Raw genomic sequence first — 51,470 nt, 5'->3', positions numbered from 1 at the left:
CGCTGGCGCCCGCACAAGATCGACGGCGAAGTCGACGGCGAGGTGCGCGCGATCCTGTTCCAGTTGCTGCTGGACAGGGACCGGGGTGCGCATCGCTGATCGCGAAGTATCCTAGCGCGCGCAGTATTCGTGACGGCCTTCCCGGCACAGGCGGACGGCGCGTCGCCACTCTGCCATCGCCCGCTCGTAATCCTGCCGGGCAGCCGATGACGCGCGGGTCGCTGCCCAACCCTTTGCATATTGAGCATCGCGGGCGCGGACATGCCGCAACTGCTCGCGGTTGAGGCGACGGATTTCAGCCGCGTCACGTTCCCGCGCCGCTTTCGTTCTCATTGCAGGGTCGTTGGGATCGTCGGCAGAAGCAGCCACAGGCAGAACGATTATCGTGCCGAGCGCCAGCGCGCCGACGAGGCGGATGATTTTCACAGATGCGAACCCTTCCCTTGAACGCCCCGATCCTTGGCGAGGCGGCGATTACATTAGCGTCGCCACCCTTTGCGACAATGTGCCGAGCGACAGACTGACCGCATATGACGCACAGCTTATCCTTGGCGAAACCGCTCCATGCGCCTATCTGCACCCCGGCCAGGGGGCCGGGCAGCCGCGGATGTTCGCATCCGAGGAAAGTCCGGGCTCCACGATACGAGGGTGGCGGGTAACGCCCGCCCGGCGCAAGCCGAGGGAAAGTGCCACAGAGAGCATACCGCCGATGGCTCCTCCGGGAGATCAGGCAAGGGTGAAAGGGTGCGGTAAGAGCGCACCGGGGCTTCGGTAACGCGGTCCGCATGGCAAACCCCACCCGGAGCAAGGCCGAATAGGGGCGGCGCGCCAGAGTCCTTCGGGGCAACGGCAGGTGTGTTTCGCATCGACCGCCCGGGTTGGCTGCTTGAGCCATGGAGCGATCCATGGCCCAGACGAATGGCTGCCGCCGCGGATACGGTCCGAATTTCGGATACCGTCTGCGGAGACAGAACCCGGCTTACAGGCCCCCTGGCACTCCTCGACCCGCATCGCCGGTTCGTCCGCAAGCTCTGGACATGATGGGCGAATCCGCCGATTGCGCGGCATCGCATTCGTGCATCGAGAGGACTGCCATCATGACCATCCGTCGCCGCCCGCTGGGCGCATCCCTGCTTGCCCTCGCGCTCGCGCTTCCCGCCACCGCAGCCCGTGCCGACGAGGGCATGTGGACGTTCGACAATTTCCCGGCCGAACGCATGGAACAGGCCTATGGCTGGGCGCCCGACCAGGCGTGGCTCGACAAGGTGCAGGCCGCCGCGGTGCGCCTGACCGGTGGCTGTTCGGCCAGCTTCGTCTCCCCCGACGGTCTGATTCTCACCAATCACCACTGCGTCGCCAGCTGTCTCTACGACAATTCGACTGCCGAGATGGACTATCTCGACAAGGGCTATGTCGCCGACCGCCGCGATCTCGAACTGAAATGTCCGGGGCAACAGGCGGAGGTGGTCACCGCGATAACCGACGTGACCGATGACGTTAAGAGCGCCTTCGCAGGGCTTGCGGGTGAAGCGCTGACCAAGGCACGCGACGCCAGGATCGCTGAAATCGAATCTGCCAATTGCACCGATACAGCTACCACCCGCTGTCAGGTGGTCACCCTGTTCGGCGGTGGCCAGTACAAGCTCTACACCTACCGCAAATATTCGGACGTGCGCCTTGCCTGGTCGCCCGAGGACCGCGCCTCGACCTTCGGCGGCGATCCCGACAACTTCAACTTCCCGCGTTACTCGCTCGATGCCAGTTTCCTGCGCGCGTACGAGGACGGCAAGCCGGTATCCACTCCGGGCCACCTGAAATGGAATCCCCGCGCCCCGAAGGAAGGCGAAGTCACCTTCGTGGTCGGAAATCCCGGTTCGACCAGCCGCCTCTATACGCAAAGCCAACTCGACTTCGAACGCGAGGTTCGCCTGCCGGTCACGCTGACGACGCTGTCCGAGCTGCGCGGACGCCTGATCACCGCGATGGAGGAGAGCCCGGAGAAGGAGCGCGAAGGCCTCGATACGCTTAACGGGATCGAGAACGGCCTCAAGGTCTACATCGGCCGGACAAAGGCGCTGAACGATCCCGCCTTTACTGCCAAGCTCGCTGCAGCCGAAACGGATCTGCGTGCGAAGAGCGCAGGCAGAGCCGAAACCGGCGATCCTTGGAGCGCGGTGGATGAAGCGGTCGATGCCTATCGCGCGCTCTACTTGCCGTCTCGCTTCCTCACCCCGTCCGGCGACCTGTTCGGTTATGCCTCGACGCTGGTATTTGCGGCGCAGGAACGCGCGAAGCCCAATGGCGAGCGCCTGCCCGGCTTTACCGACAGCGCGCTCCCGCTGACCGAGAAGCGCCTGCTCGACGAACGCCCGGTCTATCCCTGGCTTGACGAACTGATGATGGGCTGGAGCCTGTCGAAGGCGCGCGAGTATCTGGGTGTCGACGATCCGGACAGCCGCCTGCTGCTGGGCAAGGAGAGCCCCGAGGGGCTGGCCGAACGACTGGTCACCGGCACCAAGCTGGCCGATCCGGCTGTGCGCAAGGCGCTGTGGGACGGGGGGCAAGCCGCGGTCGAGGCCTCCGACGATCCGATGATCCGGTACGCCCTGCAACTAGCCGACCGGCAGCGCGCCCTGCGCGATGCGGTGAACGAAAGCTATTCGGGTCCGCTCGCGATCGCCGGTGGCCAGCTCGCCGATGCGCGTTTCGCAGCGTATGGCGAAAGCCTCTATCCCGACGCGACCTTCACGCTGCGCATCAGTTACGGGCAAGTGAAGGGCTGGGAAGAGCGCGGCCAGCAGGTGCCGATCATGACCACCATGGGCGGCACGTTCGAGCGCGCGACAGGCGCGCCGCCGTTCGACGTGGCCAAGGGGTTCGCAGCAAACGAAGCGAAGATCGACAAGGCTGCAGCGTTCGACTTCGTCACCACCAACGACATAATCGGCGGCAACTCGGGCTCGCCCGTAATCGATCGCTCAGGCACGGTCATCGGCGCGGCCTTCGACGGCAACATCCACTCGCTGGGCGGTAACTACGGCTACGACGGCACGCTCAACCGCACGGTTGTGGTATCGACCGATGCGGTGCAGGAAGCGCTGGAGAAGATTTATCCGGCGCCCGCGCTGGTGAAGGAACTGCGCGCGAAATGAGGACGGGCAGGCGCCGGGATCGGCCCGGCGCCTGAAGCCCGTCAGTCGAGCGTCGCCGTTTCGACGCGGACGCTGCCGTCGGTTTCGACGGCCTGGATCGTGCGCCTGGTGTCGCCTTCGAGCACGAGAGCACTGAGGCGCCCGGTGCGGAACGCACCGGTATCGATGCCGATGCGGTGATCGGTCCGCTCGATCCCTTCGAAAATGGTGTGGCCGTGAACGACCACATGGCTAAACGGCTCGGTGTGCTTGAGGAAGCGTTCGCGAATCCACAGCAGGTCGCCGCGCTTCTGGTCTTCCAGTGACCGCTTCGGGTTGAGGCCGGCATGCACGAAGACGTAATCGCCGGCGACGATCATGTCCTCGAAGCTTTCGAGAAACCGGCGGTGAGCGGCAGGCACGATGTTGACGAGCTCGGCCTGCAATTCCTTGATCGTCAGCTCGTTATACTGCTTGCGCTTGATACCGTAGCTGAGGATCGTCTCGCGCCCGCCGTGCTTGACGAAGTGGCGGAGCATTTCCTTGTCGTTGAAGCTTTCGAGGAACATTTCCTCGTGATTGCCGGCGAGATAGCGGACCTTGCGGGTCTCGCCCCAGTCCCGGGCCCGCTCGATCACGCCCGCACTCGCGGGGCCGCGATCGATCAGGTCGCCGAGGAGGACCACTGTGGTGGACGCTGCACCAAGCGCCGCATCGTCCGCCTCGATCGCCTCGATCAGCGCCTCGAACAGGTCGAGCCGCCCGTGGATGTCGCCGATGACATAATAGCGCTCGCCCTCGGGCACGCTTGCGACGCGCCGATCGGCAGGGCGTTCCTTGAACAGTTGGCGAAGCGAACGAAGCATCGTGGCTCTGGTGACTCGATATGTGCGGCCAGGGCGGCGCGGGTGCGGCGTCAGATAGGGCCTAGCGCCTCCGGCGACAACCTTCGCTGAAAACGCCATTGTGCAGTTGCGAAAAGGCCACAGCTTTTGACGCATCTGCAAAAACTTTGCTGTGCCAATCTTGCGTCGACCCGCCGATCAAGGCACTAATGTTGCCGTATCCGGACGAGGAGCCGTCACAAGAGGCCCCGACGGATTCGCAGGTGGGACGAAGCGACACTCGCACAGGAGTTTGTAATGCTGACGTCCTTTCGCGGCCTCATGGCCGTTTCGCTCGCGACCGCGGGCCTGATTTCCGCCACGCCCGTCCTCGCGCAGGACGAAGCGCCCGAAGAGGGCATCGAAGGCGTTTCCGTCTCGGCCAATGTGGCCCTGACCACCGACTATCGCTTCCGCGGCGTATCGCTGTCGGGCGGCGATCCCGCGCTGCAAGGCGGCTTCGACGTGTCGCATGACAGCGGCTTCTACGTCGGGACGTGGGCCTCTTCGATCAAGGGCGGCCCGGCCTATGGTGACCTCGAAGTCGACCTCTACGGCGGCTGGGGTGGCCAGCTGACCGATGCCGTCAGCGTCGACGTCGGTATTCTCTACTATCTCTATCCGACCGAGGACCTCGGCCTCGATACGGACTATTGGGAGCCCTACGCGTCCGTCGGCTTCAACCTCGGTCCGGCAGAAGCCACGGTCGGCGCAGCCTATGCCTGGAAGCAGGATTCGCTCGGCGGCGAGGACAACCTCTATCTCTACACCGATCTTGGCTTCAGCCTGCCGAGCACGCCGGTCACGCTGACCGGCCACCTCGGTTACACCGACGGCGTTCTGGCGCCGCCGCTGCTCGCCGGAACCGCCGACGACACCGGTCTCGACTGGTCGATCGGCGCCAGCGTGTCGCATGGCAATTTCGAAGCCGGCGTGGCCTACGTCGGCGTCGAAGGTCCCTCGATCGATGGCTTCACCGACGATGCGATCGTGGCGACGCTTTCCGCCAGCTTCTGATTGACCAGCCGGGCTGGGGGCGGGTGATGGCCCGTCCCCAACTCCGCATGTTGGAGGCGTCTGGCAGATCCGGGCGACGCCGGGGCGAACGACCTGCTATAGCGCGGTCTACGGCCCACACTTTCCTCGCCGACCTCTCCCTCACCCGACCGTGGCCGATCTGGAACATCCGACAAGATAGCGCGGCCACGCCGCGTTTCGCGCGTTTGCGCAGCGCGCGGGCCTTCGTTTATCATGCTAGAGCCCAGTGCTCATTCAGTCGAACGGAGTTCCAGTGCCGAAATATCTTCACACCATGATCCGCGTCAGCGACATCGATGCCACGGTCGCCTTCTTCGAGCTGATCGGTTTAAAGGAAGTCCGCCGCTTCGATAACGAGAAAGGGCGTTTCACGCTCGTGTTCCTCGCGGCGCCCGGGCAGGAAGGCGCTGCGGAGATTGAGCTGACCTACAACTGGCCACCTGAGGACGGGAGCGCGCCGGAAGCCTACGGCGGCGGCCGCAATTTCGGGCATCTCGCCTATCGGGTGGAGAATATCTACGACACCTGCCAGCGGATCGCCGACGCCGGCCACGTCATCAATCGTCCACCGCGCGACGGGCACATGGCCTTCGTCCGCACGCCCGACGGCATCTCGATCGAGCTGTTGCAGGACGGCTATCTCGAGCCGCAGGAACCCTGGGCCACCATGGAGAATACCGGCAGCTGGTAGGTCAGCCCTGCTTGTCCACATAGGGCGAGCACGGATCGTCCGGGTGCGTCGTCGTCATACGCAGGATCGTGAAGCCAACTATCGCCGAAATGAGCGAGCCGAGCAGAGTTCCGATCTTCGCTTCGTCGATCAGCTCGCGCGAGCCGGGGAAAGCCAGTTCGCCGATGAACAGCGACATGGTGAAGCCGATCCCGCACAGGATCGACACGCCCCATACCTCTGGCCAAGTGGCCTGGTCCGGACGCAGCGCGAAACCGCTCTTTTCCGCGCCCCAGATGGCGGCGAAAATCCCGATCTGCTTGCCGAGGAACAGGCCTGCAGCGATTGCCAGGGGGAGCGGCGCCAGGACGCCGTCGAGGCCCATGGTCGAGAAATCGACCCCCGCATTCGCGAAACCGAAGACCGGTACGATGAGATAGGCACTCCACGGGGCGAGTGCATGTTCCATCCGTTCCACCATGGTTTCGTCGTCCGGACCCACCATCGGGATCGTCAGCGCCGCAACCACCCCGGCGATCGTGGCATGCACGCCGGAATTGAGCACGAAATACCACAGGACGACGGCAAGCAGGATGTACGGCCAGTATTGGGCAACCTTTAACCGGTTCATTGCATACATGATTCCGGTCACCACCGCGGCAGCCGCCAGATAGCCGAGCTTCAGGTTCGCCGTGTAGAACACCGCGATCACCAGCACCGCGCCGATGTCGTCGACGATGGCCACAGTCAGGAGGAAAAGCCGCAACGAAGCGGGAACGCGATTGCCCAGCAGCCCAAGCACGCCCATCGCGAAGGCGATGTCGGTGGCCGCCGGGATGGCCCAGCCCCGCAGTAGTTCCGGGGACGCTTCGGCCTTGACGAAGAACACGTAGATCAGCGCCGGGAAGGCCATGCCAGCAATCGCTGCCAGCACGGGCAGGCGGCGCTGGGCCGGCGAGGACAGCTGCCCTTCGATCCACTCGCGCTTAACCTCCAGTCCGACGACGAAGAAGAACACCGCCATCAGGGCATCGTTGATCCACAAATGCAGCGTGTTGAGCTTGAAGGTCTCTGCGGAGAACAGCGCGCCATGAAAGAGCGAGTCATATTCCTCGTGGAACGGCGAATTTGCCGCCAGCATCGCCGCTGCCGCTACCAGGATGAGGAGGACGCCGGCCGATGCGTCGCTGACGAAGAGCGCGCGAACGGGGGCGAAAACGAGGCGAAAGGCTGAGGGGCGTTCGGTCATCTTGCGAGCGCTCTTTGAGCAATCCGCGACACGTTGCAAGGGGCCTGTCGTTTCGTTACAAGTCCGGCAAGGGGATAACGGGGTTGCACACAGTCGCATTCACTGCCGGCGAGTGGTTTCTGCTCGTGCATCGCGAGCTTTTGCTGTTCACGGCAGCCTTTTTCGCGATCGGCGTGCTCGACGAGTTCGCCATCGATCTTGTTTACATCTGGCAGAGACTGGGGCGACGCATCCGGACACCCGAGGCTCGAGACGACGATCTTGCCGCCCGCGAGCTCGCCGGTCCTGCGGCAGTCTTCATCCCGGCGTGGCAGGAATCGGCAGTCATCGGGCCGACGATCCACCACATGCTGTCGGTGTGGCGGTTTTCGAAGCTGCGGGTCTACGTCGGTTGCTATCGCAACGACCCGCAGACGCTGGCCTCGGCCATGGCCGCAGCGCGCGGGGATGCACGGGTGCGTCTCGTGATCCACGGCGTCGATGGGCCGACCAGCAAGGCCGATTGCCTGAACCGGCTCTATGCGGCGCTTCGCGAGGACGAGCGGCGCTCGGGCAGGGAGGCGCGCATGGTCCTGCTCCACGATGCGGAGGATATGGTCGATCCCGCCGCGCTGCCGCTGCTGGACCATGCGCTCGACACGGCGGATTTCGTACAGCTCCCCGTGCTAGCCCTCCCGCAATCCGATTCGCGGCTGGTCGGCAGTCACTATTCGGACGAATTTGCCGAAATGCATTGTGCGTTACCAGAGTTTAGGCCTGGCGCTGGAGGGCGGTCAGGGTTTCTTCGATGTGGCGGATCACTTCCAGGACGACGCCGCGCTTGGCCGGGGGTGGCTTGGGCGAGAGGACGATCTTCGCGATTAGGGCGCGCAGTTTGGGGGCCGCTTGCGCCTTTGTCGTCTCGTCGGCCAGTTCGCGTTCGAGGTTTTCGACTGCTGCGCGGTACTGGCGGGAGAGGCCGGGATGCAGTGCGATCGTGGGGATGGCGTCGAGCGCGCGGCGTTCCCTTGCGATGGTCTCGGCCTCGGCCTTTGCTGCTGCGAGCGCTTCCCTGATTTCGGCGAATTCGCCGCCGCCGTCGGCGATGGCGGCGACGAGGCGGGCGACCTTTGCCTCGGCCTTGGCGGCGCGGCGATCGAGCAGGGCGTGGTTCTGGGCTGCCTCGCGGCGCACCCGCGCGTGCTCCTTGCCATATTCGTCGAGGTAGGCGGCAACGACATCGGGGTCGAGCAGCTCGGCCTTCAGTTCGGCCAGCACGCGGCGCTCGTAATCCTCGGCCTTGATCATCCGGTTGTTGGTGCAGGCGCCTTTGCCGCCGCCGGCGAAGGTGCTGCAGCCGAAATATCCGGTCGCCACCACGATCCAGTTGCCGCCGCAGGTGCCGCATTCGCCCAAGCCCGACAGCAGGTGTTTCGGCCGGCGCTGGCGCTGGGCGGGGCCGGTCGCGCGCTCCTCGATCTGCGCCTGCACGCGGTCCCACAAGTCCTGTTCGATGATGCGCAGGTGCGGGGCCTCGCCCTCCACCACCGGCCCATCCCCCGGCGCGGTGCTGCGCGCGCGGGTGCGCGGGTCGCGGACGCTTTTCGAGCGGCCATATTGCAGGCGGCCGATGTAGATCGGGTTGGCGAGTACGCCGAAGGCGCATTTGCGGTGGCCGATGATCGTGCTGGGCCGCCAGATCGCACCGCGCGGGGCGGGGATGCCATCGGCATTCAAGCCGTTCGCGATGGCGCGCGGGCTGCTGCCGGCATCGTATTCGGTGAAGATCCGGCGCACGATCGCGGCGGTCTCCTCGTCCACTTCGCGCAGGCCGCGGACGAGCTCGCCCTTCTCGTCGAGCCTGGCAACCTTGCGATAGCCGTAAGCCACCCCCGAGGCTGCGCGGCCTTCGGCGATGTTGCCCTTGTGGCCGCGGCGCACGCGGGCGGCGAGATCCTTGCGCATGCGCGCGTCGAGCAGGCCCTTGATGGTGCCGGTGATCTCGTCGACCTCGCCGTCCATCAGGGTGAAGAGGCGGGCGCCGGCATGCTCGAGCAGCTCGCGCACGGCGAAGGCGTCGCCCTGGTGGCGGGCGATGCGGTCGGTGCTTTCGGTCAGGACCTGCTGGACGGCGGCGGGGGTGCCGCGCAGCGCCTCGATCCGCGCGAGCATGGCGGCGAGGCCGGGGCGCTGGGCATCGTCTATCCCGGCGGCGCCGCTGATCGCGGCATCGGAATATTCGCCGACGATTTCCCAGCCTTCCTGCTCGGCCCGCGCGCGGCAGGCGGCGGCCTGCGCGGCGATCGAGCGCGGGTTCTGCAGCTGGCTAGAGTAGCGGGCGTAGATCAGCGTGCGCATGGGCGGCTTTCGTGGCGGCACCGGCGGCCGAATCGGCGCCGGTGGCGGCAATGTCCCGCGCAACGTGGGCGCGCGCAAGGGCACGCGCGAAGTCGATGGCCGCGCCGGGTGCGGGAGGACGCACGGAAGGGGCGGCGCGGGTGGCCATCAGGCTGCGAAGCCTTCGCGGCGCAGCGCGTCGAGCAGGCAGCGCGAACCGTTCCTGATCGAATTGTTGGCTTCGCCGCCGTCGCCACCCGCGTGGTACATCATGACCAGTTTCGAGACTTCCTTGAGCTTTCGCCCGGTACGCTCGGCGATCTGCCGTGTGCTGAAGCCGTTGTCCCAGAGGTCGAGCACCTCCGCTTCCTTCGGAGTCAGGCCGCACGTGCGCGTGTGTCGTTTGCCGGCGCGGCTCATCAGATGCTGTTCGCGACGACCAGCGCGCCGGTGAGGGCGAGGGCGATCAGGGCGGCGCTGGTGGCGGCGAGAAGGCGGGTCTTGCGGCGGTCGGCTGCGATCGCCTCGTCCGCCATCGGGACGAGCGGGCCGTGCTTCAGCAGGCGCAGGCTCGGGTCGGGGCGGTAGTGGTCGTAGCTCATGCTTGGCAGTCCTTTGAAAGCCGACCACCAGCGGCAGGCGCTGTCGGCGAGGGTGAGGGTGGCTGCGGCGGCGATGGCCAGCAGGACGAGGGTGGGGAGGATGGTCACGCGGCCAGCCTTTGTGCGATGCTCTCGGGTTCGCTGGGGGCGCCGAGGAGGATGGCGAGGCATTCGAGGTCGGCGTGGCGGGTTTGCAGCGCGCGGTTGGTCGGGTTGGCTCTCGCTTTCCCTGCCGCGAGGTTGCGGGCGCGGGCGAGTTCGGCGAGGTATTCGTGGCGGCGCGGGCCGTCCGACAACAGCACGGCGCGGGCGGCGCTGTCGGAATACTCGTTGTCCTCCTGCCAGTGCTCGACCAGGGCGAAGCATTCGCGCGGCGCGGCACCGGCGGCGAGCGCGATCGAGAGCCAGCAGGCGAGCAGGCGCTCGCCCGCCTCGCGATCGAAGCGGCGCATGCGGACGGCTTCGTCGACCGAGGCCTTGCGCTGGTGCAGCTCGGCAAGGGCGATGCGGGTGAGGTAGCTCATTCGCTGACCGCCGAGAAATCGAGCTTGACGCCCAAAGTGCGGAGCTCGTCGAACAAGCAAGTGATGAAAGCTTCGCCAGTAGTCGTCTGGAAGGTCGGGCCGAAATCGAAGGAGCCAATGCTCAGCATGTCGTCCGAGTTGATATCGACCTCGGTTTGCTGCTCGGCTTCGGCGAGCGCTCGCATGAATGCGCGGCTGATGATGCCAGCCTTGCTGTGGTGAAGCTCTGCATTGCCAGCGTTCACGGCGCGCGGCCCGCTGTTGTCGTGCTTCTCCATCACTTCGCTCCCTTCTTCCGGCGGCGCTTGGTCGCGGGGGCCATGGCCGCAGCCTCGGTCTCGTGAAGGTCGGCGAAGGGGACGGTGGTGTTGCCGCTGGCGTCGCGGTTGCGGCGCTGGTGGGGTTTGGGGTCGCGGCGGACGAGCGCGCTGCCATCGGCATTGCGGCGGATGATCGTCACCGGATCGGCCGTCCCGGCAAGGAAGGCCTGCGATCCGTTGTGCGGGAAGTCTGCGGGTTGCTGAAGCATGGGTATCTCCGTTGCGATGGCATCGGGAAATAAGGGGGAAATATCCCCTTAGTCAAGGGGGAAATATCGCAGCTTGTGGTGGGCGGCGCTGAACGGCACTGTCGATCAGGTCATTTTGGGAGAGAATTCATGCGCTTCTTCGTTGTCTTGCCGGCACTGGCCCTCGCATCCTGCGGCGCCCCGGATGGTGCGGGTTCGAGCGCCGACGCCGGCGCAGGCGGCAACGATCCTGGTATCAGCAAGGCTGAATTCGATGCGATCCAGGCGGGCATGTCGCAGGAAGAGGTGACTGGAATCGTCGGGTCGGCAGGCGAGGTGATTTCCGAAAACGAGATGGCCGGCACGCGGACAGTGATGGTGCAGTGGGAAGGCGAGAGCGGCCCGATGGGCAATGCCAATGCCATGTTCCAGAACGGCAAGCTGATCCAGAAGTCGCAGTTCGGGCTCGAATAGGCGATGGAGCTGCTGCTCGTTCTCGCTGTTGGCGGTCTTGCGTGGTGGTGGCTGCGGAAAGGCAAGGGGCCAGCGCCGAAGGGCGCAGATATCTCCATGCTCCCCGATCGCTTCGTGGTATTCGATCTCGAGACGACGGGGCTTGATCCAGAAAAGCACGAAATCATCGAGATCGGGGCGATCAAGGTCGAGCGTGACGCAAGCGAGCACCTGACCTTCGCGACCTTGGTCGTGCCGCAAGGCCGCATATCGTCGCGGATAACCGAGCTGACCGGGATCAATCGGGCGATGGTGAATGCAGATGGACTGCCGCTGGGTGAGGCCCTCTCAGCTTTCCGGGAGTTCGTCGAAGACCTGCCGCTCGTCGCTTACAATGCAGATTTCGACGTCGCATTCCTCAAATCGGCCTGTGCCAGATGTGAGCAGGAGACGTTCCGGAACCGTGTGACTTGCGCTCTCAAGCTGGCACGCAGAGCATGGCCGGGGCGGGACAGCTATCGACTGAGCGCGCTTTGCGAACAGGCCGGTGTGCAGGTTCGGAGCGAACATCGCGCATTGCCGGATTGCGAGAGGGCGATGCTTGTCTATTCTGCAGCGAGCAGCACGCTGGCGAAGCAGGTCTAACCGAAGAGCAGGTCGGTCTGCTGGAGGATCCGGTGGACGCGTGACACGCGGCTTTTCGGCACGGCGAAGGTCACCGGCGGGTTGAACTGTTCGAGCAGGATCTCCTGCGCGTTCTGGCGAACCAGGCGCTTGACCAGCACGCTGACCACCTCGTCGCTGTCGCCGCCATTGAGCTGGACCAGCACGTAATCGCCGGCGCGCACGGGGCGCTGGGGATCGACGATGCCGATCTCCCCCGCTTCGAAGCGCGGCTCCATGCTCTCGCCGTGGAAATAGATCGCGTAGAGGTCGCGCGCGCCGCGCAGGGCGGGTGGGCGCGCGAGCATGCGCTGGTGATAGTCGGGGTCGAAGCTCGATCGCTCGATCTCGACCATGCGGCCGGTCGCATCCTCGAGCGCGATCGTGGCGCAATCGCCGGTGCCGACGAGCGGGATGCCGGGTTCGGCCATCGGCGGGCCGCGCCAGTCGATGCGCTTGTCGGAGACAGTGACTTCGCTGCGGACGGGTGCAGGGTTGGTGCTGCTGCCGAGCAACCAGTCGGTCGTCGTGTCGAGTGCCTCGGCGATACGTTCGAGCCTGTCTGCGGCCGGCATCGACTTCCTGCGATCGATGTCGCGAATGACCGTCGTGCCGCTGCCGTCGGTGACTTCCTTCGAAAGCCAGTATCGGGTCTTCCCCAAATCGGACAGGCGCTCATCGATCCTTTCGATGAGGATTTCTGCGGGTTTCGGCATGGGGGAATTATCCCCTGCGGAGAAAAATCCACCAGCGGGAATATTTCCCCTTGACGATAGGGGGCTATTTCCCCCTATATCGGCGCCGAGCAACATCGGAGCCTCCAGTGATCGATCTCAAGACCAGACTGGCTGAAGCCGCCCAAATCTGGTGCACCGCGCACGCGGCCGCAGAGGGCAAGGAGGTGCCGCTTTCGCGCCTGTCGAAAGCCATCGGCTACGACGGCAAGTTCTTTGACACCCTGCCTACGATGCGCCGCGGGCCGAGTACTGACACGCTCGAGAAGTTCGCGCGCTTCCTCGCCGATCCGGCGAACTGGCCGGACGGGACGGTGGCGGAAGAGGCGAAGGCGCTGGCCCATGTGTGTGGTGTTAGCGCCGCCGATGTGCTGCCGCCCACTGTCGATGGCGGGCAAAAGGACACCCAGATCAGCAGCGAGGCAGCGTGATGGGCTGGTTCTCGCGCATGAAGCTGGCGTGCATCGACGCGGTCGAGCAGGCGGGCGGCAAGGAAGGGGCGGGGGCCACGGCCGAGCGCAGCGCCTCCACCGCCGCGAACTGGCGCAACCGATCCGTCCCCGACATGCCGCCGCTGGACTGTGCCTTCCGGCTCGACCAGGCGGCGATCATCGAGGGCAAGCGCCCGGCGCTGCTGCACCGCTATGCCGCCGAGCTGGGCTTCGTCACCATCCGCCTGCCCGAGGGCGTCGAGAGCGAGGACGCACGCAGCGGCGCGCTGATCGACGCGATGGCCGAGGTGGGCGACATCCCCACCACCTATCGCGACCGCGCCGCCGACGGGAAGTTCGACCACGCCGATGCGCAGGCGCTCGACATAGAGATCGAGCAGGCGATCGAGAAGCTGGTCAATTTGCGGACGATCAACCGGATGAGCTTCGAGGACGCGCCGAACGTGCGGGCGGTGAACTGATGGGAGTCCTCGTTGACGCCCTCAAACGCCGGGCGCGGGGCATCCGCCCCGCTTGGCTTCCTCGCAAAGGCTCGGGCGCGCGGTCGCGCTTGCGGCGAACTGGTCGTTCGCCGGGGGTTGGCGATTATTGCTGGTGGCGCGCATGAATGCCGCTGCGCTCACGACCGACGCCGCGCCCGGCTTCAGCATCGGGCCGCTGACGACCTATGCCGAACCGGCGCAGATGCGCGCCTGGCTGGCGGGGGCCGAGGCGGGGCATGCGATCGTTTATGCTACCGGGCCAGCGCTGGCCGAGCATCCGGCCAAGGCGCTGGCGCTAAAGTGGCAGGGCGAGGGGAAGGTGGAGCTGAGCCAGCGGCGCAGCGCGCGGGCGCATTGTTTCGATTACCTGGCGCGGAAGGTCGGGGATGCAGTGTGCACGATGGCGGAGCGGAATGCCTCGCTGACCGAAACGCGCACCCAGATGCGGGCCCTGCTCAAGATCCTGCGGCGCTGCGCGGTGCGGGGTGCTGTGTGCCCGAGCCTGACCAAAGCCGCGCGCGAGCTGGGCCTGCCCGGCGGCGGGCGCGGGCGGCGGCGGGCGCAGTATTTGTTCGACCGGCTGAAGGCCGAGAAGAAGATCGCGGTGTCGGGCAACGGGCGCAACGCCCCGCGCGTGGTCACCATCCTCGCCCCCGGACAGGGGCAGGGGAAGAGCACCAAAGGGGCATCCGAATGAACCGCTCAGCCGAAGAGGAGCGGGCCGACCTGCTCGCCTACATGAAGCGGCGACGGGCGAATTGCGTGCTGGTGGCCGCGAAGTCGCCCGAGTTCGCGGACGATGCGAAGGTGCTGACGCGGCAGCTCGACATCCTGATCGACGAGGTCGGCGGCGGGCTGCACGAGGGCGAGGCCGAAGTGGCCGCCACGCGGGCGGTCGCGTGCAGCGAGGATTATCCCTTCACCGGCCACCGCACGATGGCGGAGGAGAACCCCTGATGGCGCGGGCGGCAACCTCTCGCCTGAAGTGCAATCCGCCGCTGGGGCGGATGCCGGTGCTGCAGTTCATGGCCCCGGCCGAGCTCGCGATCGATGCCAGTTACCAGCGCGATATCGCGGGCGAGGCCAGCCAGGCGTTGATCCGCAAGATCGCCCAGCATTGGAACTGGGACCTGTGCCTCCCGCTGGTGGTTTCGCGGCGCGATGGCCAGCTGTTCGTCATCGACGGGCAGCACCGGCTCGAGGCGGCGAAGCTGCGGCGCGACATCATGCAGCTGCCCTGCGTGGTGGTGGAATATGCGAGTGCGGCAGACGAGGCGGCGAGCTTCGTCCACCTCAACCAGCAGCGTCGCCCGCTTAGCAAGCTGGACGTGTTCAAGGCCGCCGTGGCGAGCGAGGATCCCGAGGCCTGCGCGATCTTGCGCGCGCTCGAGGATGCCGGATTGTCGGTCGCGCCGCACCAGAACTACATCAGCTGGAAGCCGGGCATGGTGTCCAACATCGGCGGGATCGAGAGCGCCTGGCGCAAGCATGGCGAAGCCGCCACGCGCGACGCGCTGCGGGTGCTGGCGCGCGCGTTCAAGGGCGAGAAGCTACGGTATGCCGGCACGATCTTCCCCGGCATCGTGGCCCTGCGGGCGGCGCAGGGGGAAGGGGCCGAGCTGGGCGTCATGGCCCAATTGCTTGGCGAGCGCAGCCAGGTGTCGTGGCGCAGCATCATCATGGCGGCGAAGATCGACAATCCGAACCTGAAATATGGCGCGGCGAGCGCGCTGGCGCTGGCCCGCGCCTGGGAAGCGACAACCGGCACGCCGTCACTGGTGCGTGTGGCGGGCCTGAATGCCGAGCGCGTGCTGGTGGCGCAGACACCTTCACCCGGGCCGATCGAGGGGCGCGCGGCAGACCCGCGCGGGGCCTTGAACTTCGTGACCGACCGGCCCGTGGCAGCAGGTGGCGATGGCAAGGCCTGGTGCGACCAGTGCGAGATGCGCGTGACGCTGGCCGAGGCGGAAGGCTGCAAGAGCCGCTGGTGTTCGCTGCGGACGAGGAGTGCGGCGTGATGGCGCAGAACCGTTCGACCGCCGTCATGCAGCGCCGTGCCGAGCCGCACGATTCTCTGGACGATTTCCCTACGCCGCCGTGGGCCACCCGCGCCTTGTGCGAATGGCTGAAGGCACGCGGCGAGGACCTCGAGCAATTCACCTGCCGCGAACCCGCGGCCAATCGCGGGCACATGGTCGCGCCGCTGCGCGAGTACTTCGCCAGCGTCGAGGCGTCCGACGTCCACGATTACGGCGCGGGCTTTCCGGTGCGGGACTATCTCTTCGGGCCGCAGGAGCGGGTTCACTACACGATCACGAATCCGCCGTTCCGGTTGGCCGAGCAGTTCATCGATGCAGCTGCGAAGAGCAGCGAATTCGGCTTCGCGATGCTGGTGCGGTCGGCGTTTCTCGAATCCGTCGGGCGGTTCCAGCGGCTGTTCTCGAAGAACCCGCCCTCCCACATTCTGCAGTTCACCGAGCGCGTCGTGATCCACAAGGGCTGCCTTGCCCCCGAAGGGTCGACCGCCACTGCCTATGCCTGGCTGGTGTGGTTGGGGGACCGGGATGATTGCGACACGACCTTTGAATGGATCGCCCCCTGCCGGAAGCAGCTCGAGCGGGCAGGCGACTATCCCTCGGGCGACGACTGCCAAGACCACACGGCGGACGCCATCGGCCTGATTGAAAGTGGCAGAGCAGCGCAAACGCCTGCCGGTTCACGACGGTCCTTGGTCGTCGAAAGAAAGGGACTCTGATGCCCGGGGACAAGCTCGAGGACTGGACGCCGACGACCGCGCAGCGGCGGGTGCGCGATGCGGTGGCGGAGATCTTCATGGTGGAGCCTGCCGCTGTTGTCGGGCGGGGGCGGCGGCGGCCATTGCCGCAGGTCCGGCACGCTGCGATGTGGGTGATCAGGCAGTGCTTCCCGCACATGAGCTATCCCATGATCGGGCGCCTGTTCGGCGGGCGCGACCATTCGACGGTGATCCATGGCGTGCGCAATACCGAGGCGCGGCGTGGGCGCGATGCCAAGTTCGCGGAGCTGCTCGACCAGATGGTCGTAGGATTCGGCGTGTCTGGCGGGGGCCTCGAGGTCAATGACGAGGTGCGCGCGCGCATGGAAGCGGTGACCGCGCGGATCCGCACGCGCGGGAAGGACAGCGGGCATTTGTTCGAGCGACGTGTGGCCGAGCCGATGCGCACCGTGCTGCCGAAGAACGACTTCTCCACGCGCGGGGCCGAAGGGATGATCGAGACCGAGCGGCAGGACATCGGCTTGCGGCAAGGCAGTGCGGCGCTGGCAGAAGCGCTGGCGCGCGAAGGGATGGTGTGCCGGTGAGCTACAATGCCAAGCCTTGGTTGCGCCGAGTGGCGCTGGCTTCGGTTGCCGGGATGTCGGATCAGGAAGTGTCCGAGCGCGGTTTCGGCATCATGCTCGATGCGATGCGCAGCGCCTATTGCGCGCGGCATCCCGATAGCAAGATGGCATTGTCCCGACGCGAAGCGAGGCAAGGCCGACCGGCCGCCGCGGATAGTTCCGCGAAGCCAAGCTCGGCGGATGCCGAGCGCCCGGCGTTTGAGGGCGAAAGCAAATGAATCTGGCCTATCTCGAGGCCGCGATGGCGGGGGATCGGGACGACTGGTTCGTCGCATGCTCGCTGCGCGCGGAGCTGGAGGCGGCGCGGCTTTCGCCGGCGGCGCTGGCGCGGGTTCTCGAGCTCGGCGTTCCGGCGGGGCTGCTGGGGCAGCTGTGCGGCGCGGGGGATATCGGGGCGGGGCGCGTGGCGCTGTCTGCCGATGGCGCGCGGTTCGAGCCCGAGGGGCCTGATCCGCGGTTGCTGTTGGGGGTGCGCGAGCAGGGCGTGCTGGTGGACCTCGTCGCGCTGGCGACGCACGATCCGGACCAGTGGGCGCTGCGCTGGGGACAGGGATGGTGCCTGGGCTACGACGCCTGGCTGGCCTGCGAGACCGGCCGCGCGCACGAGCTGCGCCTGTTCGCGACGCCGCTGGCGTGGCTGCGGGCGGGCGGCGTCGGGATCGTAATCCTCGATTGGGACGAGGGGCTGCGCTGCCTGCGCGGCCTTGGCGAGCATGTGCTGCTGCGCTGCGATCGCGGCGCGGGCGAGCGGCTGCGCAAGCTGCTGAGCATCGGCAATCTGCCGCGGGTCAAGGAAACGGGGCCGGTGGTGCCTGTCAGGCGGGCGGCGTGACTTTAATCGCTCAGCACGTACCGAATGTCGCTCGCGACGCCGTGAATCTCTCTCCAGAGATAAGTAGATGCCTCCAGACGATCGACCTCGATTTCACCATCGCGCGCAATCGTGAAGTCGCTCGGTCCGAGCCTAGTGGCTCCGACGCAGCGTTGCTCCACCATCAAAAGGCGCAAGAAGAGTGCGGGTTCGAAGCGCTCTGGATGGGCCACAGCCCACCGCACACATGCGGCAGTTTGGTGCAGGGCGCCAAATGCTCGCTCGATATCGTCCTGTTCAGCGACTGGTCTAAACTCAACCTCGAAAGGCGCGAACCTTTCGAGGCAATTGCGCAAATTCTCGTCAAGAAACCGAAGCGCTCGCAAATCCTTGCCTCTCTCTTGGCGACGAGCCCACCAAACTCCGAGAGAGAAAGCGACCAGAACACCAGCGAAAGAGCCAAGTATCCCGAGCCATCCACTGGTCGGCATCGTCACACCGAAAAGCCAGTCGGTCCAATAGGTCTCGCCAATCTTGTTCATGCCAGTTGCATGGCCGAAAGTAATACTTTCGGGCAACATTTTTCATGACCACCCGCAATCGCCTTTCGTGCGGCGCTCCGCCGCCGCAGGATCCTGCGCCCTCGGGCGGGGAGGGGACTAAGCCGGCGCGTAAGATCAGTGCGGTGCCGGATCCCGAGACCGACCTTGCCTGTGCGCGGCTGCCGTTGACCGACCTGGGCAATGCCGAGCGGTGGCGGGTGCGGCACGGGGCCGATTTCCGCTTCTGCGACGTCATGGGCTGGTTCATGTGGGACGGGCGGCGCTGGCGGCTGCTGTCCGAGGAAAAGGACGCGCTGCCCGCCGAGGTGATGCAGAGCGTGTTCCACACGATCCGCGCGATCCGCAATGAATCGGCGCTGATCGCCAGCCTCGGCTGCGAGACGCCGATCGACCTCAATGGCCAGCGGCTCGAGAACTTCCTCGAATGGGCGGCGGTGAAGCGCGACGAGGGGCTCGACACCTATCTTAAGGGCGACGACGACGGCGAGCGCGCCGAGTGGCTGGGACTGTGCGAGGTGCGCGATTTCGCCTTCAGCACGGCAACATCGAGCCGCAAGCTGTGGAGCGACACGATCGCCGCACATGCCAAGGCGAGCGAGACGAGCGGCAAGCTGTCCTCGGTCGCCAAGCTGGCCAAGAGCTTCCCCGATATCGCGATCCGGCCCGAGCAGCTCGACCAGGACCGGATGGCGATAAACGTCTTGAATGGCACGCTGCGGCTCGTGCGGAACAAGGTGCGCCGCTCGTCCGACGAGGTCGCCGAGGGGAAATCCGAGTGGAAGGTGGATGGCTGGAAGGTCAAGCGCTTCGCGCACGACCGCGCCGACCTGATCACCAAGCTGGCGCCGGTGAAGTATTCGCCGGCCGCCGCCTGCCCGACCTATGACGCCTTTATCGACCGCGTGCAGCCCGATGCCGCCATGCGGCGATTCATCCATCAGTGGGGCGGCCTCAGCCTGACGGGCGATATCGGCGAGCAGAAGCTGGCGTTCTTCTATGGCTCCGGCCGCAACGGCAAGGGCACATGGGTGGAGGCGGTGGCGCACCTGGCTGGCGATTACGCCGGGTCGATCCCGATCGAGAGCTTCCTCGACAGCGGAATCAAGCGGCGCGGCGACCAGGCGACGCCCGACCTCGCCCGCCTGCCCGGGGTGCGGTTCCTGCGGGTGTCCGAGCCGGAGAAGAACGCGCGGCTGAACGAAGGCCTGATCAAGATGGTGACCGGCGGCGACCCGGTGGACGCGCGGCACCTGAACAAGGGCTTCTTCACCTTCCTGCCCGATTTCAAGATGACCATCAGCGGCAACCACAAGCCGCAGGTGAAGGACACGAGCGACGGCATCTGGCGGCGCATGCAGCTGGTGCCCTGGGCGGTGACGATCGACGCTTCCGAGGTGGATCGCAGCCTGCCGGAAACCCTGCGCGGGGAGGCGAGCGGGATACTGAACCGGTTGCTCGAAGGCCTGTGCGACTGGCGCGCGGCGGGGCTGATCGAGCCGGACGCGGTGACGCGGGCCACGGCGGCCTATCGCGACCAGTCGGACGATCTCGGGCGGTTCCTGTCCGCCACCTGCGTGGTCGGGCCGGACGAGCCCGCCGGCGCGTGCCGGGTGAAGGCGAAGGCGCTGTTCGACACCTATACCGCCTGGGCCGACGAGGCGGGCGCGGCGAGCTGGACCAACAAGGGCTTCAAGGCGGCGATGCTGGACAAGGGCTTCGAGCAGAAGACCAGCAACGGCGTGTGGTGGATCGGCATCGCGCTGCGCAACGGGGTGGACGCCGAGGCGATCCGCGAGGGGCGCTGGGACGGGCCGCCGGAGCCGCCTGTGGGTGATCCGGGGTGGAGTTCCGCGGACGAGGGCTTCCCGACAGGGAAGGGCGATTGGGTGCCGGGTGACTGAGCTAGATCGCGACCGCTTCAGCCAATTCGACCAGCTTCTTGATCGCCGTATGAGCGAGCAAGTAACCGTCCTGTGTCGGCGGCGCGTGCAGCCGTCCTTGATCGTCCTGGACATCGAGGCAACGAATGGAGGCGCGGCTCTCCCAGACCACCTCAGAGATAGGGCCCTCGACCCCTTCGTACCGGGTAGATTCCTTGTCGACCATTATTCGCGCGGGGCGTCCCTTCGTGTCGAGGATGGCGGCGAACCTGCCGAACTCAACCTTGAAATCCATTCGGTGGGCATTGCTGTTTCGAGCGCGATGCAAGTACTGAATTTCGTCGCTTTGCATGATTGCCTGACGAACCGGTGCGTTGCGATGATCGCCGTCTCCGGCCCTTCGCCAGACTTCATGCCTCGCACGGTTAAACATCTCCAAAAAGATGTCCCATTGCTCCGCTGCCTCATGTTCGTGCTTCGAAGAATGAAGCCTGTGAGCGGCGTTGAGCGCCCAGTTCGCAAAGCGAAGAAAACGATCGTCCAAGTCGAAGTTCGTCGAGGTCTCGGTCAGCTCTTTCATGGCGGGAATGAGATGCGATGCGAGCCGTGATTGCAAGAACTTATGGGCCGCCACGCCCGCGCGAGACACTTCCGCCTTCCACGGGGGGTCGATGGCGTGGAAGTGGGACATGGAAGTAAAGAATTGCGTCTTTTCAGGTGCTTGCCTTCGTTTGGAAGTCGTGGAAGCGAAATTCGGGTAACTCCGCACGAGAAAGTGCATTGCGGTTTGCGGCGCCCTTTACCCCAATTTCGCTTCCTTCACTTCCAACCTCTCTCTTTCGAAGGGGAAGAATGGAATGGAATATATTGAAAAGTTTGAAAAAAGAGTGGGTTTGGCGGGTTCTCGAAACACTTCCACGGGCGGTTCCAAGGTCCCTTCCACCATCGAGGACATGGAAGAGGCGATGGTGCGGGTGCATGCGCTGTGGCGTCGCTCGCCCGGTGGGGGCAAGTGGCCGTTCGCCGGCGACGGGCCGTGGCATCTCGCCCAGGGCGAGGTGGGCGATATCAAGGGCGACTGGTCCGAAACGCTGATCGAGACCGACAGCGGCAAGCAGCTGCCCGTGCGCAAGGTCGAGAGCCGCGAGCCGCGCACGCCGCTGTCGTCCGCAGAGGTGGACGAGCGAGACCGGGTGACGGCGTGGGTCGGGCTGGTGGCGGACGAGCAGCTGCGCAAGGCCGTGTGGCTGGCGACCGAGGCGCTGGCTCGCGGCGAGGGCCGTGTGCCGTGGACGGCGATCGCGGCGTGGGTGCGCTGGGAGCGGACGCCGAATGCGCTGAAGCTGCGCTATCGCATGGCGCTGGGCGCGGTGGTGTGCGGGCTCAACGGGTGGCCGTCTCGCAGGGCTCGGGTGTTGGCGGCGTGACGGGGTGCTCGACCGGGCACACGGGGCAGAACGGCTTTGGGGCGGTCATGGCGGGGCCTGTCCATGCGACGATGAGGGTGTTGGCCGCGAAGAGGAATGCCAACCCGGCGAAGGCGATGGGGACGAGCGTCCCCAAGGCCATGTAATGCGCGCGATCGCGGCGCTTGAGGTTGTTGCTGAGCGTGAAGAAGTCGTCGGTGCGGAGGCCAAACTCCCTGATGTCTTCGTGGATCGCCTCCTGCTGCTTCCGCATGGCGCGTCTTGTGGTGCTGATTTCGTGGTCGGACACGTCCGGAATCGGGACATTCAAGACGTGGGGGAGTGATGCGATGTTCTCATAGAATTCGTCGAGGATCGATCCGGCGGGGTTGCTGCGCTCGTTGGTCGTCGGATCGTAGCGCTTCTGCCAGTGCTCTATGCGTTCGATTATCGGGGGAAGCCGCTCTTCGACGAGGCGAAGGCGCGCGTTCGTTTCGCACATAGACGTCGCCGAATCGAGCATGCCCATGTAGCGATCGATCTGCTCGACAATCTTCGGGTGCTTCTCGGCCAGATCGGAGATCGCTTGATCGAGATGGCCTGCGCCGGGGTTCTCCTCGCTCACCTTCGAGACCGAAAGGCGAAAGCGCCATTGCTGGTGGTAGAACTGCCATCCCGCAAAGCCAAGGTAGCCTAGCAGGCCGAGCAGGAGCGGGTGGTAGGGCAGGTCGAGGCTGGTGAAGAGCGAGATCTCGGCGCGGCCATCCTCCGGGCGGGCCAGCAGCAGCAGCCACACGACGGCGGAGACCCAGAGCAGCTGCTTGCGCGCGGAGGCCAGCTCGGGCGTCTCCTCGATCAGCTTGCCGCCGGTTTCGGGGGCGAGCGAGGCGGAGAGCCGTCGCCGGAAGGTGGTGATGCTGTCGGTGATCATGGAAGCGGCGGCCTGTGGTGTGTCGAAATCGCGAGAAGTGTGCAGCAGGGGGCGCGGAATTGCGAGGCTCGCGGCGCTGTCAATGTACAGTTTCGAGTGTGCAGCAAATATCGCGCTTCATTGTGCAGCACGCGAGGGGGTATCCAGCGGATAGGCTTGGCGCTGGTGTCTGGGCGATTACCCCCGCCCACCGAAGCACCGGCGGGCCAAGCTCCTCTCCCTCCCTGCGGGTACCTCCCGGGGATGCGACCAGGCCCGGTGTGCTTCCAGGCGGCGGCACCCGGGCCTCTTGGTCCTCACGACATGACGATGCGAGGCGATCTGCGATGGCGCGGCTGAAGGGGCTCGGGCCGCGGGTGGCGACGCTGGGGCCGCGGGTGCGGGCGCTGCCGAAGGTGGCGGACCGGTTCTATGCCTCGCCGGAGTGGCGGTCGCTGGTGAAGGCGATCAAGGCCGAGCGCGGCGCATGGTGCGAGCGGTGTGGCTCGACCCATCGGTTGATCGGCGACCACAAGGTCGAGCGGCGGGATGGGGGTGCGGACCTCGATCCGGCGAACGTCGAGCTGCTCTGCCAGGCGTGTCACAATGCGAAGACGGCGGAGGCTCGGGCGAAGCGGGTGGCCGAGACGGCGGGGGGAGGGCGAAAGTCTGGAGGGTCGGCGACCCAGTAACCGCCGCCCTACTCATTCGGAGATTTTTTTTGGCTGAAGCGGGAAATTCGGGGGAGGTCGATCTGTTCGGCGACCCGGTGATTTACCGCGACGCGAAGAAGGGGCGGCCCGCGCATGAGCGGACGGCCCGAAATGCCAACAAAGTCAGCCTGTTGTTCGCTCTCGGTCACGAGGTGAAGGATGTGGCCGCGGCGCTGGGGATCACGCAGCCGACTTTGCGCAAGCACTATTTTTCAGAGGTGCAGCAGCGCGACGCGATGCGGCTCAAGCTGAAGGCGGAAGTTCTCTCCAGTCTGTTCGACCAGGCACAGCAGGGCAACGTGGGCGCGATGAAGAAGCTGCTCGATCAGGTCGAGAAGGGCGAGCTCGTCGCGATCAACAGTTCGGTCAAGGCGCGCAGGTCGAGCGAAGCACCGAAGCCGAAGGCGCTGCCGATCGGCAAGAAGCAGGAGCGGCAGATGGCGGCGGAGGGGGTGACCGGCATCTTCGAGCCGCGCCCGGCTCCGAGCAATATACACTGACCCTTCGGGTTCGCGCATGAAGTGGTCAACTGCCTGCCAGGACTGGGAAGAGCGGATCGTCGCCGGCGACAGCCTGGTGCCGATCGCGCCGCTCTTCCCGGCGAAGGCGGACGATGCGCTGCGGGTGTTCAAGTCGCTGCAGGTCGTCGACCTGCCGAAGAAGGCGAATGGCAGGCACCCGACGCTGGGCGAGCTCGTCGACGACGATATCCTCGACCTGGTGGCGGCGATCTTCGGCGCTGAGGATCCGGCGACCGGGCAGAGACTGATCCGGGAGTTCATGCTCCTGATCAGCAAGAAAAACGGCAAGTCGACCATCGCCGCCGGCATCATGCTGACGGCGCTGATCGTGAACTGGCGTCCGCATGCCGAGCTGCTGATCCTCGCGCCGACGCTCGAGGTGGCGAAGAACAGCTTCGACCCGGCCAAGGGCATGGTCGAAGCGGACGAGGAACTGGCGCAGCTGCTCCATGTTAAGGAGCACCAGCGCCTGATCCAGCACCGGATCTTGAAGGCCGAGCTGAAGGTGGTCGCGGCGGATAGCGACACAGCCTCGGGCAAAAAGGCCGGCATGGTGCTGGTCGAGGAGTTGTGGCTGTTCGGCAAGAAGCCGAAGAGCGCGGCGATGCTGCGCGAGGCGACGGGCGGGCTCTCGGCCCGGCCGGAAGGCTTCGTGCTCTACATCACGACGCATTCAGACGAGCCGCCAGCGGGCGTATTCAAGGCGAAGCTGGAATATTTTCGCGACGTTCGCGACGGGAAGATCGAAGATCCGACATCGATGGGCGTGCTCTACGAGTACCCCGAGGCGATGCTGGAAGACCAGGCGTACCTGGAGCCGGATAACTTCTACGTCACGAACCCGCACATGGGCTCGTCGGTCACGAAGGAGTGGCTTGAAGGCGAGCTGCGCAAGGAGCAGTCGGGCGACGGCGAGGGCCTGCAGATCTTCCTCGCCAAGCATTTGAACGTCGAAATCGGTCTGAGGCTTCGGCGGGATCGGTGGATGGCCGCGGACTATTGGGATGCGGCCGAGGAAGATCCGCTCGATCTCGCCGATCTGCTCGATCGCTGCGAGGTCGTCGTGGTCGGGCTCGACGGCGGCGGCGCGGACGACCTCTACGGTCTCGGCGTCGGCGGACGCGAGCGGGGCACGGGTGTGTGGCTGACCTGGTCCCATGCTTGGGCGCGGCGGGTGGTGCTCGACAGGCGCAAGGACATCGCCAGCGTATTGCTGGGATTCGAGGCCGACGGCGATCTGACGTTCACCGACACGGGTCAGGAGATCGTCGAGCAGGTCGCGCGCAAGACGGTGGACATCCGCGGGAGCGGGCTGATGCCGGACGTCGGTGCCGTGGGCGTCGATGCCTGGGGCATGGGGCCGCTGGTCGATGCGCTCGTCGCCGCGGGCTTCGAGACCTATGACGACGTGACGAAGCGGGGCGGCTCGATCGTTCCTGTGCGACAGGGCGTGGGCCTGACCGGCACGATCAAGACAGTGGAATTCAAACTCGTCGACGGGATGCTGCGGCATGCCCCGTCGAGGATGATGCAGTGGTGCGTGTCCAACGCGCGCGCCGAGCTGAGAGGCAGCAACATGTACATCAGCAAGCAGGCGGCAGGGGGCAAGATCGACCCGCTGATCGCCACGCTCAATGCTGTTCAGCTGCTCGAGGCGGGGCCGGTTGCGGGCGGCGGCGGCGTTTCGACCGAAGACTGGATCGCGGGGCTTCGCGCGGCATGAAGTGGTGGAAGGGCGCGCTTGGCCTGGAGCGTGACGGCGCATCGCTGGAAGGCAAGAGCATCGTCGTCACTGGCCTGCCGAGCCGCCACGACGGAACGAACTTCCGCACGAACATGGTTACGCTGGCGCAGTTCGAGGATGCGGGCGGATCGAACCGTTCGAATCCGATCGGGCTGACGGCGACCTGGGCGTGCGTGAACCTGATCGCCGGGACGATCGCGAGCCTGCCGTTGATGGTGTACCGCACGGTCAACGGCGTGCGCGAGGTGGCCCGCGGTCACCCGCTTTACTACGTGCTCCACGAGAGCCCGAATTTCGACCAGACGGCGATGGACTTCTGGGAATATATCGCCGCCGGCATCGAGCTGCGCGGCGACGGCTTCGCGGAAATCGACCGGCGAAGCGACGGCAGCGTGCTGTCGCTAATCCCCATCCGGCCGGACCTGGTGAAGGCCAAGCGCCGCGCCGGTGACGGCCAGATCGAATACGAGTGGACTGAGGGCAACCGACGCATCGTTCGCGGTGCGAAGGACGTGCTGCATATCCGCGGCCCGATGGGCAATGCACTGGGCGGCGCTTCGACCCTGTCGCTTTGCGGTAGCGCCTTTAGCGGCGCTCTTGCGGCAGAACAGGCTGCGCGTTCGACGTTCAGTAATGGCCTGAGGCCGTCTGGCACGATGTCGACCGACACAGCACTGACCAAAGAGCAGCGTGCCGAAGTCGAGGCACTGCTGCAGGAAAAGTACGCAGGCTCGATCAATGCTGGTCGCCCCATGCTGCTCGACAACGGGCTGAAGTGGGAAGCGATCAACATCACGCCGGAAGACGCGCAGATGCTGGAGAGCCGCAAGTTCAGCGGTGAAGAGATCTGCCGTATTTTCGGAGTACCGCCCGCGATGGTCGGGTACGGCGACAAGGCCTCGAACTGGGGCACGGGCAAGGAAGTCGACGTGCTCGGCTTCCAGAAGTTCACGCTGCGCCGTCGGCTGAAGCGGATCGAGCAGGCGCTGATGAAGCAGCTTCTGACCGCGCGGGACCGCAGCGAAGGGATCACGATCGAGTTCAACCTGGAAGGGCTGCTGCGCGGCGACAGTGCCGGGCGCGCATCCTTCTACAAGGAAATGACGCAGATGGGAGCGATGACGATCAACGAGGTCCGCGCGCTGGAGAACATGGCCCCGGTCCCGGGCGGCGATGTTCCCCGCATCCAGATGCAGAACGCCCCGATCGGCGAGACCGGGCAGGAAGGCTAGGACATGCACCACAAGAGCTTCAGCCTCGAAATCAAGGCGACAGACGCGCAAGGCGTGATCGAGGGTTATGGCAGCACCTTCGACGACGAACCGGACAGCTACGGCGACGTGATCGTCCGCGGTGCATTTGCCGATTCCATCGTGGCACACCGGAAGGCCGGAACAATGCCGCTGATGCTGTGGCACCACGAGACGTACAACCCGCCCATCGGAAGCTGGACCGATATGGTCGAGGATGAAAAGGGCCTGTGGCTGAAGGGTGAAATCGACCTCGAGGACGAGCTTGGGCGCCGCGTCCATCGCGGACTGATGAAGAAGCAGATGCGCGGCCTGTCGATCGGATACGAGGTCGTCGAGAGCAAGGACGACCCGAAGCGACGCAACGTCCGGCTGCTGCAGAAGCTGGATCTATGGGAAGTCTCGCCCGTCAATTTCCCCGCCAACCGTCACGCCTCGGTGACGGACGTCAAACAGATTCGCGAAGGCGGCCTGCCTTCGCTTCCGCAATTCGAGAGCTTCCTGCGGGAGGCAGGGTTCTCGAAGAGCGAGGCCACGGCAATCGCCGGCAAGGGTCTCGCGCCTCTGCTCCGGGGTGAGCCCGGCAGTGAACCCGCGGTCGACTTCTGGTCGGCCATGGACGCGCAGCTGCGCGCCTGAACTCACCCCAGATAGGGATCCAGTATCATGAGTGAACAGAAGACTGCGGCGGAGCTCGCCGCTGAAACCAAAGCTGCGTTCGACGCCCGCTTCGACGAGCTGAAGGCAGTTGCCGAAGACGCCATCGGCCGCGCCGAAAAGGGCGAGGGCCTTAGCGAAGGCGCGAAGCTGAAGGCCGACGAGGCCATCACGGCCGCCAATGAAGCGAAGGCTCGCCTGGACGAGCTCGAGCAGAAGATGACCCTGTTCAAGAAGGACGACGCGGGCGAGGGTCGCAAGACCGCAGGCCAGCGCTTCGTCGAAGCGGACGAGGTCAAGGCGTTCCTCGACAATGGCTGGTCGAAGGGCCGCGTCGGCGTCGACATGGACGTGAAGGCGATCATCAGCTCGCTGACCACCGATGCCGATGGCTCGGCCGGCGACCTGATCGATCCGGTCCGGCTGTCGGTGGTGCCGGGCATCGAGCGTCGCCTGACCATCCGCGACCTGCTGATGCAGGGCCGGACGAGCACCAGCTCGATCCAGTATCCGAAGGAAACCGGGTTCACAAACTCGGCGGATACCCACACCGAGACCGGCGGCACTGCCAAGCCGCAGTCGGAGATCAAGTTCGACATCGTGACCACTTCGGTCACCACGATTGCGCACTGGGTGCTGGCCACCCGTCAGATCCTCGACGACGTGCCTGCGCTGCAGAGCTACATCGACGGTCGCCTGCGCTACGGCCTGAAGCTGGTCGAGGAAGACCAGCTGCTGAACGGCGGCGGCACCGGCACCGACCTCAACGGCATCTACACGCAGGCTTCGGCTCCGACGGCCAACCTCGCGATTGTGGACGCGCCGACGAAGATCGATGTCATCCGCGTCGCAATGCTGCAGGCCGCGCTGGCGGAACTCCCCGCAAACGGCGTGGTGCTGAACCCGATCGACTGGTTCGGCATCGAGACCACCAAGGATGCCAACGAGAATTATCTCATCGGCAACCCGCAGGATTCGGCACAGCCGCGCCTTTGGGGCCTTCCGGTTGTCGCCACCCAGGCGATGACCGCAGGCAACTACCTGGTCGGCAGTTTCGGCATGGGCGCACAGATCTTCGACCGCGAAGATGCCCGCGTCGAAATCTCGACCGAGGACGATCAGAACTTCCGGAAGAACCTGGTCACCATCCTTGCCGAAGAGCGCTTGGCGCTCGCGGTCTATCGCCCCGAAGCGTTCGTGAAGGGCGACTTTGCGTCGGTCATCACCGACCTGACGAGCTAATCGACCTGACGATGGGAGCGGGCGGCCTTCGGGCCGCCCCTCTTTTCCCGGGCGCCGCTGCGGCGACGCCCCGGAAAGGAGCACGACCATGAAAGTCAAGGCACTGGACACTATCCGTGTTTCGTCCGCGGGCGGGCGCAAGGAGAAGGGCGAGACCTTCGAGGTCAACGACCACGAGGGCAAGGAGCTCGTCGAGCGCGGCCTCGTGAAGAAGGTCCCCGCCGAGAAGGCCGCACCGAAGCCGAAGGCCAAGGTGGCTAAAAAGCCCGAGAACAAGTCGGCCTGAGGCCGCACGGAGACTGAGGCGTCATGCGGTTCGAGCTTGGTCATGTTCCCATGCCCGATGGGTATGGGGAAGCCATCCTGTCGCTCGATGATTGCAAGGCGCATCTGCGGGTTACGAACGGCAGCGAGGATGCGCTGATCTCGGCGCTGCGGGATGCGGCGATCGAGTTTGTCGAGCGCTGGTGCGGGGTGAAGCTGGGGCCGGTGACCGGACTGACGTGGTCTGCGGAAAGCTTTCCGGCGGATCAGCTCGACCTTGCGGTGAGGCCGGTGACCGATGTGACCGGGATCACCTATCTCGACGGCGACGGGGCCGAGGTCACCGAGGACGTGGCCGATTACCGGTTCACGGCCAGCGGGCTGTTGCGTCCCGGCATCGGGAAGAGCTGGCCGACGGGTGTCGGCGGTGCGGTCGAGGTGACATTCGATGCGGGGTTTGCCTCACCGCCGTCGGCCTTGGTGCAGGCGGTGCGGATGATGCTGGCGCATCTGTTCATGAACCGCGAAGCGGTGGTCTCCACCGGCATGGCGGGCGAGGCTCCGCTGGGTGTCACCTCGCTGTGCTCGTCTTTCCGGCAGGTGTCGATCTGATGCGCATCGGACGGCGCGACCAGCTGGTGAAGCTGGAGCGGGCGACCGTGACGCAGGATGCCTACAACGAAGACGTCGAGAGCTGGGGCACGATCGGGCAGGAGTGGGCCGCGGTCTTTTACGGACAAGGCAGCGAGCGGCGGCAGGCAGCGATGGAGCAGGGCCAGCAGGCCGCGACCTTCAACATGCTGTCGAACCCCGTGACACAGGGGCTGCGGCTGACAGACAGAATCGCGCACGCTGGCGCGGCATGGGACATCGAAGGAATTGCCGTCGATACGCCGTGCCGCGGCGAGATCGAGGTGACGGCGGTCAGGAGAACGTGATGAAGAAAGTTACCGTGAAGGCCATCCGCGAGCACAACAACGCCCACGGGAAGACGTGGAAAAAGAAGAAGGGCGACACCTACGAGGTGACCGAGCGCGAGGCGAAGAATCTCGCCCAGGCCAAGCTCGTCGAGGTCACGAACGGATCGAGCTCCAAATAGCTCTATGAAACCGACAGTCGAGCTTCAGGGCTTCGGCGGCGTCGAGGAGGCGCTGGTCGAACTGGAGCAGCTGAGCGGCAGGACGACGCTGGGTAAAAACGCGGTGATGCGCGGATTGCGGAAGTCGATGAAGCGCATCGAGGACGCGGCCAAGGCGAAGGTTCCCGTCGACGAAGGCGACTTGCGGGACAGCATCACGACGAAGAAGGCGCGGGCGCGGAGGATACCGGGTTCGCGCAAGTTCGAGCGGCAGACGGGCATCGACATGCTGACCGGCCCCACCGGGCGGCAGCAGGGCGGTGTCGGCGCGTTCCAGGAGTTCGGCACGGTCAACATGCCGGCCAACCCGTTCATGCGCCCCGCTGCGGACAGCGAGGGGCAGGCGGTGGTCGACGAGGTGATCGACGTCATCCGCGACGAAGTGGCGAAGACAGCGGCGCGGGCGCGCAAGAAGGCGGCGAAGGGAAAGTAGCGTGGCCGACATGCAGACCGCGCTGGCGAAGCGTCTCGAAAGCGACACGACGCTGGCTGCAGCGCTCGTCAGCGGCGGGAAGGCGCGGATCCACTGGACGAAGGTTCCGCAGGATTCGGGGCTGCCTTACATCAGGATGCAGACGATCAGCGATCCGCGGCCCGAGCACCTGGGCGGTTACCAGGGCGCACGGCAGACGCGGGTGCAGGTGGACGTCTTCTCTTCGAGCTACGGGCAGGCGCGGGCGCTGGCCGAGGCGGTGATCGCCGCGGTGGCCGAGTCCGACGAGGTCGGTGGCATCGCCTTCGGCCGCACCAAGGCAGAGGGGCCGCGCGACCTCGGCGAAGACGTCAGCGGCGTGGGATTCGTTCATCGGTTGAGCCTCGACCTGCTCACCGAACACAGATTGGCATAGGTCGAACAGGAGCACATCGATGGCTGAAGATACCGAAGCCTCGACCGGCTATGCCGGCGAGGTCTGGCTGAGCAGCGACGACACGGTCGCAAACCTCTACGAGCTGGTGGAGGTGGTCAGCTTCTCGCTGCCGAGCGACACGTCGGAGCGGGTGGAGACCACGCATCTCAAGTCGCCGAACCGCCGCCGTCAGTATACCAGCGGCATGATCGACGGTGGCGAGATCGAGGTGACGCTCAACTTCCGCCCGGGCACCGATACCGACCTGGCGATCGAGGATGCACTGTCGGGCGGCGACGCGCGCGCCGTGCGGTTCAACATCCCCGAGACCGGCGTGCTGGCCTGGACCTACGACACGCTGGTGGTCGTCACCGGCTACGACAAGGGCGAGGTGACCGCCGACGGCAAGATGGAAGCCACGGTGACCATGGCCGTTAGCGGTGCCGTGACCGGCGCAGCCTACACGCCGCCTGTCTGATGGCCCGTAATCCGCTGAAGGGTGAAGTCGCGCTGGTCCTAAGCGACGGGCGCGAGTTCACCCTCGCCCTCGACATGGAAGCGATGCTCACGGTCGAGGAGGCGACAGGCAAGCCGCTGGCCAAAGTCATGGCCATGGCGGGAGAAGGGTTCCTGTCGGCCAGCGCTGCCATCGCGCTGGCCGCCTTCCAGCGCCACCATCCCGAGATCACCCGCGCCGATGTGCTGGAGATGATCCGGACCGATCCCGAAGCGGTTAGCGCGGCGCTGGAGCAGGCCTCCGCCGCCGCGTTCCCGGAGGACAAGCCGGGAAACGCAAAAGCGCCCAAGGCCGCCCGCCCTCGTGGGAAGAGCTCTGGGCGCAGTGGTGCGAAGCGGGGCTAGATCCCGACGACTTCTGGCGGGCGACGCCGCGCATGTTCGCGGTGATCGTCGGGGCGCGCATGAAGGCCAGCGTCGAGCTGGCGACAATGATCGGGTGGAGCGCCGAGCGCTTCGCCCGGGAGAAGCGGCTCAAGTCGCTCGATGACTATCTGAAACCGGCAAAGCCGAAGACGCCCGAAAGCGGCGCGCTGGACGTGCGCCGCATGTTCGACCGCATGATCAAGAGGCAGGGAGACCAGAATGGCACTCGGTGACGTGATCGCCCGCCTCGCGGTCAATCTCTCGCTGGAAACAGCGGCCTTCGAGAAGGGCGCGGATCTGGCTGCCAAGCAGTTCGAGCAGACCCGCCGCAGCTTCGAGAAGACCGGCAAGCGCATCCAGTCGATCGGCATCAAGATGTCGGCAGCGATCACCGCCCCGCTCGCCGGGATCGGCGTGGCGCTGGCCAAGACGACCAAGGACCTGGTCGAATCGAGCCGCGAGATGAAGGTGGCTGCGCAGGTCGCGGGCGAGGGCTTCGAAGATTTCCAGCGGCTCGCCTACGGCGCGAAGACGGTCGGCATCGAGGCCGACAAGCTCGGCGACATCTTCAAGGACGTGCAAGACAAGGTCGGCGACTTCCGCGCCACTGGCGGCGGCGGCATGGCCGACTTCTTCGAAAACATCGCCCCCAAGGTGGGCGTGACCGCCGAGGCCTTCAAAGGACTGGGCGGCAAGGACGCGCTGCAGCTGTATTACGACAGCCTCGTCAAGGCGAACGTCAGTTCGGACGAGATGCGGTTCTACATGGAGGCCATCGCCTCCGATGCGACCAACCTGATCCCCCTGCTTGAAAACGGCGGCAAGGCCTTCGACGAGTTCGGCCAGAGCGCCGCAGTCGTGTCCGAAGGCGATGCGGCGCAGCTCGAGGAATATGCCGCTGCCGGCCGCAAGCTCGAGAACGCCTGGCAGAAGCTGGCGATCGCGGTCGTCAGCTCGGGCCTGCTCGAAGCGATCACCAATATCGTCACCAAGCTGGCCGAGTGGGCGAACTGGATTTCGGAGGTCAATCCCGAGATCCTGAACTGGGCCGTCGGCATCGGTGCGGTGCTGGCGGCGCTCGGCCCGCTGGTCACGGCAGTGGGCGCGGCGATCTCGGTCGGGTCCGGCTTCCTCACCTTCCTCAGCATGCTCGCCCCGGCCATCGGCCTGGTGAGCAAGGCGCTGCTGCTGCTGCTCGCCAATCCCATCATCCTCGGCGCGGCGGCAGTGATCGCCGGCATCTACCTGGCGTGGAAGAACTGGGACAAGATCGGCCCCATCGTCCAGCAGCTCTACCAGAGCGTGAAGACGTGGCTGATGGACAAGCTTGGCGCGGTGCTCAACTGGGTCACCGACAAGGTGAAGAAGGTCGAGCAGGGCTTTGCCTGGCTGTACGACCGCGTGGTCGGCAACAGCTGGGTGCCGGACATGGTGACCGAGATCGGGCAGGAGATGGCCAAGCTCGACGCGCTGATGGTCAAGCCGGTCGAGAAGGCGACCAAGAAGGCGGACGAAGCGTTTCGCACCCTCGCCGGCAATGTGCGCACTATCCTCGATCGCCTGTTCCCCGAGATCGCGCGGCTCAATGCCATGCGCGAAGACCTCGCCACGATCGACGCGGGCGAGAAGGCCGGTCTGATCTCGGGTGGCACTGCGCAGGAGGCGCGCTTCCGGGCGAGTGGTGGCGGACGGGAACAGACGGTCTCGGGCGCGCTACTCAACACCGGCCCGCTGGTCGGCCAGCTGAAGACCGTCAGCGAGGTGCTGGGCGAGACGGCGGACAGGACCAAGGTCCAGACCGTGCGGATCGCCGAGAGCTTCAAGGACATGGCGGAGAAAGCGACCAACGCCATCCGCGACCTCGTCGGCGCGATCAAGGGCGGCGATTTCTTCGACATCCTCGGCGCGGCGGTGAACGCCTTCGCGCAGCTGGCGGGCGCTGGCGTGTTCGGCGGCGGGCTGCAGGCCAAGGCCAACAGCGTCCCGGCTTACGCCGGCGGCACGAACTTTCACCCCGGCGGGCTCGCCATGGTGGGCGAGCGCGGGCCGGAGCTGGTCAGCATGCCGCGCGGGTCCAAGGTCTTTTCCAACCGCGACAGCATGGCGATGGGCGGCGGCAAGCTGCAGGTCGAGGTGGTGGCGAACAACGGCGGCTTCGGCGCCATGGTGCGGAACGAGGCTGGCGTGGTCGTGGCCTCGGCCGCCCCGTCGATGATCGAGGCGAGCAGCGCATCGGCGCTCGGCAAGCTCGGCAAGATCCGCGACCGCAGCCTGGTGCCGTTCTAGATGATCGATCTCCCCACCAGCCCCGCACCGCGCGCCATTGCGTGGGTGCCGGTCGATTTCGGCGGCATGCAGAAGAGCGCGCTCGGTGGCAGCACGCAGCGGATCAACCGGCTCGGCAATCGCTGGGCGCTGGGCGTGACCATGCCGGTGCTCGAGGCGGACGAGGCGGAACGATGGGCGGCGGACCTGACGAGGGGCCTGCGCGAAGGCGTGCGGCTGACGCTGGTGCAGCCGGACATGCCGACGGGTTCGCCCGGCACGGTGCTGGTGAACGGGGCCGCGCAGTCGGGCACCTCGCTGATCTGCGACGGTTTCAATCCCGGCTATGTCCTGCGCAAGGGGCAGTTCTTCTCGCTGCTGAGCGGCGGCCGGCGGTACGTCCACAAGATCGCCACGGCGCAGCGCGTGGGAGCGAGCGGCGAAGCGACGCTCGATATCGAGCCGCCGCTGCGCGTCGAGCCCGCGGACGATGACACGGTCGAGCTGGGCCTTCCCCAGATCGAAGGCCTGCTGTCGGCGCCGCAGGGCTGGAATTACGAACCGGACCGCCTCGCGCGCGGGTTCGACTTCACGATCGAGGAGGCGCGCTGATGGCCGTCACCGACCTCGCGATCACGCTGGCCTTCGTGCTGAAGTTCGAAGCGCCGGGTGGCGACGTGAACCTGTGCGACGGGGGTTTCCTCGATTTCGACGCGGGCGACGGCGTGGAGCGGTACGAGGCCGAGCACCCGGTGTTCGGCAGCATCGTCTCGGTCGGCGAGGCGGAGGCCGGGTTCGGCGACATGGCCGAGGGCGGCGAAGTGGTGTTCGCCTCGAACCCCGCTGCCGACCTTGCGGACTGGTGGCGCAGCGACCTGTTCGATTCGCGGCTGCGGATCTGGATGGTCGAGGTGGCTGCAGACATGAAGACCGCCACGAATGCGCGGCTGCTGATCGACCGGCTCGTCGACACGGCGGAGCGGCAGCAGGCGGAAGGCGGGGAAGACCTGCTGGCGCTGGAACTGATCGGCCGCGCTGAAAAGCTGTTCCTGACGAACGAGGGCAATGTGTGCTCGTCACGCTTCCACCAGACCGTGTGGCCGGGGGAGCGCGGGTTCGACAATTGCACCGACCTCGTCGGCTATCTCGCCTGGGGCACGGCCACGCCGTCACGCGGCGGCGGGTCCGGCGGGGGAAGCTACGGCGGAAGCGGCGGTCTTCCGGGCCTTTCGCGCGTGGTGCTGCAATGACGCTGGCCGAACGCGCCGCACGCACGCAAACGGTGATCGACCGGTTTCGCGGCAAGCCGTTCCGCTGGGAGGGTGCCAACTGCATCCGCCTGGCGCGGGCACAGGCGGTGGCGCTGGGGCATGATTTGCCTCCGGTGCCGCAGTTCCGCAGTGCGCTGGGCGCGAAGAAGGCGCTGGACAAGCGCGGCTTCGCCAGCGTCTCGGCGATGCTCGACCATTACTTCGAGCAGCTGCCCGCCCCGGCCTTCGCCATCGTGGGCGATTTGGTCTCGCTGCCGGTGGATCCGGAGCATGCCGGCGCGGGGATGGATGCCATCGCCATCGCGGACGGGCTCGGCAATTTGCTGTGCTGGCACGCGGCGACGAACTTCGAGAAGCTCGAGGTGGTGAAGTTCGCCATGCCCGATGCCGTAAAGGCGTGGCGGCTCTGATGTCGGGCGTGCTGCGGGCAGTCGGGCAGGTGGCCGGGGTGGTCGCCACGGTGGCGGCGTTCATTCCGGGCGGTCAGCCGATCGCGGCCATCGCGGCTGCGGTGGCGACGGTCTCCAGCCTCGGCGCAGCGGCTTTGCAGAAGCCTCCGCGCAATGTCGGGCAGGTGAACGAGCGGGTGATCGGCGCGAACAATCCGCTGCCCTACCTGATCGGGCGAAGTTATTCCGGCGGGGTGCAGGTCCACGACGTGGGCTGGGGCGGCACGGTCAACAAGGTCGAGAACCCGTACCGCTTCATCGCCACGGTGCATTCGTGCTGCGGGCCGATCGACGGGCTGGAATCGGTCCAGTTCGATTACGGCACGATCCCCTTCAGCGGGGACGCCGCGACCGGATACTATGCGAACTACGTCTGGCGCGATTTCCAGCTGGGGGCGCGGCCGGAGACGGACGAGCTGCAGCCGCACTGGTCGGGCACGCCGGACTGGGGCAGCGCCTACAAGCTCAGCGGGATGGCAGCACTGGGTGTCTCGCTGCAATGGTCGAAGAAGGGCAAGCGGTTTGCCGGCGGGCAGATCCCCGCAATCGGCGCGATCTGGCGCGGCGTGAAGGTGTACGATCCCCGGCTCGACAGCACCTTCCCCGGCGGCAGCGGCACCTGCCGTGTCGATGACGAGACGACATGGGTCTATTCGCGCGACCCGGCGCTGCACGCCGGAACCTACGGCTATGGCCGCTACGTCAACGGGATAAAGGTCTTCGGCGTCGACCTGGGCGAGGAAGCAGTGGACTTCGCCAGCGTCGCCGCATGGGCGAACGTCAACGATGCGAACGGGTGGACCGCCAACGGTACGATCTACGAACCCGGCGACAAGTGGAACAACCTCAAGCTGATCGCCGAGGCGGGCGGCGGCGAGCCCGTTCTGGCGAACGGCGTGCTGCGCTTCGATTTCGAGGCCCCGCGCACCAGCCTCGCCACCATCGGCCGCGACGACCTGGCCGACGGGCCGGTTACCGCCAAGCTCGGCCGGGGCTGGAAGAACCGCCACAACACGCTGGTGCCGAAGTACCGCAGCGAGGCGCACCAGTGGGGCTATGAGCAGGCCGCGGCCGCGCAGGTCGCCGCATGGGTGACCGAGGACGGCGAGGAGAAGATCGACCAGTACCAGTGGGACCTCGTCACCGATGTCGACCAGGTGACCGAGCTGGCGCTGTACAAGCTCTACCGCCGCCGGCAGGACGGGCCTATCCGGCTGACCTGCAAGCCGCACATGATGCTTTATGGCCCCGGCGACTGCCTGACGCTGGATGCCGAGCTGGGCGTGCATCCGGAGAACCACGACGGCACCGACACCAAGGTGGTCATCCGCCGCCGCTCGATCGATCCGGTGGCGGGCACGGTCACCTTCGAGTTCGAGCGCGAGGACGATGCCAAGCACGCCGCCGCGCTGGGGGCAACAGGCACGGCTCCGCCGGTGCGAACGGTGCCGACGCCTGAAGATATCGACGGCGTCGTGGGCGGGAACATCCTGCCCGACGGTTACGAGCGGACGCTGATCGCGACCAGCAGCCAGAGCCTGTTCACGCTGACCGCGACCGATGCCGACATCACGATCGGCAATCACAACCGGATTTACGCCGATGGCACTGTGGCGGTGACGGGGGCGACGATCACGACCGAGGACGACGGCACAACCGCCATCGCTTCGGAGACACGGTACTGGCTCTATTACGACGACAGCGACCGGTCGGGCGGCGCGGTTTCGTGGCAGGCGACGACCAGCTTCGACACGGCGCAGAATTCGGACATCAACCCGGATCGCCACTTCGGCGGCTACATCACCACCGACGTTTCCGGCGGCAGCGGCACCAGCGGCGGCGGCTCGCTGCCTCCCGGCACCGGCGGCGGCGACCCTTACGCTTAGGAGCAAGCATGACGTCTCAATTCCCCGACTGGCTGCGGCAATGTGCTGCGGCCGGACAAGGTGGCCTTACCTTGCCGCCAATCGACCGCGCGCTCAGCTATCCGCTGACGGTGAAGATACCGCTGGATGCGAGCGCGGACAGCTTCAGCGCTTCGCTGCGCCTGTCGCCCGATGCCGACGGCGCGACACTGGCGGATTTCGCGGTCAGCGTGGGCGCATGGGACGGCACCTACACGCCGGTCACCTTCACGCTGACCAAGGCGCAGGTCGCGGCCCTGCCGGCGGACGCCGATGGCGACGGACTGGCGGAGCTGGTGTTCGACATCCTGCGCACGCCCAGCGGCAGCTACGAGCGGCGTTACCTCGCCGGAAACGTCTTCATCAGCGGAAAGGTGACCGAGGGTGCCTGAGATCACGATACGACATGACGAGCGCGAACTGGTCGTGGGTCTCGGCGCAGATGCCGAAGAGGCCGCGCGCCAGGCGGCAATCGCCACGGCCGAGGCAGCCGCCATCGCGGCCAGCGCGGCACAGATCGAAAGCAACAAGCAGGCGTCCTCTGTCTTCGTCGCGGGGCCTGCGGCGATCGACACGCAGGTCGGCTTCTACATCGGCCGCGCCACCGGCAACATCGTCGCCAATGCGAACTACACCGCGCGGAAATACACCGCTGCGGCGGGTGAGGTCTGGCGCGTGTCCTCGACCATCGGGTCGGATATTTTCGCCGGTGCAGTGGTGGTCTACTTCGACGCGGGCGACGCCCTGCTCGGCTTCGATACCGCCGCGCCCGGCTCGGGCTACACCTACCTGAAACAGCACGAGTTCACCCCGCCCGCCAACACCGCCTATTTCTGGATCACCTGCTCCAACACCAACGGGCTCGCCCCGACGGTCGAGAAGCTGGCGCTCAAGGCCGACAGTGCGAAGGAGGCCGAGCGGGCGGCAGAGGCGGCGGACGATCTCGCCCACTACGCCGAGCAGGACTTGTCCGCGCTGTGGCAGGACGGCTTCTACACGCATGGCAACACCGGCGTGGTGACCGCCTCGGCCTCCTTCACGACGGCGCGCCTGCCGATCGAGGGCGGCGACCTGATGCGCTTCTCGGGCACGATCAGGGGAGGCACGTCGGTTGCGGCGCTGGTCTTCTTCACGCCGCGCGGAACGTATCTCTCGAAGCTCTACACGGCCACGTCCTCGACTGTAGATGACGTTTATGTCGACCAGACCTTCACCGCGCCCGCCGATGCCCGCGCGGTGGCGTTGACCGTCCTGCTGGCGAACAAGGACACGGCCCGCCTCGAAGTCCTCGGGACGGCGGATGGCGACGGCATCGCGCTGTTCGACGATGTGCGCGACCTCAAGGCGACAGTCTATCCGATCAGCGGCCAACTGGTCGGGCAGACGGCGCTCATTACCGGCACGTCGATCCCGTGGGGCGACGGTGGCGGCGCAAACTCCTATCCTTTCAAGATTGCCGCGCTCACCGGCATGGCAATCACGAACAAGGCGATTGCGTCCAGCTGCGCCCGCATCGGCGTGAAGGCCAACATCACGGGTGGCGATCCCTTCGGCGAATTCGGGATGGCGTGGAACAACTGGCACAAGTGCCTGATGCGCACGACGGCCGAGATCCAGTCGCGCATCGACAACTACGCGACCTATCAGCCGAACATTCCCGGCTCGCCCGCGACACTCACCGCGCAGACGCAAGCCGAGATGCTGTCCTACGGCTACGAGAACCGCATCGTGCCGAGCCTCGGCAAGGACATCTACCTGATCGAGCACGCGCACAATGATGCCTTCGTGGGTGTCGGCGGGTACGAGGGCACCGACCTGGTCGACGAGTTCAACGCCGATCCGGATAGTCGCGACCGCACCACCTGGCACGGTGCGATCAACACGCTGATCGACATCATCCGCGCTGCTGAGCCGAAGGCGCGCATCGTCTTCGTCGGCCACTACGAGGACGCCCGCAAGGCGCAGGTCTCGCAGGCGCAGGCGTTGCTCGCCGACTACCACTCACTGCCGCTGGTCGAGCTGTGGCGCTACACCGGATGGACGCAGGAAGTGATCACCGGCGCGGGGCCGAACGCGGGCGACACGATCACGGAATTGTGGATGCCTGACGACTTGCACCCCCACAGCGATACGACCGGCGAGGCGAACGATTTCCTCGCCTCGCTCATCGCGCGCGAACTGGCGAGGATGGCATGAAGGCTCTGAACATTGGCCTAGTGGCGTTCCCGCTACTCTTTTTCCTGCTGTTCGTGGGTATCGTTGGTGGCGCGATAGTCGAGACTCGTCGCTGGGTGCGGGGGCTGTTCGTATGATCGCCCTCGCCGCCCTCGTCATCGTGACGCTGGTCCTGCCCGCGCTCGGCATCGGGCCGTGGGTGCGGCGCGGCGGGCGGGTTGCGAACAACAATCCGTTCTGGGTTCGCCTGCCCGAAGACGAGGTGACCGAGCAGCAGCGCCAATCGCCCGCCGGTCGCAGCGCGCAGGAGCGCATCGACTGGTCGCACCGCTGGCTTGGCGCGATCCTGTTCGGCGCCGTCTGCTGGCTTGCCGGCCTGCGCGAGATTGCCGAGATTGGTGAGGCGCTGACCTTCATGGCGGCGCTGGTCGGTTGCCTGTGGACGCGCATTCTCTCCGCGCATTTCGATGCGGTCGGCCACGGGGCTGAGATACTGGTCGCAGAGCGCGAGGGGCTGCCCGACTACCGCGACAAGGAGCTACGTCGCATGACGCGATATAGCCCGCCGTTTCGCGGGTGGAGCGTCGAGAAGACCGACGCCTTTGTGCGCCGCCGTGAATGGCTCTCCCGCCTGTTTCTCCGGTTGTGGGGGCGGGTGTGACGTGGGCCAAGTTCGCTCTGCTTATCCCGGGCTGGTTCATGCTTTCCTCTGCGACGAGCGGACCCGCACTGGACGTGAACGAGGCTGGCCGGGTGATGGCCGAGCTCGACGACTGGCGGGCGCTGATGTTCGTCATGCTGTTCCTGATCGTGCTGCTGGTGGGCGCGCTGATGTGGGCCTTCGGGAAGCTCGCGAAGGTGGTCGAGGTGATGGTGACGCTGCGCGAGACGATCGCAACGCTCAACAGCCTCGCGCAATCCGGCGCGACGGACGCACGGGAGAATTCGAACGCAATCAGGGGGCTGGTGGCGACGGTGGCCAGGATCGAAGCCGACATAGCGAGGCTGGAATGAACCTGCGCGATCTCACCGCGGCCTTCAAGGCCAAGTACCGCCCCGTCTTCCGCAACGGCATCGACACCGAGGTGCGCAGGTTTGCAGACCTCGCAGCGAAGACGAAGGCCGAGGCGCTGGAAATCACGGGGACGGGTCGCGCCATCTCCGCCTTGACGAAAGGCAAAGGCGAATGATCCTGCTCGCGTTCGGGTGGCTTCTGATCGGCTGCGCTTTCATCTTCGCCGGGTGGCTGGCGCAGGCGTTCGAGCAGGGCGGCGAGCGATCCCTGTTCAACGCCGGCTTCGTGATGGCGGTGTGCATGGACCTGCATTCGCTCGGCTTCATGCTGACCTTCGGGGGCAGGATCCAGCAGATGCTGTTCGACGGCGCGACCTTCGCCACGGTGAGCCCGGTCTACTGGTTCGGCACGGGCCTGATCTTCCTCGCCAAGACGGGCTTCGTCTGGCTCGCGGCCCTCGGCGAAGGGCGCGATTGGTCGAAGCTGTTCGTCTTTTCGTACTTCTTCTGCCTGCTCGCATGGGCGGCCTTCGTGATGTGGTGGTATGTATGAATCGCAAGGCAATATTCGATCATGTTCGGCGCCTGCTCGGGCGTGGGTTCACTCCGGCAGAGGTCGAGGCGTTCGACGACGTGCTCGACAGCGCGCGCGTCCCGGTTGCACCGAGCGCGCCGGAATCGCCCTTCACACCGATGCGCACCGGCATGGCCGGCGTGCAGCTGATCAAGCGGTTCGAAGGCTGTGCCCGCCTGCGTCCCGACGGTATGGTGGAGGCCTACCCCGATCCCGGCACGGGCGGCGCGCCCTGGACGATCGGGTGGGGCGCGACCGGTCCGGACATCGGCCCGGGCACGATCTGGACGCAGGCCCGCTGCGACGAGCGGCTCGAGGAAGACATCGCCCGCCATGCCGAGGACGTGCGCAAGGCGCTCGGCTCCTCGCTCGCGGGAACCAGCCAGGCGCAATTCGATGCGCTGGTCAGCTTCCATTACAACACCGGCGCGATCGCGCGGGCGACGCTGACGAAGAAGCACAAGGCCGGTGACTTCGTCGGGGCGGCCGAGGAATTCGCCCGCTGGAACCGCGCGGGCGGGCGCGTGCTGAAAGGCCTCGTCCGTCGCCGCCGCGAAGAGGCCGAGCTGTACCGGAGCGGATCGTGATCGAGGGGCTGCGCGAGGGCATTCGCCCGCTCACAGTGGCGGCGCTGGTCATCGGCCTGCTGCTGGGTGCGGTGATCTCGGGCACGCTCGAGGTGTTCCATCCCGGTGCGGGCGTTTCCTTCACCAAGGGGCTGGCCGGCTTCTTCCGCGCGATCCCCGGCGATTACTACAACCTCGCGACCCTCGCGCTGCTCGGATACACGGCGGGCCGCACCGTCGAGAAGGCGATCGGCATCCACTCAACGGCCAAGCACAACCCGCCCGCGCGGCCTGTGGACGACCCGGGAGACTGACCATGTGCATTCCCGGCGATCCCTCGCGCGCCTTCTGGCGCGGCGTCCGCGCATGGGCGTGGGACAAGTTCGTCGACAACCTGACGCTGATCATCGCCCTGATCGGGGCGATCGCGACGCTCGTCATCATCGGAGGCATGCAATGAAGGAACTGATCGGACAGGCGCTCGGCGCATCGCTGGGGCCGCTGAAGGTAAAGGCGTGGCTGATGATCGCCGCCGTGATCGCGGGTCTGGCCTTCGTCGCCATCCGCATCGCGGACAACGCCTTCGAAGACACGCTCGACACCGCCAAGGACGCCGGGAAGGCAGAAGCGGTGGTCGAGGGGCACGAAACCACGCTGCAGCAGGTAGGAGCGGCAAATGAAGCAGGTAACCAGGTGCGCGATGATCGCGGCAACTCTCGTTATGACGAGTGCGTGCGGAGCGCGACAGACGCCACGGCCGGCAACTGCGAGCGTTACCGCCGCAACTAGCCTGTGCCAGGTCGACCGCGCGCTGCCGGTGGCGGTGGCGCCGACCGAAGGCGCGGACGATCCGGGCAACACCTTCGACAGCGACCCGACGGTGGACGCGGTGCTGGAGCACAACGCCCGCTATCGCGCGGCTTGCCCGTCAGGCGCGGTGGACGGTTCTCGGCCGGACTGAGCGGATCGCGCCTGCCTCGTCGGCGAGGCGGTGCAGCTTCTTGGAATGAACGGGATCCGCGGCCCGCGTGGCGGTGCGGCGGATGGCGGCGGCGATGTCGTCTGCGGTTCTCATGCGAATCGGCCTGCCACGGTGGCGGGCCTGTAGGAAAGTGCGATTGAAGGAAGGACGGACGAATGAGCGTCGATTATGATGTGGCTGTGAAGACAGTCGTGCAGACCGCCAAGCGCGATTACTTCGCCGACGGCACACTGGAAATCCTTGCTGCCAACGATACCGTGCTGGCGATCTTCGGCTTGGTGGCGAATGGCGGTTCGGTGTCGGGCGATACCTGGACACTCGGCCTCGATAGCAGCACGGTGACGGGCGAGGCGGGGGCCGGAGCCGGGACCGATGCGGCAAAGGCGCAGATCAAGACCAGCGGCGGCGATGCGCACATGACCGGCCTGACGGCAGGGCAGGCATCGACCGCTTGGGCCGCGAGCACCGCCTACACCGCCGGCCAGTATGTCAACAATGGCGGTAACCTCTACGTCTGCGCCAGCGGAGGCACCTCGGCCGGTTCGGGCGGCCCGACAGGCACGGGCACCGGCATCACCGATGGAACGGTGAGCTGGGATTACGTGTCGGCCAAGCCGGACCTCGGCCTCGACAACGTCTCGATCGCGTCCGGCCAGAACGTCACGCTCTCGACCACGACGATCAAGCACGCCTAAGACCCGCCGACGATGGCGCGCTCCGTCACGTCCGCGCTCGGCACGGTCGCGAGCACGGGCACCACGACCCGCACTTTCGCCTCTGTCGCCATCGGTGCGGCCGCGGCGGATCGGATCGTCGCGGCGATCATCCCGCACGAACGCGGGGTCTGCAGCGCCGTCACGATCGGCGGGATCACCGCCAACCTGGTCAAGCCTGCCACCAACGGTCCGCTTTCGAGCGCCGTGGTGGCATGGGCAAGCGTGCCGACCGGTACGGTGGCTGACATCGTCGCCACCTTCGACAGCAACCCGACCTTCGTGCAGGTCGAGGCGCACAGGCTGACCGGCATGAATGCCACCGCGCTCGACAGCGCGGCGGCGAACCAGACGAACAACAGCACGATCTCGGTCGCGGTCGATACCGAGAGCGGCGGCCATGTGATCGTCGGCAGCTTCAACCGGTCGAACGCCGGGGCCGCGCCGACATGGACCGGGGTCACCGGCATCAGCGCGCTCGACATGGGCGGGCGCACGGGCTCAACCGCTGCGAACGACAGCCCCTCGACCGCCACCGATGCGACGGTGCAGGCTGTCTATTCGACCACGGCCAGCACTGGCATCGCCGTGGTCAGCTTCGAGCCCGCCGGCGCGGGCGGCGTCACCGGCACGCTGGCGGCGCAGGAGAGCGGGGCGGATGCATTCACCGCTTCGCTCTCCGTCGCCGTGGCGGGCGATCTCGCCGCGCAGGAAAGCGGGGCCGACACGGCATCCGCGAGCGGCGCGGTCACGGTCTCGGGCACGCTGGCGACGCAGGAGACCGGTGCCGACACCTTCACCGCGACCGGCTCTGTCGCATTCCCCGGCATCACCGGCACGCTGGTGGCGCAGGAGGGCGGGGCGGACAGCTTCGCGGGCAGCATCGCGGTCGGCGTGGCAGGCTCGCTCGCCGCGCAGGAAACCGGAGCGGACACCTTCTCGGCCACCGGCACGGTGGGCGCGACGGGCGTGTTCGGCACGCTGGTCGCGCAGGAAAGCGGTGCCGACAGCTTCGCTGGCACGGCCTCGGTCGTGGTTGGCGCGGTGCTGGCGGCGGTCGAGCAGGGCAGCGACAGCGCGAGCCTCGCGGGCACGGTCGCGGTGGCGGGCAGCCTCGCGGCGCAGGAAGGCGGCGGCGACCAGCTGGCGGCGGTGGCCAGTGTGGCCGTCCTCGGCAGCCTGGCGGTGCAGGAGACGGGCGCGGACACGCTGCAGGCCTTCCTCTTCACGCTCGCCCGATCGACCCCGGCGGAGCGTCACATCGATTCATTGGCGCAAGACCGAAGTCTCTCCGGGGTCTTCATATCCCGCGCGATAATTTCCGTCGCACAAGACAGGACTTTACCATGAGCGTTTACAGCTGGCCGCCGAGATACCCGGTCGAGGTTCTCGACTACACCTTCGACTGGTCGAAGCACATCGGCGATGACTCGGTTGTCGCCCTCAAGCCGGTCGAGGTCGACCAAGCGAGCGGACTTGTCATCGAGAGCTATTCACTCAACGGGAACGTGCAGACGGTCCGCATCTCAGGCGGCAACCCTGGAAAGATCGGTCACATCCAGTTGGGCTGCGACACCGCGAACTCGCAAGAGCCGACTGTGGTCATCGACATGATAATTCTGCGAGGTGTCAGCTGATCAGTCCTCGCCGAAGCGGCGCTTGGGCGGGGCGAATTCGCGATCGAGCAGCTGGGCGATCCGCTCCATCGCTTCGATCATCTGCGGATCCTCGAACCGCTCGGCATCCTGCCGCACGAAATCGCCGGGCGTGATGTCCCCGCGATAACCCGCCGCGCGCCGATCGTAATCGGCCATGGCGCGATGCAGCGCTGCCGGATCGGGCAAGCTTCCCTCGACCGCCTCGCGCGCGAAATCCGCCACCCGCTGGGCCGCCTGGGCGAGGTTGAGCAGCGCTCCGTCCATTGACCTTTGTTCCCCCGATGTTCCATCTGGCGGCATGGGCCGCTTCCGACTCGATACCGTTTCCGACTGCGCAAAGCGCGGGTACAACCTGCGCATCGAATGCCGCGGCTGCAACCGCGTGGTGCTGGCGAACGCGGTGCTAATGCAGGTGGAGCTCGGCGCGGTGCGCACGAAGTGGCCGCTCGAACGGGTTCAGGCCTGCATGAAGTGCGCGGAATGCGGCAAGCGCGGCGCGACGATCAGCGCCTGCGAAATCACCTTCTGACCACGTCCGGGCAAGTCCGCGCGACCGCCTTCTGGTTGTCCCACTTCGGCTTGTAGATCGCGTTGCCGGTGGCGAGCTGGTGGCAGGACAGGTCGATCTTCCCGGCGCGCACCAGCGCCAGCGTCCGGCCGTACCGATCGCGCCCGATGCGAATGATCCATAATGGACCTTTCTCCATCGCCGCCCGCAGCGACTGCGTGCTGGCGACCGGATCCCCGGGCGCGCAGACCCTCCCCTTGCGACACGAACCCAGCTTCTCCGGCGCATCGATGCCGAGCAGGCGAATGCGCTCGTCCCCGCAGCGAATCGTGTCCCCGTCGGTGGCGGTGCAGGAGGCCGTGATCGGCTCGGGCTCAGGCAACGGCGCACAGGCCGCGCAAAGGAGAAGGGCGCTCAACATGATGTGCCGACCGTAGCCGGGCCGCGATGCCGGCTCTCGCAATTCCCCATCCATTCCTGAGCGATACCCGCAGTATTCCGCGGTTTCGAGACAATTATGGTAGCGGGTGGTGTGTTGAGGCCCACGGGAAGAGCCTGGTAGTCAGGGATGCGTTCGGGGCGGCCATCCCGGGGGCAGGGGTGGGATGCGCAATTGCGAAGCCCATGCTCGCCCGTTTCGGTGAGGAACCTTTCGCGCGCCAGTCGCTGACGGAGGATTACGAACTCGGCCTGCGCGTGGCCGAGCTGGGCGGCCGCGGGCGGTTCCTGCGCTGCCGCATGCAGGATGGCCGCCTGGTGGCGACGCGCGCGTTTTTCCCTTCGCGGATCGGTGCCGCCGTGCGCCAGAAGACGCGCTGGATGCACGGTATCGCGCTGCAGGGGTGGGACCGGCTCGGCTGGCGCGGCTCGGCTGCGGACATCTGGATGCAGCTGCGCGACCGGCGTGGCCCGCTGGCGGCGATCCTCCTGACGCTGGCCTATACGCTGGTCGTGATGAGTGCGGGCCTCTGGGGCTTCGTGAGCATGGGCCTGGTGCAGCCGCCGCAGTATTCGCCGGTCTTCGAAGTCCTGCTGGCGGTCAACTTCATCGGTCTGATCTGGCGGTTCGCCATGCGCGGCTTGTTCACCGCGCGCGAATTCGGCTGGCGCGAAGGGCTACGTGCGATGCCGCGCCTGTTCGTCTCCAACATCATCGCGATCATGGCCGCCCGACGTGCGCTGCAGGCCTATGTCGGTACGCTCAAGGGCGCGCCGGTGATCTGGGACAAGACCGAACATCGCGATCACCCCGCATTGAGCCCCATGCACGAGCTGGCTGCGTGAGCGGTCCGGCCCTGCAGGAAGCCCGTCGCGGCCAGCCCGTCCTATTCCTCGGCCTGCTGCTGGCCGGCTGGGTGCTGTTGCGGATCGTTTTGTGGGAAAGCCCGTGGCAGGTGGTGGCGAGACCGTTCCAGGTCGCTGAGTTCACCGGCCCCGAAACGCTTGCCCCGGCAGCGGACGGAACTGCCGCGTTTGCCAAGACTGTGCCTTCCGACGCGCGGTCATTGCCCCACGCCGCCGAGCGCTACAGCCCGGCTTACGGCGATCTCAATTCGCCCGCACCTCCGGCGCATATGATGGCCGAGCCGAGTGCCAACGGATCAACGCCGTTTGCCAGCGATCGCAGGGCGCTCGGTCACAGCCTGCTGTGGATGGCGGGCATGGGGGAACTGCCGATGCCGCGTGACGTGGCCGACTGGCTCGACCCTCGGCTCTCCCCAGCTGTCGTTCCTGCCGGGCTGGCAAGGGCCAAGCCCTGGCGGGTCGATGCGTGGTTGCTGCTGCGGCAAGGTTCCGCCGGAAGACTGGCCGGGTCGGGGGTGCAGCCGGCGAGCTATGGCGCAAGTCAGGCCGGAGCGGTGATGACCTACCGGCTCGCACCCAATTCCCGCCATCAGCCGTCCGCCTATTTCCGTGCCAGCAAGGCCTTGGTGGCGGACGGAGAGGCCGAACTGGCGATGGGGCTGCAGGGTCGCCCTGTCGGCGGCCTGCCGATCGCCGTGCATGCCGAGATGCGCACCACACGGAGCGTGACCGGTACGACTGTGCGCCCCGCGGTCTTCGCGACTGCCGGGATCGACCAGGCTTCGCTGCCGCTTGGCCTGCAGGCGGAAGGCTATGGGCAAGGCGGCTATGTCGGTGGCGACTTTGCCACGGGTTTTGCCGATGGGCGCGTTACCGTGACGCGCGACGTCACACGCCGGGACAGCTTCTCCTTCAGCGCTGGCGCCGGTGCCTGGGGCGGGATCCAGCTTGGCGCATCGCGGCTCGATGTCGGACCGACATTGCGTGTCGATCTGACCATCGGAGAGACGCCAGCGCGCCTCTCCGCCGACTACCGCTTCCGCGTCGCGGGCGACGCCGAACCGGCCTCGGGCGCGGCGATCACGCTTTCGACCGGCTTCTGACACGGTTCAGCTTTTATCCGGCGCGGCCCTGCGATAGGGCGCAGTCATGGACGTCTACCTCCCCATCGCGAACCTGTCCGTCAATGGACTCTGGATCGTCGCGCTGGGTGGGCTGACCGGCATTCTTTCCGGCCTGTTCGGGGTCGGCGGCGGCTTCCTGACGACGCCGCTCCTCATCTTCTACGGCGTCCCGCCGACCGTGGCTGCGGCCTCCGCATCGACGCAGGTTACCGGGGCCAGTGTCACCGGCGTGATCGCGCACAGTTCGCGCAAGGGCGTGGACTATCGCATGGGCGGCGTGATGGTCGCGGGCGGGGTGCTCGGCTCCGGCATCGGGGCGCTCCTGTTCAACTTCTTCCGTGCGATCGGCCAGATCGACGTGGTCATCAATGCGCTTTACGTCATCCTCCTCGGCTCGATCGGGCTGTTGATGGCGAAGGAATCGCTCGGCATTTTGCGCGGGGACGCGGCGAAGCAGGCTCCGCGCAGGCGGCACCACCCGCTGGTGGCGAGCCTGCCGATGCGCTGGCGCTTTTATCGCTCGGGCCTCTACATTTCGCCGCTCGCCCCGCTGCTCGTGGGTGTCGTGGTCGGCATCCTGACCATGCTCATGGGCGTGGGCGGCGGCTTCATCCTCGTGCCCGCCATGCTCTACATCCTCGGAATGAGCGCCAACGTCGTTGTCGGCACCAGCCTCTACAACATCCTGTTCGTGACCATGGCGACCACGATGATGCATTCGCTGACGACCAAGGCGGTCGACATCGTGCTGGTGTTCCTGCTGTTGCTCGGCTCGGTCACCGGCGCGCAGATCGGCTCGCAGATCGCGGTGAAGGCGAAGCCGGAAATCCTGCGGCTGGTGCTGGCGGCGATAGTGCTCGTCATCGCCTTTCGCATGTTCCTCGGCCTGTTCTACCAGCCGGACGAGATCTACACGGTGTATCCGCTGTGAGGGCGTTGCTGCTGCTCCTTTGCGCCTTCGTGCTGATGGGCCAGCGCGACCCCATCCTCGTGCCCGAGGTCAGCCAGCACGAGGTGCAGGTGCGGCAGGGCTTCACCGGTACCGAACTGCTGCTGTTCGGGGCGATCCTCGATCCCGGCGGACGCGCGGCGGGCAGCGAATACGACATCGTCGTGGTGCTCAAGGGACCGTCGGAAGCCGCCCGCCTGCGCGAGAAGGAGCGCTTCGTCGGCGTCTGGGTGAACGCGGCCAGCACCGATTTCCGCTCGGTCCCGTCCTTCTTCGCAGTCGCCTCCTCGCGGCCAGTCAGCGAAATCGTCGACGAGAAGACCGCGGCGATCTACGAATTCGGCACCGACTATATCCAGCTCAGCCCGAGCGGGGTGATCGACACCGAGGAACAGGCGCGTTTTTCCGCCGGTCTGGTCGATCTCAAGACCCGCCAGCAGCTCTACAAGCAGGACTTCGGCGGCGTCCAGATCAGCGAGCAGGTGCTCTACCAGGCGCGCATCACGCTGCCCTCCAATGTCACCACCGGCACCTATACGGCAGAAACCTTCGCGGTGAGCCGGGGACGCGTCATCGCCTCGGCGCAGTCCGAGGTGGAAGTCGCCAAGGTCGGGTTCGAGAAGCTGGTGGCCGACTATTCGCAGGACTGGTCGCTCGTCTACGGCCTGCTCGCCGTGATGCTGTCGGTCGGCATGGGGTGGCTCGCGGGTCGCCTCTTCGCGATGATCTGAGGCCCCACAGCCGTTAACGTTGACCGGATTTTAACCGCTCTCGGGCACATCAGCCAGGCATGCGCGCGGTGCGCAAACCTTGGGGGCCAAGCCGACCGATGACCGATATGGGCAATCCGAACTTCCGCACTTTCGATCCTGCGAAGGAAGCCGGGGCCGAGCCGCCGCAGCCGCGCGGCAACTCGCTGCGCGACCGGATCCGCCGGAGCGAGCAAGGTGCGAGCATCGGCGGCGCGCCGGTGCAGTCGCGCTCGGGCTATGTCCACAATCCCCAGCCGAGCGAGTCGCAACCCGAGGCGCAGCAGCACGACGTCGCCATGCAGCCCGCACCGCCGGTCGAGGAACCGGTCGTCGAGCCGGTCGGCGAGAGCGCCCCGCCGCCGATCCCGTCCCCGCCGTCGCAGCAGGCCCAGCCGCGACCCGAGGTGACAGAGCAAATCGAAGCGCGCGCCCCGAAGAAGGAAGAGCCCAACACCAACGCCGCGCAGCCGATCGGGGTGGTGCTGGAAATCTCCGGCGCCGGCTCGATGATCGCGATCGACCTGCAGCGCCTCAGCGAGTGCTCCGAGGACGACGATCCCTCGGTCGCCATGGCCGGGCAGGTCGGCAGCCAGATCAAGATCCGCGTTGGCGGCAGCTGGCTGCTCGCCAGCGTCCGCAACCAGCGGCAGGACCGCAAGGCCGGCTCGATCCTCGCCAACATCGACTTCCTCGGCGAAGGCGTCGAGGAAAAGCTCACCGGTCGCCTGCACGGCTTCCGCCGCGGTGTGACCCGCTATCCGGTGCCGGGCGGCCTCGTCTATCCGGCGACCACCGCCGACCTCAAGCAGGTCTATGCCAGCGACGGCCGCAGCGCGGTCACCATCGGCAAGGTCTATCCGACCAAGGACATCCGCGCCGGGATCTATATCGACGCCATGCTGGGCAAGCACTTCGCGCTGCTCGGTTCGACCGGTACCGGTAAGTCGACCAGCGCCGCGCTGATCCTGCACCGCATCTGCGAAGCGGCGCCCGAAGGCCACATCGTCATGGTCGACCCGCACGGCGAATATTCGGCGGCCTTCCGCAACACCGGCGTCATTCTCGACGTGTCGAACCTGCAGATGCCCTACTGGATCATGAACTTCGAGGAACACTGCGAAGTGCTGCTGACCTCGCAGGGCAACGACCGGCAGGTCGACGAAGACATCCTCGCCAAGTGCCTGCTCAAGGCGCGCAGCAAGAGCCGCCTTGCCGAAAGCATGGGCAAGATCACCGTCGATTCGCCGATCCCCTACCTGCTGTCCGACCTCTCGAACGAGATCCAGGACCAGATGGGCAAGCTCGACAAGGCGACCACCTCGGCCCCCTATATGCGGATCAAGAACAA

Annotated in this window: 72 protein-coding genes, 1 other RNA gene and 1 pseudogene (2 of these 74 running past the window's edge); 58 read left to right on the top strand and 16 right to left on the bottom strand. The window is 66.3% G+C overall.

Going from position 1 to position 51,470, the window contains the following annotated elements; translation table 11 throughout:
• A protein-coding gene (locus K3172_RS13145; protein ID WP_221590745.1) for an N-acetylmuramoyl-L-alanine amidase crosses the window boundary here: on the top strand, positions 1-99 show its end. The gene continues 606 nt to the left of window position 1, outside the view; 99 of the gene's 705 nt are visible here — the last part of the coding sequence; the start codon falls outside the window, past its left edge; it ends in the stop codon at positions 97-99.
• 12 nt (positions 100-111) lie between these two features.
• Here K3172_RS13145 and K3172_RS13140 read toward each other — a convergent pair whose 3' ends face one another.
• A complete protein-coding gene (locus K3172_RS13140; RefSeq protein ID WP_221590744.1) occupies positions 112-426 on the bottom strand; it encodes a hypothetical protein in 315 nt (104 codons plus the stop codon).
• A 159-nt stretch (positions 427-585) separates the two neighbouring features.
• Between K3172_RS13140 and rnpB the strand changes: the two genes are divergently transcribed.
• An RNA gene (gene rnpB / locus K3172_RS13135) (RNase P RNA component class A) lies at positions 586-998 on the top strand.
• Between the two features lie 99 nt (positions 999-1,097).
• Entirely contained in the window at positions 1,098-3,152 is a 2,055-nt protein-coding gene (locus K3172_RS13130; RefSeq protein WP_221590742.1) for a S46 family peptidase, read from the top strand.
• Between the two features lie 41 nt (positions 3,153-3,193).
• On the opposite strand, the gene K3172_RS13125 is transcribed toward K3172_RS13130, so the two are convergent.
• A complete protein-coding gene (locus tag K3172_RS13125) occupies positions 3,194-3,997 on the bottom strand; it encodes a metallophosphoesterase family protein (RefSeq protein ID WP_221590739.1) in 804 nt (267 codons plus the stop codon).
• Between the two features lie 276 nt (positions 3,998-4,273).
• On the opposite strand from K3172_RS13125, the gene K3172_RS13120 reads away from it, so the two are divergent.
• Both K3172_RS13120 and K3172_RS13115 read left to right on the top strand, forming a co-directional pair.
• Positions 4,274-5,032 carry a TorF family putative porin gene (locus K3172_RS13120; protein WP_221590737.1) on the top strand — a complete coding sequence of 253 codons (759 nt, stop codon included), beginning with the start codon at positions 4,274-4,276 and terminating at the stop codon, positions 5,030-5,032.
• 274 nt (positions 5,033-5,306) lie between these two features.
• Positions 5,307-5,744 (top strand): VOC family protein, encoded by a 438-nt coding sequence (locus tag K3172_RS13115; protein ID WP_221590735.1) that lies wholly within the window; start codon positions 5,307-5,309, stop codon positions 5,742-5,744.
• Position 5,745: 1 nt separating this feature from the next.
• Here K3172_RS13115 and nhaA read toward each other — a convergent pair whose 3' ends face one another.
• The gene (gene nhaA / locus K3172_RS13110; protein ID WP_221590733.1) at positions 5,746-6,972 is read right to left on the bottom strand and encodes a Na+/H+ antiporter NhaA; all 1,227 of its coding nucleotides are present in this window, start codon (positions 6,970-6,972) and stop codon (positions 5,746-5,748) included.
• Positions 6,973-7,319: 347 nt separating this feature from the next.
• On the opposite strand from nhaA, the pseudogene K3172_RS15830 reads away from it, so the two are divergent.
• Positions 7,320-7,667 (top strand): annotated as a pseudogene (locus K3172_RS15830) (glycosyltransferase); the annotation flags it as partial.
• A gap of 55 nt (positions 7,668-7,722) precedes the next feature.
• Here K3172_RS15830 and K3172_RS13100 read toward each other — a convergent pair.
• The 6 genes from K3172_RS13100 to K3172_RS13075 all read right to left on the bottom strand — a co-directional run bounded on the left by K3172_RS13100 (position 7,723) and on the right by K3172_RS13075 (position 10,943).
• Positions 7,723-9,309 carry a recombinase family protein gene (locus K3172_RS13100; protein ID WP_221590731.1) on the bottom strand — a complete coding sequence of 529 codons (1,587 nt, stop codon included), beginning with the start codon at positions 9,307-9,309 and terminating at the stop codon, positions 7,723-7,725.
• Positions 9,310-9,456: 147 nt separating this feature from the next.
• Positions 9,457-9,648, bottom strand: a complete 192-nt coding sequence (locus tag K3172_RS13095; RefSeq protein ID WP_221590729.1) for a hypothetical protein — start codon at positions 9,646-9,648, stop codon at positions 9,457-9,459.
• 59 nt (positions 9,649-9,707) lie between these two features.
• On the bottom strand, positions 9,708-9,998 hold the full coding sequence (locus K3172_RS13090) for a hypothetical protein (protein ID WP_221590727.1): 291 nt from the start codon (positions 9,996-9,998) through the stop codon (positions 9,708-9,710).
• Positions 9,995-10,414, bottom strand: a complete 420-nt coding sequence (locus tag K3172_RS13085) for a hypothetical protein (protein ID WP_221590725.1) — start codon at positions 10,412-10,414, stop codon at positions 9,995-9,997. The genes K3172_RS13090 and K3172_RS13085 overlap by 4 nt, the downstream gene beginning before the upstream one ends.
• Positions 10,411-10,692: a hypothetical protein gene (locus K3172_RS13080; RefSeq protein WP_221590723.1), complete on the bottom strand. Its 282-nt coding sequence runs from the start codon at positions 10,690-10,692 to the stop codon at positions 10,411-10,413. The genes K3172_RS13085 and K3172_RS13080 overlap by 4 nt, the downstream gene beginning before the upstream one ends.
• Positions 10,692-10,943, bottom strand: coding sequence for a hypothetical protein (locus K3172_RS13075; protein WP_221590721.1), 252 nt, complete (start codon positions 10,941-10,943; stop codon positions 10,692-10,694). Before K3172_RS13075 ends, K3172_RS13080 begins: the two co-directional genes overlap by 1 nt.
• Positions 10,944-11,072: 129 nt before the next feature.
• Between K3172_RS13075 and K3172_RS13070 the strand changes: the two genes are divergently transcribed.
• Positions 11,073-11,396 carry a hypothetical protein gene (locus K3172_RS13070; protein WP_221590719.1) on the top strand — a complete coding sequence of 108 codons (324 nt, stop codon included), beginning with the start codon at positions 11,073-11,075 and terminating at the stop codon, positions 11,394-11,396.
• Positions 11,397-11,399: 3 nt separating this feature from the next.
• The gene (locus tag K3172_RS13065; protein ID WP_221590717.1) at positions 11,400-12,020 is read left to right on the top strand and encodes a 3'-5' exonuclease; all 621 of its coding nucleotides are present in this window, start codon (positions 11,400-11,402) and stop codon (positions 12,018-12,020) included.
• Here the strand turns inward: K3172_RS13065 and K3172_RS13060 are convergent.
• Positions 12,017-12,754: an XRE family transcriptional regulator gene (locus K3172_RS13060; protein ID WP_221590715.1), complete on the bottom strand. Its 738-nt coding sequence runs from the start codon at positions 12,752-12,754 to the stop codon at positions 12,017-12,019. The genes K3172_RS13065 and K3172_RS13060 overlap by 4 nt on opposite strands.
• Before the next feature lie 107 nt (positions 12,755-12,861).
• Here K3172_RS13060 and K3172_RS13055 point away from each other — a divergent pair, with 107 nt between their 5' ends.
• From K3172_RS13055 to K3172_RS13015, 9 genes are all read left to right on the top strand, one after another.
• Positions 12,862-13,203, top strand: a complete 342-nt coding sequence (locus K3172_RS13055; protein ID WP_221590713.1) for a hypothetical protein — start codon at positions 12,862-12,864, stop codon at positions 13,201-13,203.
• The gene (locus tag K3172_RS13050; protein ID WP_345725669.1) at positions 13,203-13,685 is read left to right on the top strand and encodes a phage regulatory CII family protein; all 483 of its coding nucleotides are present in this window, start codon (positions 13,203-13,205) and stop codon (positions 13,683-13,685) included. The genes K3172_RS13055 and K3172_RS13050 overlap by 1 nt, the downstream gene beginning before the upstream one ends.
• A 142-nt stretch (positions 13,686-13,827) precedes the next feature.
• A complete protein-coding gene (locus tag K3172_RS13045; RefSeq protein WP_221590709.1) occupies positions 13,828-14,403 on the top strand; it encodes a hypothetical protein in 576 nt (191 codons plus the stop codon).
• Entirely contained in the window at positions 14,400-14,663 is a 264-nt protein-coding gene (locus K3172_RS13040; RefSeq protein WP_221590707.1) for a hypothetical protein, read from the top strand. Before K3172_RS13045 ends, K3172_RS13040 begins: the two co-directional genes overlap by 4 nt.
• Positions 14,663-15,724 (top strand): DUF6551 family protein, encoded by a 1,062-nt coding sequence (locus tag K3172_RS13035; protein WP_221590705.1) that lies wholly within the window; start codon positions 14,663-14,665, stop codon positions 15,722-15,724. Before K3172_RS13040 ends, K3172_RS13035 begins: the two co-directional genes overlap by 1 nt.
• Entirely contained in the window at positions 15,694-16,461 is a 768-nt protein-coding gene (locus tag K3172_RS13030) for a hypothetical protein (protein WP_221590703.1), read from the top strand. The genes K3172_RS13035 and K3172_RS13030 overlap by 31 nt, the downstream gene beginning before the upstream one ends.
• A complete protein-coding gene (locus tag K3172_RS15775; protein ID WP_221590701.1) occupies positions 16,461-17,045 on the top strand; it encodes a helix-turn-helix domain-containing protein in 585 nt (194 codons plus the stop codon). Before K3172_RS13030 ends, K3172_RS15775 begins: the two co-directional genes overlap by 1 nt.
• Positions 17,042-17,302 carry a hypothetical protein gene (locus tag K3172_RS13020; RefSeq protein ID WP_221590699.1) on the top strand — a complete coding sequence of 87 codons (261 nt, stop codon included), beginning with the start codon at positions 17,042-17,044 and terminating at the stop codon, positions 17,300-17,302. Before K3172_RS15775 ends, K3172_RS13020 begins: the two co-directional genes overlap by 4 nt.
• Positions 17,299-17,916, top strand: coding sequence for a hypothetical protein (locus K3172_RS13015; RefSeq protein ID WP_221590697.1), 618 nt, complete (start codon positions 17,299-17,301; stop codon positions 17,914-17,916). The genes K3172_RS13020 and K3172_RS13015 overlap by 4 nt, the downstream gene beginning before the upstream one ends.
• Before the next feature lie 2 nt (positions 17,917-17,918).
• Here K3172_RS13015 and K3172_RS13010 read toward each other — a convergent pair whose 3' ends face one another.
• On the bottom strand, positions 17,919-18,437 hold the full coding sequence (locus K3172_RS13010) for a hypothetical protein (RefSeq protein ID WP_221590695.1): 519 nt from the start codon (positions 18,435-18,437) through the stop codon (positions 17,919-17,921).
• A 44-nt stretch (positions 18,438-18,481) separates the two neighbouring features.
• Here K3172_RS13010 and K3172_RS13005 point away from each other — a divergent pair, with 44 nt between their 5' ends.
• Positions 18,482-20,359, top strand: a complete 1,878-nt coding sequence (locus tag K3172_RS13005; RefSeq protein WP_221590693.1) for a DNA primase family protein — start codon at positions 18,482-18,484, stop codon at positions 20,357-20,359.
• A gap of 1 nt (position 20,360) precedes the next feature.
• Here K3172_RS13005 and K3172_RS13000 read toward each other — a convergent pair whose 3' ends face one another.
• A complete protein-coding gene (locus tag K3172_RS13000; protein ID WP_221590691.1) occupies positions 20,361-20,918 on the bottom strand; it encodes a hypothetical protein in 558 nt (185 codons plus the stop codon).
• Positions 20,919-21,231: 313 nt separating this feature from the next.
• Between K3172_RS13000 and K3172_RS12995 the strand changes: the two genes are divergently transcribed.
• The gene (locus K3172_RS12995) at positions 21,232-21,765 is read left to right on the top strand and encodes a hypothetical protein (RefSeq protein WP_221590689.1); all 534 of its coding nucleotides are present in this window, start codon (positions 21,232-21,234) and stop codon (positions 21,763-21,765) included.
• On the opposite strand, the gene K3172_RS12990 is transcribed toward K3172_RS12995, so the two are convergent.
• On the bottom strand, positions 21,722-22,675 hold the full coding sequence (locus tag K3172_RS12990) for a hypothetical protein (protein ID WP_221590687.1): 954 nt from the start codon (positions 22,673-22,675) through the stop codon (positions 21,722-21,724). The two genes, K3172_RS12995 and K3172_RS12990, sit on opposite strands and share 44 nt — an antisense overlap.
• A 326-nt stretch (positions 22,676-23,001) precedes the next feature.
• Between K3172_RS12990 and K3172_RS12985 the strand changes: the two genes are divergently transcribed.
• From K3172_RS12985 to K3172_RS12840, 30 genes are all read left to right on the top strand, one after another.
• The gene (locus K3172_RS12985) at positions 23,002-23,346 is read left to right on the top strand and encodes an HNH endonuclease signature motif containing protein (protein ID WP_221590684.1); all 345 of its coding nucleotides are present in this window, start codon (positions 23,002-23,004) and stop codon (positions 23,344-23,346) included.
• Between the two features lie 29 nt (positions 23,347-23,375).
• Complete coding sequence (locus tag K3172_RS12980) at positions 23,376-23,867, top strand: hypothetical protein (RefSeq protein WP_221590683.1); 492 nt, start codon at positions 23,376-23,378, stop codon at positions 23,865-23,867.
• A 16-nt stretch (positions 23,868-23,883) separates the two neighbouring features.
• Positions 23,884-25,611 carry a terminase large subunit gene (locus K3172_RS12975; RefSeq protein WP_221590681.1) on the top strand — a complete coding sequence of 576 codons (1,728 nt, stop codon included), beginning with the start codon at positions 23,884-23,886 and terminating at the stop codon, positions 25,609-25,611.
• Entirely contained in the window at positions 25,608-26,864 is a 1,257-nt protein-coding gene (locus K3172_RS12970; protein ID WP_221590679.1) for a phage portal protein, read from the top strand. The genes K3172_RS12975 and K3172_RS12970 overlap by 4 nt, the downstream gene beginning before the upstream one ends.
• Before the next feature lie 3 nt (positions 26,865-26,867).
• Complete coding sequence (locus tag K3172_RS12965) at positions 26,868-27,521, top strand: HK97 family phage prohead protease (protein WP_221590676.1); 654 nt, start codon at positions 26,868-26,870, stop codon at positions 27,519-27,521.
• Positions 27,522-27,548: 27 nt separating this feature from the next.
• Positions 27,549-28,781: a phage major capsid protein gene (locus tag K3172_RS12960; protein WP_221590674.1), complete on the top strand. Its 1,233-nt coding sequence runs from the start codon at positions 27,549-27,551 to the stop codon at positions 28,779-28,781.
• A gap of 88 nt (positions 28,782-28,869) precedes the next feature.
• A complete protein-coding gene (locus tag K3172_RS12955; protein WP_221590672.1) occupies positions 28,870-29,067 on the top strand; it encodes a hypothetical protein in 198 nt (65 codons plus the stop codon).
• 23 nt (positions 29,068-29,090) lie between these two features.
• Entirely contained in the window at positions 29,091-29,657 is a 567-nt protein-coding gene (locus K3172_RS12950) for a head-tail connector protein (protein WP_221590670.1), read from the top strand.
• A complete protein-coding gene (locus K3172_RS12945) occupies positions 29,657-29,983 on the top strand; it encodes a phage head completion protein (RefSeq protein WP_221590668.1) in 327 nt (108 codons plus the stop codon). The genes K3172_RS12950 and K3172_RS12945 overlap by 1 nt, the downstream gene beginning before the upstream one ends.
• A complete protein-coding gene (locus K3172_RS12940) occupies positions 29,983-30,144 on the top strand; it encodes a hypothetical protein (protein WP_221590666.1) in 162 nt (53 codons plus the stop codon). The genes K3172_RS12945 and K3172_RS12940 overlap by 1 nt, the downstream gene beginning before the upstream one ends.
• A gap of 4 nt (positions 30,145-30,148) precedes the next feature.
• Positions 30,149-30,616, top strand: coding sequence for an HK97-gp10 family putative phage morphogenesis protein (locus K3172_RS12935; RefSeq protein WP_221590663.1), 468 nt, complete (start codon positions 30,149-30,151; stop codon positions 30,614-30,616).
• Between the two features lie 10 nt (positions 30,617-30,626).
• Entirely contained in the window at positions 30,627-31,031 is a 405-nt protein-coding gene (gp17, locus tag K3172_RS12930) for a tail completion protein gp17 (RefSeq protein ID WP_247718238.1), read from the top strand.
• 19 nt (positions 31,032-31,050) lie between these two features.
• Complete coding sequence (locus tag K3172_RS12925; RefSeq protein WP_221590660.1) at positions 31,051-31,509, top strand: phage tail tube protein; 459 nt, start codon at positions 31,051-31,053, stop codon at positions 31,507-31,509.
• Complete coding sequence (locus K3172_RS12920) at positions 31,509-31,892, top strand: hypothetical protein (RefSeq protein ID WP_221590658.1); 384 nt, start codon at positions 31,509-31,511, stop codon at positions 31,890-31,892. Before K3172_RS12925 ends, K3172_RS12920 begins: the two co-directional genes overlap by 1 nt.
• A gap of 32 nt (positions 31,893-31,924) precedes the next feature.
• The gene (locus tag K3172_RS12915) at positions 31,925-32,146 is read left to right on the top strand and encodes a hypothetical protein (protein WP_221590656.1); all 222 of its coding nucleotides are present in this window, start codon (positions 31,925-31,927) and stop codon (positions 32,144-32,146) included.
• Positions 32,133-34,199, top strand: coding sequence for a phage tail tape measure protein (locus tag K3172_RS12910; protein ID WP_221590654.1), 2,067 nt, complete (start codon positions 32,133-32,135; stop codon positions 34,197-34,199). The genes K3172_RS12915 and K3172_RS12910 overlap by 14 nt, the downstream gene beginning before the upstream one ends.
• Positions 34,200-34,790, top strand: coding sequence for a hypothetical protein (locus K3172_RS12905; RefSeq protein WP_221590652.1), 591 nt, complete (start codon positions 34,200-34,202; stop codon positions 34,788-34,790).
• Positions 34,790-35,428, top strand: a complete 639-nt coding sequence (locus K3172_RS12900) for a hypothetical protein (RefSeq protein WP_221590650.1) — start codon at positions 34,790-34,792, stop codon at positions 35,426-35,428. The genes K3172_RS12905 and K3172_RS12900 overlap by 1 nt, the downstream gene beginning before the upstream one ends.
• On the top strand, positions 35,425-35,859 hold the full coding sequence (locus K3172_RS12895; protein ID WP_221590648.1) for a DUF6950 family protein: 435 nt from the start codon (positions 35,425-35,427) through the stop codon (positions 35,857-35,859). The genes K3172_RS12900 and K3172_RS12895 overlap by 4 nt, the downstream gene beginning before the upstream one ends.
• Positions 35,847-37,784 carry a phage tail protein gene (locus tag K3172_RS12890; protein ID WP_221590646.1) on the top strand — a complete coding sequence of 646 codons (1,938 nt, stop codon included), beginning with the start codon at positions 35,847-35,849 and terminating at the stop codon, positions 37,782-37,784. Before K3172_RS12895 ends, K3172_RS12890 begins: the two co-directional genes overlap by 13 nt.
• Before the next feature lie 8 nt (positions 37,785-37,792).
• Positions 37,793-38,194: a hypothetical protein gene (locus tag K3172_RS12885; protein WP_221590644.1), complete on the top strand. Its 402-nt coding sequence runs from the start codon at positions 37,793-37,795 to the stop codon at positions 38,192-38,194.
• The gene (locus K3172_RS12880) at positions 38,187-39,998 is read left to right on the top strand and encodes an SGNH/GDSL hydrolase family protein (protein ID WP_221590642.1); all 1,812 of its coding nucleotides are present in this window, start codon (positions 38,187-38,189) and stop codon (positions 39,996-39,998) included. The genes K3172_RS12885 and K3172_RS12880 overlap by 8 nt, the downstream gene beginning before the upstream one ends.
• Before the next feature lie 112 nt (positions 39,999-40,110).
• Complete coding sequence (locus tag K3172_RS12875) at positions 40,111-40,638, top strand: hypothetical protein (RefSeq protein ID WP_221590640.1); 528 nt, start codon at positions 40,111-40,113, stop codon at positions 40,636-40,638.
• Complete coding sequence (locus K3172_RS12870) at positions 40,635-40,991, top strand: hypothetical protein (RefSeq protein WP_221590638.1); 357 nt, start codon at positions 40,635-40,637, stop codon at positions 40,989-40,991. The genes K3172_RS12875 and K3172_RS12870 overlap by 4 nt, the downstream gene beginning before the upstream one ends.
• The gene (locus K3172_RS12865; RefSeq protein ID WP_221590636.1) at positions 40,988-41,167 is read left to right on the top strand and encodes a hypothetical protein; all 180 of its coding nucleotides are present in this window, start codon (positions 40,988-40,990) and stop codon (positions 41,165-41,167) included. The genes K3172_RS12870 and K3172_RS12865 overlap by 4 nt, the downstream gene beginning before the upstream one ends.
• Positions 41,164-41,544, top strand: coding sequence for a hypothetical protein (locus K3172_RS12860; protein ID WP_221590634.1), 381 nt, complete (start codon positions 41,164-41,166; stop codon positions 41,542-41,544). Before K3172_RS12865 ends, K3172_RS12860 begins: the two co-directional genes overlap by 4 nt.
• Positions 41,541-42,152: a lysozyme gene (locus tag K3172_RS12855; protein ID WP_221590632.1), complete on the top strand. Its 612-nt coding sequence runs from the start codon at positions 41,541-41,543 to the stop codon at positions 42,150-42,152. The genes K3172_RS12860 and K3172_RS12855 overlap by 4 nt, the downstream gene beginning before the upstream one ends.
• Positions 42,149-42,445 (top strand): hypothetical protein, encoded by a 297-nt coding sequence (locus K3172_RS12850; RefSeq protein ID WP_221590630.1) that lies wholly within the window; start codon positions 42,149-42,151, stop codon positions 42,443-42,445. The genes K3172_RS12855 and K3172_RS12850 overlap by 4 nt, the downstream gene beginning before the upstream one ends.
• A 2-nt stretch (positions 42,446-42,447) precedes the next feature.
• Entirely contained in the window at positions 42,448-42,591 is a 144-nt protein-coding gene (locus K3172_RS12845) for a hypothetical protein (RefSeq protein WP_221590628.1), read from the top strand.
• Positions 42,588-42,920, top strand: a complete 333-nt coding sequence (locus K3172_RS12840) for a hypothetical protein (RefSeq protein ID WP_221590626.1) — start codon at positions 42,588-42,590, stop codon at positions 42,918-42,920. The genes K3172_RS12845 and K3172_RS12840 overlap by 4 nt, the downstream gene beginning before the upstream one ends.
• 139 nt (positions 42,921-43,059) lie before the next feature.
• Here the strand turns inward: K3172_RS12840 and K3172_RS12835 are convergent, their stop codons facing one another.
• A complete protein-coding gene (locus K3172_RS12835; RefSeq protein ID WP_221590625.1) occupies positions 43,060-43,206 on the bottom strand; it encodes a hypothetical protein in 147 nt (48 codons plus the stop codon).
• A gap of 62 nt (positions 43,207-43,268) precedes the next feature.
• Here K3172_RS12835 and K3172_RS12830 point away from each other — a divergent pair, with 62 nt between their 5' ends.
• From K3172_RS12830 to K3172_RS12820, 3 genes are read left to right on the top strand one after another with little or no spacing between them, the layout of a single operon-like run.
• Positions 43,269-43,808 (top strand): hypothetical protein, encoded by a 540-nt coding sequence (locus K3172_RS12830; protein ID WP_221590622.1) that lies wholly within the window; start codon positions 43,269-43,271, stop codon positions 43,806-43,808.
• Positions 43,809-43,820: 12 nt separating this feature from the next.
• Positions 43,821-45,176, top strand: a complete 1,356-nt coding sequence (locus tag K3172_RS12825) for a hypothetical protein (RefSeq protein ID WP_221590620.1) — start codon at positions 43,821-43,823, stop codon at positions 45,174-45,176.
• Entirely contained in the window at positions 45,173-45,463 is a 291-nt protein-coding gene (locus K3172_RS12820) for a phage fiber-tail adaptor protein (protein WP_221590618.1), read from the top strand. Before K3172_RS12825 ends, K3172_RS12820 begins: the two co-directional genes overlap by 4 nt.
• Here the strand turns inward: K3172_RS12820 and K3172_RS12815 are convergent, their stop codons facing one another.
• Positions 45,464-45,748, bottom strand: coding sequence for a hypothetical protein (locus K3172_RS12815; protein WP_221590616.1), 285 nt, complete (start codon positions 45,746-45,748; stop codon positions 45,464-45,466).
• Between the two features lie 34 nt (positions 45,749-45,782).
• Between K3172_RS12815 and K3172_RS12810 the strand changes: the two genes are divergently transcribed.
• Positions 45,783-46,013: a hypothetical protein gene (locus tag K3172_RS12810; RefSeq protein WP_221590614.1), complete on the top strand. Its 231-nt coding sequence runs from the start codon at positions 45,783-45,785 to the stop codon at positions 46,011-46,013.
• On the opposite strand, the gene K3172_RS12805 is transcribed toward K3172_RS12810, so the two are convergent.
• Positions 46,003-46,374 (bottom strand): thermonuclease family protein, encoded by a 372-nt coding sequence (locus tag K3172_RS12805; RefSeq protein ID WP_247718166.1) that lies wholly within the window; start codon positions 46,372-46,374, stop codon positions 46,003-46,005. The two genes, K3172_RS12810 and K3172_RS12805, sit on opposite strands and share 11 nt — an antisense overlap.
• A 65-nt stretch (positions 46,375-46,439) precedes the next feature.
• On the opposite strand from K3172_RS12805, the gene K3172_RS12800 reads away from it, so the two are divergent.
• The 5 genes from K3172_RS12800 to K3172_RS12780 all read left to right on the top strand — a co-directional run.
• On the top strand, positions 46,440-47,276 hold the full coding sequence (locus tag K3172_RS12800) for a glycosyltransferase family 2 protein (RefSeq protein WP_221590609.1): 837 nt from the start codon (positions 46,440-46,442) through the stop codon (positions 47,274-47,276).
• Positions 47,273-48,400: a hypothetical protein gene (locus K3172_RS12795; protein WP_221590607.1), complete on the top strand. Its 1,128-nt coding sequence runs from the start codon at positions 47,273-47,275 to the stop codon at positions 48,398-48,400. The genes K3172_RS12800 and K3172_RS12795 overlap by 4 nt, the downstream gene beginning before the upstream one ends.
• A gap of 46 nt (positions 48,401-48,446) precedes the next feature.
• Positions 48,447-49,352, top strand: coding sequence for a sulfite exporter TauE/SafE family protein (locus K3172_RS12790; RefSeq protein ID WP_221590606.1), 906 nt, complete (start codon positions 48,447-48,449; stop codon positions 49,350-49,352).
• 35 nt (positions 49,353-49,387) lie between these two features.
• A complete protein-coding gene (locus K3172_RS12785; protein WP_221591197.1) occupies positions 49,388-50,101 on the top strand; it encodes a TIGR02186 family protein in 714 nt (237 codons plus the stop codon).
• A gap of 98 nt (positions 50,102-50,199) precedes the next feature.
• Positions 50,200-51,470, top strand: partial view of an ATP-binding protein gene (locus K3172_RS12780; protein ID WP_247718165.1) — the 5' portion only. The gene runs 703 nt beyond the window's last position; 1,271 of the gene's 1,974 nt are visible here — the first part of the coding sequence; the start codon lies at positions 50,200-50,202; the stop codon falls past the right edge of the window.

The organism is Qipengyuania proteolytica, from assembly GCF_019711565.1.
GTDB lineage: Bacteria > Pseudomonadota > Alphaproteobacteria > Sphingomonadales > Sphingomonadaceae > Qipengyuania > Qipengyuania proteolytica.
This window is presented reverse-complemented; position numbering and strand designations above follow the sequence as displayed.

Excerpts from the sequence above, each read along its gene's own strand:
- K3172_RS13130 (WP_221590742.1), top strand. The coding sequence starts at position 1,098 with ATGACCATCCGTCGCCGCCCGCTGGGCGCATCCCTGCTTGCCCTCGCG.
- K3172_RS13125 (WP_221590739.1), bottom strand. The coding sequence starts at position 3,997 with ATGCTTCGTTCGCTTCGCCAACTGTTCAAGGAACGCCCTGCCGATCGG.
- K3172_RS13120 (WP_221590737.1), top strand. The coding sequence starts at position 4,274 with ATGCTGACGTCCTTTCGCGGCCTCATGGCCGTTTCGCTCGCGACCGCG.
- nhaA (WP_221590733.1), bottom strand. The coding sequence starts at position 6,972 with ATGACCGAACGCCCCTCAGCCTTTCGCCTCGTTTTCGCCCCCGTTCGC.
- K3172_RS13100 (WP_221590731.1), bottom strand. The coding sequence starts at position 9,309 with ATGCGCACGCTGATCTACGCCCGCTACTCTAGCCAGCTGCAGAACCCG.
- K3172_RS13085 (WP_221590725.1), bottom strand. The coding sequence starts at position 10,414 with ATGAGCTACCTCACCCGCATCGCCCTTGCCGAGCTGCACCAGCGCAAG.
- K3172_RS13080 (WP_221590723.1), bottom strand. The coding sequence starts at position 10,692 with ATGGAGAAGCACGACAACAGCGGGCCGCGCGCCGTGAACGCTGGCAAT.
- K3172_RS13075 (WP_221590721.1), bottom strand. The coding sequence starts at position 10,943 with ATGCTTCAGCAACCCGCAGACTTCCCGCACAACGGATCGCAGGCCTTC.
- K3172_RS13070 (WP_221590719.1), top strand. The coding sequence starts at position 11,073 with ATGCGCTTCTTCGTTGTCTTGCCGGCACTGGCCCTCGCATCCTGCGGC.
- K3172_RS13065 (WP_221590717.1), top strand. The coding sequence starts at position 11,400 with ATGGAGCTGCTGCTCGTTCTCGCTGTTGGCGGTCTTGCGTGGTGGTGG.
- K3172_RS13060 (WP_221590715.1), bottom strand. The coding sequence starts at position 12,754 with ATGCCGAAACCCGCAGAAATCCTCATCGAAAGGATCGATGAGCGCCTG.
- K3172_RS13050 (WP_345725669.1), top strand. The coding sequence starts at position 13,203 with ATGGGCTGGTTCTCGCGCATGAAGCTGGCGTGCATCGACGCGGTCGAG.
- K3172_RS13045 (WP_221590709.1), top strand. The coding sequence starts at position 13,828 with ATGAATGCCGCTGCGCTCACGACCGACGCCGCGCCCGGCTTCAGCATC.
- K3172_RS13040 (WP_221590707.1), top strand. The coding sequence starts at position 14,400 with ATGAACCGCTCAGCCGAAGAGGAGCGGGCCGACCTGCTCGCCTACATG.
- K3172_RS13035 (WP_221590705.1), top strand. The coding sequence starts at position 14,663 with ATGGCGCGGGCGGCAACCTCTCGCCTGAAGTGCAATCCGCCGCTGGGG.
- K3172_RS15775 (WP_221590701.1), top strand. The coding sequence starts at position 16,461 with ATGCCCGGGGACAAGCTCGAGGACTGGACGCCGACGACCGCGCAGCGG.
- K3172_RS13015 (WP_221590697.1), top strand. The coding sequence starts at position 17,299 with ATGAATCTGGCCTATCTCGAGGCCGCGATGGCGGGGGATCGGGACGAC.
- K3172_RS13010 (WP_221590695.1), bottom strand. The coding sequence starts at position 18,437 with ATGAACAAGATTGGCGAGACCTATTGGACCGACTGGCTTTTCGGTGTG.
- K3172_RS13005 (WP_221590693.1), top strand. The coding sequence starts at position 18,482 with ATGACCACCCGCAATCGCCTTTCGTGCGGCGCTCCGCCGCCGCAGGAT.
- K3172_RS13000 (WP_221590691.1), bottom strand. The coding sequence starts at position 20,918 with ATGAAAGAGCTGACCGAGACCTCGACGAACTTCGACTTGGACGATCGT.
- K3172_RS12990 (WP_221590687.1), bottom strand. The coding sequence starts at position 22,675 with ATGATCACCGACAGCATCACCACCTTCCGGCGACGGCTCTCCGCCTCG.
- K3172_RS12985 (WP_221590684.1), top strand. The coding sequence starts at position 23,002 with ATGGCGCGGCTGAAGGGGCTCGGGCCGCGGGTGGCGACGCTGGGGCCG.
- K3172_RS12975 (WP_221590681.1), top strand. The coding sequence starts at position 23,884 with ATGAAGTGGTCAACTGCCTGCCAGGACTGGGAAGAGCGGATCGTCGCC.
- K3172_RS12970 (WP_221590679.1), top strand. The coding sequence starts at position 25,608 with ATGAAGTGGTGGAAGGGCGCGCTTGGCCTGGAGCGTGACGGCGCATCG.
- K3172_RS12965 (WP_221590676.1), top strand. The coding sequence starts at position 26,868 with ATGCACCACAAGAGCTTCAGCCTCGAAATCAAGGCGACAGACGCGCAA.
- K3172_RS12960 (WP_221590674.1), top strand. The coding sequence starts at position 27,549 with ATGAGTGAACAGAAGACTGCGGCGGAGCTCGCCGCTGAAACCAAAGCT.
- K3172_RS12955 (WP_221590672.1), top strand. The coding sequence starts at position 28,870 with ATGAAAGTCAAGGCACTGGACACTATCCGTGTTTCGTCCGCGGGCGGG.
- K3172_RS12950 (WP_221590670.1), top strand. The coding sequence starts at position 29,091 with ATGCGGTTCGAGCTTGGTCATGTTCCCATGCCCGATGGGTATGGGGAA.
- K3172_RS12945 (WP_221590668.1), top strand. The coding sequence starts at position 29,657 with ATGCGCATCGGACGGCGCGACCAGCTGGTGAAGCTGGAGCGGGCGACC.
- K3172_RS12940 (WP_221590666.1), top strand. The coding sequence starts at position 29,983 with ATGAAGAAAGTTACCGTGAAGGCCATCCGCGAGCACAACAACGCCCAC.
- K3172_RS12935 (WP_221590663.1), top strand. The coding sequence starts at position 30,149 with ATGAAACCGACAGTCGAGCTTCAGGGCTTCGGCGGCGTCGAGGAGGCG.
- gp17 (WP_247718238.1), top strand. The coding sequence starts at position 30,627 with ATGCAGACCGCGCTGGCGAAGCGTCTCGAAAGCGACACGACGCTGGCT.
- K3172_RS12925 (WP_221590660.1), top strand. The coding sequence starts at position 31,051 with ATGGCTGAAGATACCGAAGCCTCGACCGGCTATGCCGGCGAGGTCTGG.
- K3172_RS12920 (WP_221590658.1), top strand. The coding sequence starts at position 31,509 with ATGGCCCGTAATCCGCTGAAGGGTGAAGTCGCGCTGGTCCTAAGCGAC.
- K3172_RS12915 (WP_221590656.1), top strand. The coding sequence starts at position 31,925 with ATGTTCGCGGTGATCGTCGGGGCGCGCATGAAGGCCAGCGTCGAGCTG.
- K3172_RS12910 (WP_221590654.1), top strand. The coding sequence starts at position 32,133 with ATGGCACTCGGTGACGTGATCGCCCGCCTCGCGGTCAATCTCTCGCTG.
- K3172_RS12905 (WP_221590652.1), top strand. The coding sequence starts at position 34,200 with ATGATCGATCTCCCCACCAGCCCCGCACCGCGCGCCATTGCGTGGGTG.
- K3172_RS12900 (WP_221590650.1), top strand. The coding sequence starts at position 34,790 with ATGGCCGTCACCGACCTCGCGATCACGCTGGCCTTCGTGCTGAAGTTC.
- K3172_RS12895 (WP_221590648.1), top strand. The coding sequence starts at position 35,425 with ATGACGCTGGCCGAACGCGCCGCACGCACGCAAACGGTGATCGACCGG.
- K3172_RS12885 (WP_221590644.1), top strand. The coding sequence starts at position 37,793 with ATGACGTCTCAATTCCCCGACTGGCTGCGGCAATGTGCTGCGGCCGGA.
- K3172_RS12875 (WP_221590640.1), top strand. The coding sequence starts at position 40,111 with ATGATCGCCCTCGCCGCCCTCGTCATCGTGACGCTGGTCCTGCCCGCG.
- K3172_RS12865 (WP_221590636.1), top strand. The coding sequence starts at position 40,988 with ATGAACCTGCGCGATCTCACCGCGGCCTTCAAGGCCAAGTACCGCCCC.
- K3172_RS12860 (WP_221590634.1), top strand. The coding sequence starts at position 41,164 with ATGATCCTGCTCGCGTTCGGGTGGCTTCTGATCGGCTGCGCTTTCATC.
- K3172_RS12855 (WP_221590632.1), top strand. The coding sequence starts at position 41,541 with ATGAATCGCAAGGCAATATTCGATCATGTTCGGCGCCTGCTCGGGCGT.
- K3172_RS12845 (WP_221590628.1), top strand. The coding sequence starts at position 42,448 with ATGTGCATTCCCGGCGATCCCTCGCGCGCCTTCTGGCGCGGCGTCCGC.
- K3172_RS12840 (WP_221590626.1), top strand. The coding sequence starts at position 42,588 with ATGAAGGAACTGATCGGACAGGCGCTCGGCGCATCGCTGGGGCCGCTG.
- K3172_RS12835 (WP_221590625.1), bottom strand. The coding sequence starts at position 43,206 with ATGAGAACCGCAGACGACATCGCCGCCGCCATCCGCCGCACCGCCACG.
- K3172_RS12830 (WP_221590622.1), top strand. The coding sequence starts at position 43,269 with ATGAGCGTCGATTATGATGTGGCTGTGAAGACAGTCGTGCAGACCGCC.
- K3172_RS12825 (WP_221590620.1), top strand. The coding sequence starts at position 43,821 with ATGGCGCGCTCCGTCACGTCCGCGCTCGGCACGGTCGCGAGCACGGGC.
- K3172_RS12820 (WP_221590618.1), top strand. The coding sequence starts at position 45,173 with ATGAGCGTTTACAGCTGGCCGCCGAGATACCCGGTCGAGGTTCTCGAC.
- K3172_RS12815 (WP_221590616.1), bottom strand. The coding sequence starts at position 45,748 with ATGGACGGAGCGCTGCTCAACCTCGCCCAGGCGGCCCAGCGGGTGGCG.
- K3172_RS12810 (WP_221590614.1), top strand. The coding sequence starts at position 45,783 with ATGGGCCGCTTCCGACTCGATACCGTTTCCGACTGCGCAAAGCGCGGG.
- K3172_RS12800 (WP_221590609.1), top strand. The coding sequence starts at position 46,440 with ATGCCGGCTCTCGCAATTCCCCATCCATTCCTGAGCGATACCCGCAGT.
- K3172_RS12790 (WP_221590606.1), top strand. The coding sequence starts at position 48,447 with ATGGACGTCTACCTCCCCATCGCGAACCTGTCCGTCAATGGACTCTGG.
- K3172_RS12785 (WP_221591197.1), top strand. The coding sequence starts at position 49,388 with ATGGGCCAGCGCGACCCCATCCTCGTGCCCGAGGTCAGCCAGCACGAG.